We start from the raw sequence: 57,671 nt of genomic DNA on the forward strand, positions 1-57,671 counted from the left end.
GGCGAACATCCACTGTGCGATAGCGAAAACCCTCGGACTCTACCAAGGGCAGCAAACGCAACGAGCGCAAGCAAGCCGCGCAGCCCACGAATAAAGGGGAAGGAACGCGGATCTGGCGCAGCGCATCAAGCAGGCGCGATAAGCGGCGGCGATGCGCGGTAGTCGTTGATGCGTGGGTGATGCGCGGTCGGCGTGCGTTGATGTGCGGTCGGCAATGGCGTGCAGTGCACGACGCCGACCGTCATCGTGAATCCCGTCGATCGTGCGCCACGCAAATGGCGTATCCCAACAAAATGGTGTATCTCACTGGCATACAGCGCTCTTCCCGCGGCTGATATGCCAGTGGCGATTTCACTGAGTCGCCACACCTGATATGGCAAACTAAGAGGTAGTCTTTCCCGGTCAACTGGAAGAAGCCGGCGAAAACCAAGAATTTCAGACGAAATCGAAGGAGCGGTTCGTGAATTCTGAGAATGACGTGTTGCGCGTAGTCGGCGGCAAGCCGCTGAACGGCAAAATCAAGGTGCGCGGAGCCAAGAACTTCGTCAGCAAGGCGATGGTCGCCGCGCTGCTCGCTCCGGGCGTTTCCGTACTGAAGAACGTTCCCGAAATCCGTGACGTGCACGTGGTGTCCGACCTGCTGCGCCTGCACGGCGTGAGCGTGAACGTGGACGGCGACAAGGGCGTCGTGACCATCGACGCCTCCCACGTGGAGCTCGCCAACGTGGCCGACGTGGACACGCTGTCCGGCTCCTCCCGCATCCCGATCCTCTTCTCCGGCCCGCTGCTGCACCGCCTCGGCGAGGCGTTCATCCCCGCGCTCGGCGGATGCGCCATCGGCGGCCGACCCATCGACTTCCACCTCGAGACGCTGCGCAAGCTCGGCGCCACCGTGGACAAGGAACACAAGGACGGCATCCACATCACCGCGCCGAACGGCCTGCACGGCGCCAAGATCCACCTGCCCTACCCGTCCGTCGGCGCCACCGAGCAGACCCTGCTCGCCGCCGTGCTCGCCGAAGGCAAGACCGAGCTGTCCGGCGCCGCCATCGAGCCCGAGATCATGGACCTTGTGTCCGTGCTGCAGAAGATGGGCGCCGTGATCTCCGTGGACGTGGACCGCACCTTCCGCATCGAAGGCGTCAAGGAGCTCAAGGGCTTCACCCACACGTCCCTCACCGACCGCATCGAGGCCGCATCGTGGGCCTCCGCGGCGCTCGCCACGCACGGCGACATCTTCGTCAAGGGCGCCACCCAGCCCGAGATGATGACGTTCCTCAACGTGTTCCGCAAGATCGGCGGCGAGTTCGACATCCAGGACGAGGGTATCCGATTCTGGCATCCGGGCGGCGACCTCAAGCCCGTGGCCATCGAGACCGACGTGCACCCCGGCTTCATGACCGACTGGCAGCAGCCGCTCGTCGTGGCCCTCACCCAGGCCAAGGGCCTGTCGATCGTGCACGAGACCGTGTACGAGAACCGTTTCGGCTTCACCAAGCCGCTCGTGCAGATGGGCGCCACCGTGCAGCTGTACCGCGAGTGCCTCGGCTCCCTGCCGTGCCGCTTCCAGCAGCGCAACTACAAGCACTCCGCGGTGATCTTCGGACCCACCCCGCTCACCGGACGTGACATCGACGTGCCGGATCTGCGCGGTGGATTCAGCCACCTGATCGCGGCGCTCGCGGCCGAAGGTCCGTCCACCGTGCGCGGCATCTCGCTGATCGACCGCGGCTACGCCGACTTCCGCGGCAAGCTGGCCGCCCTCGGCGCCGACTTCGAGTAGGGGTGCTGGTGAGGTTGGCCGGGGCCGGGCCGTGAGGTCTGGGTCGTAAGGCCTAGGGCGGCTGACATTGGCTGACGTTTTGGGAAACGGGAGACATGCGCGTTTCCGGTGTCTGAATGACATCGGCGCGTGTGTCTCCCGTTTTTGCGTCTGGTTGTGTCTGGTTGCGGTGGGTTTGGGGTGGGTTGGTGTTCGTTGGGTGTGTTGGGTTTGTTGGGTGTGCTGGGTTGGCAGTGTCTGTTGGTGGTGTTTGTTGGGTGTGTTGGTGATGGGCGAAAAGTTCGGAAACCGTTTCGCAACCATCAAGGGTGGGTTGGTGTTTGTTGGGGTGTGTTGGTGTCTGTTGGTGATGGGTTGGTGACGTCTGTTGGTGTATTGGTCTGTTGGGGTGTGTTGGTGATGGGTTGGTGTGTTGGTGTTGGGTGTGTTGGTGTTTGTTGGGGTGTTGGGTGTGTTGGTGTTTGTTGGGTTTGTTGGTGTCTGTTGGTGGCGGGGCCCTCCCTCAGTCACGCTGCGCGTGACAGCTCCCTCCCGTGGAGGGAGCACGGGGGAGTTGTTTCACTATCCGTCGCGATCTCCGAAGGGGCGGCTCTCGTTTATGTGCTCTAGTCCGTTGAGACGAGGTCAGAGGCGTTGTCGGGACTCAGGTGAGCCGACAGACGAACGCGGGGGAGCGCGTCGGTCGTGAGGTCGTCAGTTTTTGCGGGAGCGGGTCGAGTGCGTAGTGCTCCCTCCAGGGGAGGGAGCTGGCCGCCGCAGGCGGTCTGAGGGAGGGATCCGACCTCTTGGACGGTTCCGTTTCCTCTTTGCCCCGCACAATCCCGCCCACACCTTGCCGCCCACAGCCCCACGCCCACACCTTGCGGCACAATGGGGAGCATGGTATCTCCCGGAAAACCCTCACCCCGCTCCTCGGTCAAGCCGCTGAGCGACGAACAGGTGGCCAGGCTGGCCCGCAAGCACAAGCTCGTCAATCCGATGCACAATCACCCCACCGGTCCGCGTCGCGACAACGTCGCCGAGATCAATGCGCAGAACCCCAAGGCCACGCAGCGACTGCTCGACGCCTGCGCGTGGGTGGTGCGCTCCCGGTGCAAGCCCAAGGCGTGGGGCTTGGAGAACGTGCCGGAGGAGGGCGTGTTCATCACCGCGTGCACGCACGTCACCCTGTTCGACGTGTTCATTCCCATGGCTGCCATGTTCTATCAGGGGCGCAGGCCGCGTTACATGGCCAAGGCGGAGATGGCCAGCTGGCCGATCATCGGCAAGTGGTTCCAGCTGGTGGGCATGCAGCCCGTGCCGCGGCGCAAGGGCGAGGCGCTGGCCATCGAGAACGAGTCGATCCGCATCCTCACCTCGGGGCGTCCGCTGACTATCTGGCCGGAGGGCACGCTCACGCGCGATCCGAAGAAGTGGCCGATGAGCCTCAAGCCCGGCATGGCATACATCGCGCTCGAGGCGTGCCGCAAGCTCGGCCGCGAGATTCCGATCTTCCCGGCCGCGACGTGGGGTGCGGCGAGCATCAACCACTGGTGGCCGTGGCCTCGCAAGAACGTGGTGATGGGCTACGGCTCCGCCATCGAGTATGCGGACCTGCTGGCCGACATGGATTCGTGGGGGAGTGCGCCGCCCAAGGAGGCAGTGGCCGAGCTGACCCGACGCGTGCGCGTACGGCTCGAGGAGATCGAGGCCGAGATCCGCGGCGAGGAGCCCCCGGCCGAAGGCTACTGGGACTACCGCACCATGAAGCGCGTCCCCCGCGACTGAGCGCCGGCAAGCTACTTGGTTTCGGCGTGACGGTTTGATAGGCCGTAGCTATGGGCTGTGGCTCCCCTCCAGATGAGGGGGCTGTCTGACCCGCATGTCCTTAGTGTGATCACACTAGGTGGCTCCCCTCCCGCGGAGGGGAGCTGTCCGGCCGCGCCGGACTGAGGGGAGTCTCGAATAGGCGAAAGTCTTCCGTTTCCTTCGCGTCTCCCTGTCGTGTTCCGACACCCTCCTTGTTTGTCCTGAGCGCGGGTAGAATTGCGACTGTTTGCCTTATGGCATCAGTATCAGAGAGAGCATCGCGAATCCAAGGATCCTCGGGGACCCATGCCCAGTTTTCGGGCGCCACGGGCCTCGAAGCGCATTACGACGGATCGCACGTTTCAATACCTGAAGGACGATTGTGGAATACTCGCTTATGACCAAGCTTGCCGCCGAGTTCGTCGGCACGGCAATCCTCATGATCTTCGGCAACGGTTCCGTGGCCAACACCGAACTCAAGAACACCAAGGGCTACCACGCTGGATGGCTGAACATCGCCATGGGCTACGGTTTCGGCGTGATGTTCCCCGTGCTCATGTTCGGTGGCGTCTCCGGCGCGCACATCAACCCGGCCATGACGATCGCCCAGGCGGTCAACGGCATGTTCCCGTGGAATGAGGTCGCCCCCTACATCATCGCCCAGCTGCTGGGCGCCGCTGTCGGTCAGCTTGTGGTGTTCGCCACCTACTACCCGCACTACCGCGACACCGAGGACCCGGAGGCCATCTTCGCTACCTTCTCCACCACCGACGCTGAGGGCTCCCGCTTCAACTACTTCCTCAACGAGTTCTTCGGCACGCTCGTGCTCGTGCTCGGTGCCCTCTGCTGCCTGCTGCTGCCGTGGGGTGCCAAGGATCTCGCCGCCGCCTCGATCGTGGTTGGCTTCATCGTGTGGGGTCTGGTCACCTCGCTCGGCGGCCCGACCGGCCCCGGTCTGAACCCGGCCCGTGACCTCATGCCGCGACTCCTGCACCAGATCCTGCCGATCGCCCACAAGGGCGGCTCCCGCTGGAACGAAGCCTGGATCCCGGTTGTGGCCCCGATTGCCGGCGCCATTGTGGGTGCCTTCCTCTACAAGGTGCTCTTCGCCGCCTGATCCTAAGGATCTCGACGTCTTCTTGAAAAGCCCGATGCCTTACGGCACCGGGCTTTTTTCTTTTCCGGTTCACAAATCGAAGATACCTGACAGAGACCGTTGAAATTCCGCGCGGAAATCTCCGTATCTTCGATTTGTGAACCGTCTCATTCCGAGCCAAGCGCCAAAAGACACACTTTGTTCTCTTTTTGGTAGAAAAGAAACCCTTAAAAGGGGAAAATGTAAGGTTTTGAGTGGTTTTCTCTAGGTCTCCGAAGAGAGCGGTTCACAAATCGGAGATACCTGGATTCCTCCGCGTATTTTCAAGGACAAATTTCATCTATCTTCGATTTGTGAACCGCTAATTCCTGTGCCGCCTCCGATCGGACAATTCCCAGACACTCATGGGAGGTTCCGTGACGTACATTTCCGCTCCATTGGCATGCAACGCACGCTCCACATCCCGGAAATACCGAATCAGTGCATCCTCGCTGGCCAGCGTGGCGGCAGTCGCCACGAAAACGCTCCACCCCGCGGCGATCCAGCGGTTCCGCTTCTCCCAATCCCTTTCCCATTGCTCTCTGCTGGTGAAGTGGTGCAAGCCGTCATATTCCAAAATCACCTTGAACTCGGGATACCCCATGTCTGCATGGTTGACATGGCCTCGTGTGTTCACAGGAAAGTTCACTTCGGGGCAGGGGAGCCCGAACCTCATCGCATGAAGGCGAAGCTCGGTTTCCTTAGGCGAATCCGTACCCTCCCGTAGCAATGGCAACATGCGGGAGAACCTGCAACTGCCCTTGAATCTGCTATGCAGCAACTGCCTGAAGTCCGTCATCTCTGCGCGTCTGAGATTCGAATTGCGGCATAGCAGCGTATCTCCCGAAACGACCAGTTGCCCGAACTCCATGTGCATGCTCATCTGCGCGAGAGCATGCGTCGGACTGATACATGGCACGTTATAGATGTCTACGAAGGAGTCCGGCTCGGAAAGTAACGGCCATATGTGCCATGACACTCCGGTGATGCGATGCCTTCTGTGTCTGGGGTCCGGCGCGGATACATGAATGGTGCTGTCCCGAAGGTCGTAGTGCTCGGGAAGTGGGATGCCGAGTATCCGATATGCCGTGGTATGGCTGAAGACCGCGGTTCCGGGAAGCCGGGGGAGCAGGGGTTGAAGGCGGGAGATCGTGGTCTGCTGGGTTGCGGCGAGCCGTGAGGCGAGGAGGTCGGTGCTGGGGATTCCGGTGAGTTCGTACATGGCTGCGAGCGTAGGCGCGTGCGCCAATTCTCGCTCGAGCGCCCAGTGCAAAAGTGGATAAGTGGAATAACCCAAGAGTTATCCACATTCTCCGACCCCATTGCCTCCTACGAGTCGGGTACACTCAGGGCGGAAGATCATAATGGGCGAAGGATTATGTGGAATGGCTGAATGTCGAATCGTTGATGACGGACATCGGGATGATCGAAGCGCACACGTCGCGCTTCCGAACACCTCGGCCGGTTCCGCTGGCCTCTCCAAGCCTTCCGCCCCCGTCGAATCCAACCTCTCCGGTTCGTCCGAGTCCCAGCGCCGAGTAGGGCGTCTGGCCCCTTCCCCCACCGGTCGCATGCATATCGGCAACGTGTACGCGGCGCTCGCCGCGTGGTTGAGCGTGCGCGCCCCGCGCCCGAGCGATCCGAACGACGGTCATCGCCCCGGCGTGCTGCGCCTGCGTATTGAGGACATCGACACCCCGCGCGTGCGCAAGGATGCCGACCGTTGGATCATGGACGACCTGCATTGGCTCGGCTTGGACTGGGACGGCGACCCGGTGTACCAGTCCAAGCGCGGCGACCTGTACGATCAGGCGCTGCACGACCTGCGCGAGGCCGATCTGATCTACCCCTGCTTCTGCTCGCGCGCCGAGATCCGCGCCGCGTCGGCCCCGCAGGAGGGCGACGGTTACGTGATCTACCCCGGCACCTGCGCCCGACTCGATCCTGCCGAACGTGACCGGCGGCTTGCGGAGGGGCGCCGGCATTCCTGGCGCGTTCATCTTCCCGCCGCAGAGCAGCGCTTCGACGATACGGTGTTCGGTGAGCAGCATTTCGATCTGGCTCGGCAGATCGGCGACACGGTGCTGCGCCGCTCCGACGGCCTGTACGCGTATCAGCTGGCCGTAGTGGTGGACGACCTGCTGATGGGCGTGAACGACGTGGTGCGTGGCCGTGATCTGCTGCGTTCCACCGCCCTGCAGCTGTGGATCCGCGATCAGCTTTCGACCGCCGGCTGGCATGCTGTGGACAGCGACGACAACTCTGGGGATATCCCCACCCGCCCCGAAACCCTGCCTCCTGAAACCCTGCCTAACCCCGAAACCACGTCCGAAGCCTCCCGCATCCCCGCCCGCATCCGTTTCGCTCACCTTCCGCTGGTGGACGACCCGAGCGGCAAACGCCTGGCGAAGCGCGACCGTGCCCTCGACCTCGGCGTGCTGCGCGAGGAAGGTGTGACCCCGGAAGCGGTGATCGGCTACTGTGCATGGCTGCTGCGCTTGCAGGAAACCCCGCAGCCGGTGAGTGCGCGCGACTTGCTGACCGATTTCTCCTGGGAGCCGTTGCGCGCCGACCACGAGGACCGCGTCTGCGATCCGACCGTGCTATTCGGATAATTCCAGACATTCCAAACCCGGATACTCCAATCCCGGATAATCCCGCGAATTGCCGTTATTTGCGAACGGGGGTATGGCAAAGAAGGTGCCGGCGTTAGGATTGTGGCGTTGCGCTGCGCGGCCTCCCGTCGCCGTTCATGCCCGGCATGGGCGACGCGAGGAATCCGGCCTATATGAACGGCTGGGAATACCCGGCGTGGCCGATGCAAATGACATGGATGGGAGTCGGTAATGTTCGGTGGTCGTTCCTCTCGGCGCGCGAAGTCCGGTGGTCGTCATTCGGGCGGCGAGCCGACGCTGACCTCCGCCCCCATGTCCACTGCGTCCACCGTGCCCGCCGCATCCCCCGCCCAGACCTCGCTCTCGTTCGACGAGGCGATCGACATCACCGACGTCATTCAGAATCAGCGTCGCCTGCGCCGCAACCTCATCGTCATGCGCGTGATCACCGCGCTGCTGCTCATCGCCGCCGTATGCGTGGCGGGCTTCCCGCTGGCGTTGCAGTATCAGTCGGCGCAGCGCCTGGCACAGACGTCGAGCGACGCGCAGAAGCATGTGGCCGGCTGGCCGTATCCGAAGGCCGAGGAGGCGTTCAAGGCGGCGAAGGCGTACAACAAGAAGCTTGCGGCGTCCGGCCAGCCGGTGCTCGGCGAGGCGGTGGACCCGTTCACGGCGGCGTCCGGCGGCTCCAAGGCGAGCGACGAGGATTCCGCGTCGTCGAAGGACAAGGAGTATCAGTCGCTGCTCGATTCGGGCAATGGAGTGATGGGCACGATCCGCATTCCCAAGGTGTCGATCGACCTGCCGATCTACCACGGCACGTCCGAAACCGCGCTCGCGTCGGGCGCCGGCCACCTGTATGGGTCGAGCCTGCCGGTGGGCGGCAAGTCCACGCATTCGGTGATCACCGGACATCGTGGCCTGGTGGAGGCGATGATGTTCACGCGTCTGGATGAGTTGAAGACCGGCGATTTCTTCTACGTTGAGGTGATGGGCGAGAAGCTGGGCTATGAGGTGGACCGCATCACGGTGATCGAGCCGAACGACACGTCGCAGTTGAAGATCGTGCCGGGGGAGGATCGCATAACGCTGATGACGTGCACCCCGTATGGCGTGAACACGCATCGTCTGCTGGTGTCCGGGCATCGTGTGGCGATTCCTGTGCCCGCGCCCGATCCGAGTGATCTGCACGACGGCCGTACCGCGGGAATCATGACCGCGTCGATCATGCTGGCCGCCGGCTGGTTCCTCGTGACGCTGCTACGCCGACTGCGCCGTATGCCCTGGCGCGCCATGCACCACGCCAGCCTCTGGCCCCACCGCTGGTAGTTATACATTTGTGCTCCCTCCGGGGGAGGGAGCTGGCCGCCGCAGGCGGTCTGAGGGAGGGATTCTCCCATTCACCTCCCCAAACTTTGCCTCAAAAGCGCGCATCGCCGTGCGCAATCGAGCCCCCGATTATTGCGATGAGGTGAATTTTCGAGCTTTGAAACGACTTTTCCCTAACTCGGGGGTGCATGTCTGAGTCGCTGTTGTCCGTAACCCAAGTGGGTGCCAATGGGGGTGCGACACGAAAGTTGGTGGGTATATAAGGGGTGACGTGGGGTAGGGGGCTTCAGTCTACAGTGCCGTTCTGTTGGCACTGTTATGCGGCATTGCATGCGTAGGGGTGCATGGCACTGCTGCAATCTAGCGCCCGGCAAGGCGCAGGAAGAAGACATGACGAGAATGAAGAAGAACGAGAAGCCAGGAAGGGTAGGGGGTATCGGCGCCCGCCTTGTGGCGGTCGCTTCTGCCGCGGCGATGTTCCTAGCCGTTGCCGTAAGCGGCACGGCCATCGCGGCCACGACCGAATCGCCGTCGCCGACCACGACGCAGACGCAGGCGGCCCAGTCCGACCAGAAGACCTCGGACGCGAATTCCACTTCCACGCCGGATGCGACCAAGTCGTCCACTCCGACGCAGACCGAAACCTCCAAGTCCGGCAAGTCCACGACCGACTCCGCCACCTCCGACAGCAAGGTCGTCTCCAAGGACAAGCAGGCCGCCGCAACCCCGGCCCCCGCCGCCGTAGCCGCCGCCCCGCAGGCGCGTTCCATTTCTGGCATTACGGCTGAAGCATGGACCAGTAACCAGCATCATGAAGATTCTGATGTGTATCTCTCCGGTGGTACTGAGGGGCTGAATAGAGTCAATGGCATGGCCGTTCAGGATTTGGCCTACACAAAGAACGGTTACACGTTCTGGAAGGCCAGCCTGAAGGGTTCTGATGGCTATCAGGACTATGGTGATAAGCAAGACACCACCGCTGGCAATAATCAGTCGAATACGGGTGCGACGGTAACCCGAATCCGTTACCAGTCGGAAAGTCTGCAGTTCCTGATTAACGGCAATTGGGTGACGCCTAATAATAGCTATGACTCCGATCTGCAGCTTGTGTTCTATTACCTGCAGGATCAGCAGGTGGGCGATTACGCCACGTTCCATATGTCCGACTGGTTCGTTGGCGATTTTAATGCCAGCGATTACAGTACGGGCAGCAACAGCCTGTGGACGTCCAAGGCAGTCATTGCCGAGGTCGTCGATGCCGATACCAATCAGCAGCTGGCCAAGTCCGACACCATGTACTACTACAACACGCATGCCGGTGTGAACAACATCACCGCCAGCGAGCAGAATCTGGGCGAGTACGAAATCCTGTATGTCGCGAAATACAAGGCATCCAATCAGAATTCGCAGCGTTCTTGGACCTCCACGAATAAGAGCGGCGACCCGCTGGAGACCTACACGGTCAACGACATGAAGACCGGCATGGAAACCCACTGGAACAAGAACGCTTCCAGCCCCAACAGCTCCTCTGATCCGTACCATGTGATCTTCACCATCTACGTGCACAAGACCGCGCAGGTGAGCCTCGTCAAGCATCTGGACGGCAATGATACGAGCGAGTACCAGAACCAGAACTTCACGTTCTCCGCAAAAGTGACGCTGCCTGAAGGCTCCAAGTCCACGCTGCGTACCTCGTATCCGGCTCAGGGTCTTGCTGTGGGCTCCTCGGTGTCGATGGTCGTGGACGCGGACGGCAAGACCGGTACGATCACCGGTATTCAGGCCAAGCCCGACCAGCCCGTGACCATCAAGGGTCTGCCGAATGGTGCCAAGGTCGTCTTCACCGAGACCGGCACCCCGGGCAATGATCCCTCCGTCTTCACGACCGCCTATGTGAACGACAAGACGAACAAGATCGATGGCTCCGCCACCGCATACCCCGCCAAGGGAACCGGCAACGAAGCTCCGCAGACCGTCACCACCACCAATACGGTGAGCTCCGGCGAAGGCAAGATGACTGTGACCAAGACCTTCCATGTCAAGAATCTGACTTGGCAGGAACGCTCCGACCTCGCGGACGCCTTCCAGATCACGTCCACGGATAACAAGATCCCCGCCCTGACCACGAGGAACGCCAGCACCGTAACTGAAGGCGGTCTTACCGCCGATGATGCGGACACGGTTACCTACACGTGGAACATGAGCCGTTTGGAAACCGGCAAGGTAACGCTCACCGAGCAGAACTATCAGGCCGGCAGCAAGAACGTGACCACGTCCGCGACGTCCGCCACCAACGGCAGCGCATTCAAGCCGTCCGTTGACGCGACGATCACCAAGGACACACAGAGCGTGACGTTCGTGAACGAGTACGGCACCACGCCCATCGACGTGAAGATCACCAAGCAGTGGTCCGCCGAGATCGCCAACGATCAGAAGAAGCCGGTGAAGGTGAAACTCAACTGGAAGGGAACGGAGAAAAACGCCTCCGGAACCCAAGGCGAGTACACCTTGAATGCCGACGGCAAGTGGACCACCACTATCAAGAACCTGCCGAATCACACCGCCGATTACGGTGACATCACCTACTCGGTGGAGGAAACCTCCGTGGATGGCAAGACCCCGACCGAGGCCGGATTCAAGGTTGATGTGACCGGAGACCAGACCAAGGGCTTTACGGTGACGAACTCTCCCGCCAGCATCAAGCTTGCTGCAAACGACTTCGTGCAGGTGAAGAAGAAGCTCGCCGGCCGGACTTGGAATGATCTGCCCGCTGATGGTTCGTTCCAGTTCGAGCTCAAGGCCAGCGACAGCGCTCCGCTGCCCAAGGACGCCAAGGGCAAAGACGTGTCTTCGATCGCGATTTCCGCGGCGGACAAGGACTCCGACAACCTGTCCAAGGCCAAGACGTTCGGTGACATCACCTACACGTCGATCGGCACCTACACGTACACGCTCACCGAGAAGCAGCAGGGGAAGATCCCCGGATTCAGCTACTCGGATGCCGTGTTCACCGTGACGGTGAAGGTTGATTCCCTGACCGCTAACGGTGTGGTCGTCACCGTTGCCAAGACCTCCGGGTCGAACGGCGAGGTTTCCGAGGACAACGTCGCGATCTTCACCAACGCCTATGTGGCTGTGTCCCAGCTGCCGCTGACCGGTGGCACTACGGGACGTGCATGGCTGGTTGCCGGCGGTGTGCTGCTGGCGATGGCCGGAGCGAGCTACGCGGTGTGGCGCAAGCGTCAGATGGCGTGAGCTCCGGTTCCGAACAGAAAAGATTTGCGGTCGCGGAAGGCGTGAGTCCTTCCGCCTCCGCGACCCATAAGAAATATCAAGTAAGGAAAGAGAGGGTTTTCTCATGAAGTTGAGGAAGCTTTTCGCGGGTGTCGCCGCTGCGGCGACCCTGCTTGGTGGCATGGCGTTCGGCGCCGCCACCGCTAACGCGGCCGCTGGTGATTCGTCCACCATCGTGCTGAACGGTAACGTGGCCGGTCGTACGTTCACCGCGTACCCGCTGGGCACCTACACGGATGTTCAGGGTACCGATACCGACATCACGTCGCTCGGCCTGAACCAGAACACCGAGTGGACCCCGTCGATCGCTCAGGCTGTCGCGAATGCTGGCATCACTGTTCCGGATCAGTACAAGGGCAATGAGCTCGCCTACGTGTCCACGCTGAACCAGACCACCGAGGGCGCCAAGCTTCGTGCTTTCGCCGAAGAACTCGCCAAGGCGACGGCTAAGCCCGCCAATCCGACCGTTGTCAAGGCTGCTGCCGACGCCACGAACGTGACCCTTGACGTGCCGACCGATGGCTGGTACCTCGTGACCGATTCCAATGGTGCTCCGATCCTCGTGGGCACGAAGGCCACCAAGGGCAACACCGTGTACACCACGCTCAACGGTACCCAGCTCGGTGAGGCTGAAGTGAAGCCGAACACTCCCGACACCCCCAAGAAGGAAGTCACCAACACCGATAAGGGCAGCGTGAGCCTGGGCGACACCCTGAGCTACAAGATCACCGCCAAGGTGCCGAACACCACTGGCTACGAGACCTTCGCCTACTACCTGCAGGATGTTGCGTCCAAGGGCCTGACCGTGAACAAGGACTTCAAGGTCACCCTTGACAGCAAGACCCTGACTGAGAACAAGGACTACACCCTCACGGTGACCCCCGACGCCGAGACTGGTAAGACCACCACGGTGATCAAGCTCAACAATGTGGCCGATCAGGGCGGTAAGGACATCGTCGTGACCTACACCGCCACCGTGAACGAGAATGCGGTCGATTCCGTGACCAACACCGCTTCTGTAAGCAAGGACAACGATACGTGGGTCGAGGGCACTCCCGTCGTGAAGAAGCTGTACGGCTTCTCCATCCACAAGACCGATGCTGCTGGCAAGGCCCTTGCTAATGCCGAGTTCACTCTGACTGGCGCCCCCAAGACCTACACGGGTAGCGCCAAGCTGACCACCGATGTCAACGGCAACCTGACCTTCAGCGGTCTGGCTGAGGGTACCTACACGGTCAAGGAAACCAGGGTGCCGACCGGCTTCCTGCAGAATGTGACCCCTGAGTTCCAGGTCACCATCGATGCTAACGGCGGCGTAGCCCTGACCAAGGCTGACGGTTGGAAGCTCGCCACCAAGGGTGAGGGCACGACGATCAACGTGAAGAACGTTGCCTCCATCACCGAGCTGCCGAAGACCGGTGCTGCGGGCATTGCTATGTTCGTGGCTCTGGGTGTGATGCTGGCTGGCGCCGCCGCCACGGTGTACGCCAAGTCCCGTCGCACCAACGCTGCGCTGCACGCCTGAGTGATCGGGCGCTGAGAGGCGCGTAGCCCTCCCTCAGTCACGCGTTGCGTGACGGCTCCTCCCATGGAGGGAGCACCCAGGGGAGGGCGACCTTCCTCGATCGGGCAGCCCCCTATGGGAGGCCTCCGAGGGAGGGGAAAAGTGCAAAAACCGGCGAAGGGCCGGGGTCGAACCAACTATTCGACCCCGGCCATTCGCGCATCCAGTGGTCGGCGCTTTTCGTAATAGCCCAAAACCCTTGAAAAACCAAGCCTCCACCCCTTCTCAAAGGGGTATGGTGCGAGGGGTTTAAGGGGTATAATGGACAACAATCTGATGCCATATGAGACGAGGCGGTGCAACCGGTTTCGCAACGTTGCGTCCCCAGACATCATCCTGATGTGGTTCCGCTGTCGGCATCGCCTTCGCAACGTCGCCGCCGCATCCGCGTCAATCCCAAAAGCAAGCCCTAAGTCACGACGGGCGTTGCATTGCGCGCAGCGGTTTCCGCGCGCAAACCTGGCACAAATCCATATGAAGGGGAAACTCATGAGAACCGGTGAATTCACCCAAGAAGAAATCACCTACCTGAGGTCGTTGCGGGCCGTGGCGCGCGTATCGAACGGCCGCATCCGGTACACCGAGGAGTTCAAGCGCGAATGCATGCGCCGGTACGCGGCGGGTGAATCCCCGGCTCGCATCTTCCGCGACGCCGGACTGGACTCGGCGCTGATCGGCTACAAGCGCATCGAACGCTGCATCTCGCGCTGGCGCGGCATGGAAAGTGCTCCCAAGGAGTCCGCTTCACCCGCATCCTTGTCTTCCGCCGGCACTGCCGACAATCACGCACAGACCGGCGACGACTATTCCGACGAGGCGTTTTCGCCGAATCTGGTCGTCCGTTCCGGTCGCCGTGACCTTCGCGACCTGCTGATCGCCCAGCAGGTGCGCCGCATCGCCGAACTCGAACACGAAGTGGCCGAACTGCGCACCGAAGTGCTCGCGGCCATCGACCACAGTGACGGCAGCGCCGATCACGCAGCCGAGGTGAACGGCCTGACGGACCTTACTCCCACGCCAATTGCAGCACCAATTGCCGAGCCAACCGCCACGACAACCGCCGACTCCGAAACATCTCGGGGGGGGGGGGCGTCTCTATGACAGTTTCGAAGGCGTCGTCTCCACTCTGGCGAGCCTTCCGCTGCCGACGTTCTTCCATCACGGCGCCGCCGTGCTCTCCTGCACGGCATAACGGAACGTCCCGCGCCGATCGGGTGGGTCGTGCACGAGCTGATCGGGTGATGCGGCAACGTCGCAAAGCGTACTAGCATAGCGTGCAGTAGCCTTGCCGACGCCCGCGCTTTCCATGCGAGCGACGTCCGGCGAGACATATGACAACGGCATACGACAAGGGGAAGCGGACCGCGATGGTTGCATACATGGAGCACAAGAATCTGGCCAACGAGACGATCGACGACGAGCGCAAACAGCAGATCGCCGACGGTGTTCACAAAGTGCTCGACGGCATCGCCGCCGCGGAATCCGACGCCGGCCGTACCGCCGGATCCGTGCGACTGCTCGCCGCCACCAAGACGCGTGACGTCGGCGAGATCATGGCCGCCATCGACGCCGGCGTGCGCATGATCGGCGAGAACCGTCCGCAGGAGATCGAGGTCAAGGCGCCCGGTCTCGTGCGCCAGTGTGCGAGCCGCGGATTCGCACTCGGCGAGGCTATGAACTCCGGCACCGAGGACGCGCAGGCCGCCGCAGCAGCCCTCGGCAACGCATCCGCGGCGGACCTCACCCCGCTGCCGTTCCACCTGATCGGCCAGCTGCAATCCAACAAGATCAATAAGGTGCTGCCGCACGTCACCACCATCGAATCCGTGGACAATCTCGCCCTCGCGCAGAAGATCGCCAAACGTGCCGTGACCCGCGGCATCACCGTGGGCGTGCTGCTCGAGGTCAACGAGTCCGGCGAGGAAAGCAAGTCCGGCTGTGAGCCCGACGAGGCCGCCGACCTGGCCGCGCAGATCGCCGAACTCGACGGTCTCCACCTCGAAGGCCTCATGACCATCGGCGCGCACGTGCACGACGAAGCTGTGATCCGCCGCGGATTCGCCCACCTGCGTGAGACCCGCGACGCGCTGCTCGCATCCGGTACCCCCGCGCTCGCCGACTGCCGCGAGCTGTCGATGGGCATGACGCAGGACATGGCGATCGCCATCAGCGAGGGCTCCACCATCGTGCGCGTGGGCACTGCCATCTTCGGCGAGCGCGCGTTCATCTGATGATCTTGCGGCGGGTCGCCGTTTTTGTTATCCAATTCGGATTCTGGTGGGTCGGGTAGCAGATTGCCGCCCGCTGCGACGGTCTCGTCCGCATCATGGACGCATTGTTCATTTTTGTTGAGAGATGATCGTTTTCGTGTTGTTTCGATTGTGACACGCCGAATGGGGGATGTCATTAGGGGTTGATTTTCTGTGCCCCCACCCCCTATCGCTCGGCATGTGATCGTTGACAACCGTGGATGCCGTTAAGCCCGAATTTCACCGAAAATGTGATCTGAATCACCGCTTGTCCATATGGCGAGTACGCTAAAAACCAAATAAGGGGGTATGTATGGCATTTAAGGGGTCATCGCATCGTGGTGTATTATCGGTGAGATTCCCGAACGCACGCCTTGAATAACTAAGGGCTGCACAACGAAGACAGAGGCGAATCGACAGACACCAGCTCTCGCCACCCTTGGCGGGGGGGGGGGGGGTGATAGTTGCCGCGAGGGAGCAGATCCCGAGTGTGACGATTCTCCTGCGCGGCAAAGGAGGATGGACATGATGGAGCGTAAGAAGTTTACGCGCAAGCAGGCGGCATATCTGCGCTCGCTGCCTGCCGTGGAACGGGTGGTCGACGGACGCGTCACCTATTCCGAGTCGTTTAAGCGTCACTGCATGCGTCGCTACGCGGCTGGCGACTCCCCGGCCGTGATCTTCCGCGAAGCCGGACTCGACTCCAGCGTGATCGGCTACAAGCGCATCGAACGATGCATCGCCCGCTGGCGCAAGACCATCATGCCGTCCATGGAGGAATCCGGCGAACTCACGCCTGAAACCATCGCCGAAGAGGCGGCCGGTGTGGTCAACGCGGAATCCGAACCGTTCCGCATGTCCTACGAAAAGCTGTTGGAACGTCAGATCAACCGCATCGACGAACTCGAACACGAACTCAGCTCCCTGCGCCGCCAGCTCGTCCGTCAGCAGAAGCAGGCGCTCGCCGAACGCGACAAGGAGATGCGCGAACGCGTCGCGCAGCAGGCGAACGCGCAGACGGGCGATGATCGCGACGCCGATACCGACTCGGCCGGTCCGGCCGACCCGGTTGAGCTGTGACTCATGTGACCCATATGACCCGACGGCCGGCATCGCGCCGACGGCTGACGGCGTAAACGACGGACCACGGCATACACTGGTCGTATGAGAATCGCACGTTTTTCCCTCAACGACAAAGTCCGCTACGCATTCGTGCAGACCGACGAGAACGACGGCAAGGACTATCTGGTGGCCCTTGACGGATTCCCGCTCGGCGCCCAGGAGGTCAAGCCCACCGGCGAACGCTACGCCGTGGACTCCGACGGCATCCGTCTGCTCGCCCCCATCATCCCGTCCAAGGTGTTCGGCCTGGCCAAGAACTACCAGGCGCACACCGAATTCATGGCCAACAAGGGCCTGTCCGACATCAAGGTCGCACCCGAGGAGATGGTGATCTTCACCAAGCCGTCCACCTCCGTAATCGGACCCGACGATCCGATCGTGATCCCCAGCTTCTCCAACGACATGAACTACGAGCCCGAAGTGGCCGTGATCATCGGACGCATCGCCAAGAACGTGCCCGTCGAAAAGGCCATGGACTACGTGCTCGGCTACACCTGCGTGAACGACGTGACGCTGCGCGACGTGCAGGGCTTCGACCCCATGTGGACGCGCGCCAAGGGCTTCGACACCTCCTGCCCGCTCGGCCCGTGGATCCAGACCGACCTCGACTGGGCCAACACGCACATCGGCTTCAGCCTCAACGGCGAAGTGGTGCCCGAAGCCGCCGGAACCACCGCCGGACTGATCCACTCCATCCCCGCGCAGATCGCGGCCATCTCCCAGTTCTCCACGCTGCTTCCCGGCGACGTGATCCTCACCGGCACGCCCAACGCGTCCGGCACACTGCGCCCCGGCGACGAGGCGATCGTGCACGTGGAAGGCGTCGGCGACCTGCGCAACGTGGTCGTCCGCGGCTGACGGCATTCTACGGAAGGCGGGCGGAAGCGGCGTCGAGCCGCCGTCTCAGCGTTCTTTCAGCTTCTGTGAAAAGCATTACAAGCATTTTGTTCAGTAATGCGGAGGCTGGTGGGGTGGTTCTCCAAGAAAACGGCGGTTATATAAGAACTGTCAACGGAACAACACCGAAGACAACCACCGATCGGGGTGATCAACCTCACACAGCCTCCCGGTCAGCGGACATAACTGAAAACGCATAACTTCAACCTCATAATTGAATCTCTTCTTCCTCTCTTCCTCTTCACCCCGGCGGTCCTCTTCCTCCCGCCGGGGTTTTCCTTTATCCGGGGACGGGCGCACCCATGTCGCCATCCCCGCCCTATAATCGTCACGCTTCACCGCCAATGTGTGGCAAACCGACGTCGTCAAACCGTTCGGGGACATTGGACGAGCGGGGACCGGGCCCTCCATATCGTTCTCTGCCCTGTTCCCGTCTGGCACTCCCAGAGAACGATATTCTGAGGAAGAACTAGGGAATCATCATGACGAATCGTCGTACCAATCGTTTCGGTCGTCTCTCCGGCATGCTGCGCAAGGCCGTGGCCGTGGCCGCCGCGCTCGGCCTCGCCGGAACGCTCGCCGCATGCGGATCGTCCAACGACGCCGACAGCAGCGCCAACGGACTGAAGAAAGTGACCTTCATGCTCTCCTGGGCGCCCGACACCAACCACATCGGCGTGTACGTGGCCAAGAACAAGGGCTACTTCAAGGACGCCGGACTCGACGTCGACATCGTGGCCGTGGCCCAGGCCGGCGCCGAACAGGCCGTGAACAACGGCGCCGCCGACTTCGCGCTGTCCAACATGACCAACACCGCCGACTACAGCGTCAAGGGCGCCAAGATCAAGCAGGTCATGCAGGTGCAGCAGAAGCCCAGCGCCATCTGGTGCGCGCTCGCCAGCAACACCGAGATCAAGAGCCCCAAGGATCTCGACGGCAAGACCTTCGCCACGTTCGGCTCCAACGAGTCCGACGCCGTGGTGCGCCGCATGATCCAGTTCGACGGCGGCAAGGGCGAGTTCGACAAGGTGACCGCCGGCACCAACACATTCCAGACGCTCAGCTCCGGCAAGGCCGACTTCGGCGGCTTCTACGCCACCTGGGAAGGCGTGCAGGCCGACATGTACGGCCCCAAGCTCAACTGCTTCACCGAGCCCGACTACGGCGTGCCCGGCAACGCCGACTCCATCGGCATCATCACCAGCGACAAGACCATCAAGAACGATCCCGAACTCGTGAAGAAGTTCGTGCAGGCCTCGCAGAAGGGCTACGAGTACGCGTACTCCAACCCGGACGACGCCGCGAAGATCCTCGTCAAGGAGGCGCCCGACGCCAACCTCAAGGAGGACTTCGTCAAGAAGAGCATGCACGTGATCGTCGACGGCCAGTACTGGGGTGACCCGGCCAAGATCAAGTCCGGCGAGTTCGTGCTCGGCACCAACGACTTCGTGGAGACGCAGAAGTACTTCGACTTCCTTGCGGAGGCGCACACCTACACCGATAGCAAGGGCAACACGGTCGACGTTACGCCGCAGGCCAAGGACGTGGCCACGAACGAGTTCCTCGGCGAGTAGGAAGGCGATTCCGGTCGCATGTGTTGATCACGCGGACCGGGTTGCGCTCACGCGGGCCGGGCGAGCCACGTGATACGGTTTTCAAAACGTTGGAATTGCAGCGGTTTGAAGCATGTGTCACGCGGCTCGCCCGGCCCGCGTGATATTGGGCCGATCCCGGTGACCGGGATACTTGGGATACCGGGATATTCGGGATCGTGGGATATGCATGGGCGATATGGGCGCGCATGTGCGCGGCGCGTAGATAAGGAGGACATGGCATGACGGATGAAACGAGACGAAACGATGGCCGGAGTCGGACGAGGATCGTGCTGGACGTGGACACTGGCATCGACGACACCCTGGCGCTGGCGTATCTGCTCGCCTCGCCCGAGGCGGACCTGCTCGGCGTGATCGGCGTGTACGGCAACGTGACCGCCGAGACCGCGGTGCGCAACAATCGCGATGTGCTGCGGCTGTTCGGACGGCCGGACGTGCCTGTGATGCATGGCATGCCGCGTCCGCTATGGGCCGACTGCTTCGAGGTGGACGAGGGGTGCGCCCGGTTCCACGGCGCCAACGGTCTGGGGAACGTGGATCCGGCGGAGTGCATGGGGGATGCGGTGTCTGCCGGTGCGGATGCCGGCGGCTCGGGCGAGACGGTTGATGCGGCGCCCGGCGAGGTGGCCGGTGGAATGCCGGCGTCGGGGCATAGGACCCTGACCGGTTCCGCGGAGCCGGTGCTGCCGGGGGAGGGCGTTCATACCTTCGCCGCGCGAGGCCGGGTGAAGTCGGTCGGCGGATACCGTGCCGAGGGGGAGGCCGAGCTTGAGGAGGTCGTGGCCGCGGAGCGCGCCGTGCGCCGGGCCGAAACCGAGGGCGTGAAGTTCATCGTCGACGCCGTGCGCCGCTATGGCCGCGAGGTGACGATCCTCGCCACCGGTCCTCTCACCGATGTGGCCGCCGCGATCGAAGCCGCTCCCGACATCGTGGACTCGCTGCGCGTGGTGATGATGGGCGGCGCGCTCACGCAGGAGGGCAACTGCTACGACCTGGTGTGCGAGACCAACATCATCCAGGACCCGGAGGCCGCGAACCGCGTGTTCCGCTCCGGCGCCGACGTGACGATGATCGGCCTCGACGTGACCCACCAGTGCCTGCTCACCCGCGCCGACGCGCAGACGTGGCGTGACACCGGCACGGCCCGAGGCCGGTTCCTCGCCGACATGGTGGAGTTCTACATCAACGCGAACGAGGACGCCGATCCTATGTTCCTCGCCGGAAGCCCGCTGCACGACCCGCTGGCCGCGGCCGTGGCGCTCGATCCCACGCTGGTGACCTGCTTCGACATCAACATGATGGTGGAGACCCGCACGGGCGACGGTCATGGCTTCCGCGGCCGCGCGATCGGCGATCCGACCCGACTGCGCTCCCCGCGCAAGACCGCGCATGTGGCGCTCGGCGTGGATGCGGGCCGGTTCGTGCCGCAGTTCCGCGACCGCGTGGTCTCGATCTGTCGCTGAACGTTCGAGGGAATGCCGCAAGCCCGCGTCTCGCGCGCATCACACGCCGGGCAGCAGCGCGTGGGCCACGGTCATGGCCACGAGGCCGATCACGGCGGTCACGGTGAGCGAGAACCCGGCGAGCTTGGCATTGCCGGTGAGCGAATCGGTGAACTTGGTGGAGAAGATCGTGATCGGCGAGAACGCCGCCAGCACCAGAATCTCGCGGATGCGCATGTCGAACGGCATGATGTACCAGGCCGCCAGCGCGATCACTACGCTGAACGCGGCGCGCCATGCGATCACCTTGAGCAGTTCGATCCGGTCCTTGTGCTCGGTCGGGATCTCCATCATCAGCCCGATCATGGCCATGGTCATGAACGCGTTGGCATTGGCGAACGGCGTGATCAGCGTGATGATCGGATCCGGGATCGTGATGTGCGCGAACATGAACACCAGCATGAGCATGTAGATGTCGAACGACACCGATCCCAGAAAGTCGTGCGCGATGCCGCGCAGTCGCAGCACGAGCGGCAGCGTCTTGAAGTTCTCGTCCATGTGCAGCAGCGTGCGCGTGATGGTGAGCGCGCCGGCCGTGGCCACCATGGCGTTGCCGATATCCATCATGATCACGGGCAGACCGGCGGACGCGCCCATGAACGTCTGGATGACGGGCAGGCAGAACGCGCCGAGGTTGAGACCGCTGGCGTTGAGCATCTGAAACGCACGGTAGGGCTTCTCGTCGCCGCGCGAACCGAAGTAGACGATGAAGAACGGCACGAGGCAGCAGATGAATCCGAACAGCACGATCCACAGCATGTGCATGTCGTGCTTGTTGGTGGCGAAGGAGAGAATGATGGCGCACGGCAGCGTCATGTTGAAGACGAGTCCCTGCGCCACCTTGTAGTCGCGCGGCCCGAAGATGTGCAGATGCTTGAGTGCGTATGCGCCGACGATGACCAGCAGCAGCGCTCCCGATTTGAAGATCATGATGACTTCTGACTTTGTGTTTCCCGATGTTTCGATTGCTTCGCTGATGATATGACGAGCTTGAGTATAGGAATCGCGCGTTGCCGGCGCCTTTCGGGGCCGGATGGTGGAACGGAAGACGGACTGTCGGCCAGGTGGGATCATCGATTTCAAAACTTGAGTCAAACACGCTCAAGTTTTGGGAATAATATGGATGCAGGTCCGGTTGTTCGTATCAGACAACGACTTCAACCGAAGGCGACGCCCGGCAATACGGAACGCCGCCGAACATGATATGGGAGGGAACATCATGGAACAGAACTTCACAAGGATGGCCCAGGAGGCCATCGGCGACGCCATCCAGAGCGCTTCCGCCGCGGGCAACGCGCAGGTGGAGACCCTGCACGTGCTCGACGCGCTGCTGCGCCAGCAGAACGGCGTGGTGCCCAGCCTCGTGCAGGCCGCCGGCGGCGACGTGCAGACGATCGGCGCCGCGGTGCGCAACGCTCTGGTCAAGCTGCCGAGCGCCAGCGGTTCGAGCACCTCGCAGCCGCAGGCTAGCCGCCAGCTGACCGCCGCGATCGCGCAGGCCGAAAAGGAAATGAAGGAGATGGGCGACGAATACGTGTCGACCGAGCACCTGCTCATCGGCATCGCCGCGTCCGCCCCGAACGAATCCGCCGAGATCCTGAAGAAGGCCGGCGTCACGCCCGAGGCGCTGCGCAAGGCCGTGCCGTCGATCCGCGGCGGCCGCAAGGTGGACAGCCCGGACGCCGAAGGCAGCTACAAGGCGCTGGAGAAGTACTCCACCGACCTGACCGCCCGCGCCAAGGAAGGCAAGCTCGACCCGGTGATCGGCCGTGATCAGGAGATCCGTCGTGTGATCCAGATCCTGAGCCGTCGTACCAAGAACAACCCGGTGCTGATCGGCGAGCCCGGCGTCGGCAAGACCGCCGTCGTCGAGGGTCTGGCCCAGCGTATCGTGGCCGGCGACGTGCCCACCACGCTGCAGAACAAGAAGCTCATCAGCCTCGACATGGGCTCGATGGTGGCCGGCAGCAAGTACCGTGGCGAATTCGAGGAGCGCCTGAAGGCCGTGCTCGACGAGATCAAGAACGCCGACGGCCAGATCATCACGTTCATCGACGAGATCCACACGATCGTGGGCGCCGGCGCTGCCGAAGGCTCCATGGACGCGGGCAACATGCTCAAGCCCATGCTGGCCCGTGGCGAACTCCGCCTGATCGGCGCCACCACGCTCGACGAATACCGCGAGAACATCGAGAAGGACCCCGCCCTCGAGCGCAGGTTCCAGCAGGTGTACGTGGGCGAGCCCAGCGTGGAGGACACGGTGGCGATCCTGCGTGGCCTCAAGCAGCGCTACGAGGCACACCACAAGGTGACGATCGGCGACGACGCCCTGGTGGCCGCCGCCACGCTGTCGAACCGCTACATCTCCGGACGCCAGCTGCCCGACAAGGCCATCGATCTGGTGGACGAGGCGGCCGCACACCTGCGCATGGAGCTCGACTCGCAGCCCGAGGAGATCGATGAGCTGCAGCGCAAGGTCACGCGTCTCGAAATGGAGGAGATGCAGCTGAAGAAGGCCGAGGACCCCGCGTCCAAGGAGCGTCTGGGCAAGCTGCAGGCCGATCTGGCCGACACCCGCGAGAAGCTGGCCGGACTCAAGGCCCGCTGGGATGCCGAGAAGGCCGGCCACAACAAGGTCGGCGACCTGCGCGCCCAGCTCGACGCCAAGCGCGTTGAGGCCGACAAGTTCACCCGCGAGGGCAACCTAGCCGAGGCCAGCCGCATCCTGTACGGCGAGATCCCGGCGATCCAGAAGCAGCTCGCCGCCGCCGAGAAGGCCGACGCCGAGGGCACTGAGGACGGCGACAACAAGCCCGAACCGATGGTGCCTGACCACGTCGATGCCGACTCCGTGGCCGAGATCGTCTCCGACTGGACCGGCATCCCCGTCGGCCGCCTGATGCAGGGCGAGAACGAGAAGCTCCTCCACATGGAGGACTACCTCGGCAAGCGCGTGATCGGCCAGAAGGAAGCCATCCAGGCCGTGTCCGACGCCGTGCGCCGCTCGCGTGCCGGCATCAGCGACCCGAACCGTCCGACCGGCTCGTTCCTGTTCCTCGGCCCCACCGGCGTGGGTAAGACCGAGCTCGCCAAGGCGCTCGCCGACTTCCTGTTCGACGATGAGAAGGCCATGGTGCGCATCGATATGTCCGAGTACATGGAGAAGGCGTCCGTGAGCCGTCTGATCGGCGCGGCCCCTGGTTACGTGGGCTACGAGGAGGGCGGCCAGCTGACCGAGGCCGTGCGTCGTCGTCCGTACTCGGTGGTGCTGTTCGACGAGGTCGAGAAGGCCAACCCCGAGGTCTTCGACGTGCTGCTGCAGGTGCTCGACGACGGTCGTCTGACCGACGGCCAGGGCAGGACCGTGGACTTCAAGAACACGATCCTGATCATGACGTCGAACCTCGGCTCGCAGTTCCTGGTGTCGCAGGACCTCGACGAGGACGCCAAGCGCAAGGCCGTGATGGACGCCGTGCACGCGAACTTCAAGCCGGAGTTCGTGAACCGTCTGGACGAGCTGGTGATCTTCCATCCGCTCACCCGCGACGAGCTTGGCGGCATCGTGGATATTCAGGTCAAGCAGGTGGCGTCTCGCCTGACCGACCGCAGGATCACGCTCGACGTGACCGACGCGGCCCGCGAGTGGCTGGCCGACACCGGCTACGATCCGGCGTACGGCGCTCGTCCGCTGCGTCGTCTGGTGCAGACCGAGGTTGGCGACCAGCTGGCCCGCATGCTGCTCGGCGGCAAGGTGCACGACGGCGACACCGTGCTGGTGGACCAGACCGGTGGTGAGCACCTTGAGCTCACGGCAATGCCGGAGGATCCGCTGGCCGATCGTGCCGGCGACGATCCCGACGTGAGCGTCGATCACATCGAGGCCGACTGACGACGCCTAGTCTCTGAACTCAATCGGGGCCCGCGCGATTCGTTGCGCGGGCCCCGATTCGTATTCGCCTGTATTCGCCGTCTCACATCCGTCGGCTGATTCTGGGTGAGACCGGTCCATTGATTCTGGGTATAACCGAATGATTTGGACGGTTCTGGGTATAACCGCATCATGAATCGGCTCGTTCCGGGTTCCCTGTGATGCGGTTATACCCAGATCCGGTTGAATATGGTCCGGTTATACCCAGATTCCCGCTGAAGCCAATCCGACTCGTCGACTGGTCAGGGCCAATAGGCCAATGAGAGCGATAACATTCAATAGAGGGTACTTAGGGGGTATTGCCCACCTCTTATCGCGGTTGTGATGGGTCGGCGTAGTTTTCGCTCTTTCGATACGTAATCTACGGTGTTATGTTACTTGCATCGCATGTTCGGATATGTTCGTTTGTTGCCAAAAAGTGCCAAGAAGCCCTTGTGCTTCAAGGGCTTTTCGGCGTGTCGCGCTCTCGAGGTGCCGGGGAGGCTTGAATTTCAAGGTTTCCCTTGACCTTCCCTAGGATTTCCCTTGAGGCCTTCCCCTCGTAGTCGTTTTGCAATGTAGCGTTAGGGGGTGTAAGGGTAGTGATAGATGGTGCACGAGGCTGTGTGCGTCCCATCCGTGATATTGCAAAGACAATGATGTTCGTATGGAGGTTTCGCATCATGCGAAATTGGAAGAAGAAGACGCTCGGAGGCGTGCTTGCGGCAGCGATGCTGGTGAGCCTTGTCCCCGCCACGAGCGCATTGGCGGCAGACAACACCGCCAAGACGACTGACTCGCAGAGTCAGACCACCACCAGCTGCAGCGTGAATTTCCGCGTTAACGGCTACGTGGTTCAGGCCGGTACCGGCGTTGGAAACCTCGGCTGTGATTCCACCGTCGCCCAGGCCGCCGCCGCGGTGAAGGCCTCGTTCAACGTGCCGTCCGGCAAGGTCATCTCCGGCTGGACCCTCAACGGCGCCAAGATCAACACTGGCGCCAAGCTCAGCGAACCCGAGTTCGTCACCAACTCCGAAGGCCTGCCCGGCGGCGCCATCCTCGACGCCGTGCTCAAGGACGCCCCGAAGCCTGCCGCCACCTTCGTCGTGACCGTGCACGCCAACGGCGGCACCTTCCAGTCCGGCATCGACAAGGGCCATCAGGGCGACACGTCCTTCACCGTGACCAACGGCTCCAAGTTCGTGAGCAAGCTGCCCAAGGTCTCCCGCCTCGACTACACGTTCGTGGGCTGGACCTACGACAAGGCCGGCAAGAGCAAGGTCATCGACACCGACTTCATCTCCGCCAACACCGAGGTGTACGCCCAGTGGAAGGCCGTCGACGTTGATCCGGGCGCCAGCGTGAACACGTTCACCCTGACCGTGTCCACCAACGGCGGCGTGATCCAGAACGGCCAGTTCGCCGGACAGTCGGGCGACGTGCAGAACACCGTCGGTCAGAACGAGAAGGTGCTGTCCTCGGTTCCCACCGTTGCGCGTGACGGCTACAAGTTCGTCGGCTGGTCCTACGACCAGGCCGGCAAGTCCGTCGTGATCGCCAACGACTTCATCTCCGCCGACACCCACGTGTACGCCCAGTGGACCAAGATCACCACCTCCCGCGTGATCGTCCACTCCAACGGCGGCACGTTCCAGTCCGGCAACGAGCAGGGCAACGTCGGCGACGACTCCATCGAGGTCGTGGACGGCGACACCTTCGTCGACAAGCTGCCGAAGGTCTCCCGCCTCGACTACGTGTTCACCGGCTGGACCTACGATCAGGCCGGCAAGAGCAAGGTGCTCGACTCCGACTTCGTGTCCGCCAACATCGAGGTGTACGCCCAGTGGAAGGCCGTCGACGTCGATCCGGGCGCCAGCGTGAACACCTTCACCCTGACCGTGCACACCAACGGCGGCACCATCAAGGGCGGCGAGTTCGACGGCCAGATGGGTGACGTCATGACCACCGTCGGCCAGAACGAGAAGGTCGTCTCCGTGGCCCCGTCCGTGGCCCGTCTCGACTACGCGTTCGCCGGCTGGTCCTACGACAAGGACGGCAACTCCAAGGTGATCGACACCGACTTCATCTCCGCCGACACCGAGATCTGGGCCCAGTGGAAGGCCGTTGACGTTGATCCGGGCGCCAGCGTGAACACGTTCACCCTGACCGTGTCCACCAACGGCGGCGTGATCCAGGACGGCGAGTTCGCTGGTCAGGCCGGTGACGTGCAGACCACCGTCGGCCAGAACCAGACCGTGCTGTCCGTCGTGCCGACCGTGACCCGCGAGGGCTACACCTTCAAGGGCTGGAGCTACGACAAGGCCGGCAAGTCCGTGGTCATCGCCAACGACTTCATCTCCGCCGACACCCACGTGTACGCCCAGTGGACCAAGCAGCCCGTGCGCTACACCGTGGTGTACAACACCAACGGTGGCAACATCAACGGCGAGGTGGGCGACTTCCAGATCCAGGTGAAGAAGGGCGACACCCTGCTCGACAAGCTGCCGACCTCCGACACCCTCAAGCGCGACGGCTTCACCCTCAAGGGCTGGAACTACGCCGAGACCGGCACCAAGCTGGACGGCAAGGCCGTGAAGAAGACCGACAAGGTGAAGGGCAACGTCTACAAGGTCGTAGCCCGCTGGGACGCCAACGACGTTGACCCCGGCATGCAGGTCGAGCAGTTCAACGTGGTGTACAACACCAACGGCGGCAACATCAACGGCGAGGTGGGCGACTTCCAGGTGCAGGTCGCCAAGGGCGACACGATCCTCGACAAGCTGCCCGGCGCCGACACGCTCGTCCGCGACGGTTACGTGCTCAAGGGCTGGAACTACGCCGAGACCGGCACCAAGCTGGACGGCAAGTCCGTGAAGGCCACCGACACCGCGACCGGTGACATCTACAAGCTGATCGCCCGTTGGGAGCCGACCGACGTCGATCCCGGCATGAACGTCGAGCAGTTCAACGTCATCTACAACACCAACGGTGGCAACATCAACGGTGAGGTCGGCGACTTCTCCGTGCAGCTCGGCAAGGGTGAGACCATCCTCGACAAGCTGCCCGATGCCAACACCCTGGTGCGCGACGGCTACAAGCTCAAGGGCTGGGTCTACGCCGAGACCGGCACCGACAAGGACGGCAAGGCCCTGACCAAGACCGACGTCGTGGAAGGCAACGTGTACAAGCTCGTCGCCCAGTGGACCAAGGTCGTCCCGGCCGCCACCCTGACCCCGGCCCAGAAGACCGAGAACAAGACCGACAACAAGACCACGACCTCCACCAACAAGAAGGTCGAGTCCACCAAGAAGGCAGACGCCAAGAACACCAAGAAGAAGCTGGCCACGACCGGTGCCGCCGTCGGCGGTGTGGCCGTCGTGGTGGTGCTGCTGGCCGCCGCCGGTCTTGCCCTGCGCAAGCGCGCCTGAGCGGTCCGATCACGTCGGTGACGGTCTCGCGCAGTCTGCCTCCCTGCTGACGGCCGTCACCTGACCCCGCCCCGCATCCGATCTTCTCGGGTGCGGGGCCTTTCCGTTTCCGACCGTGCTCCCGGATGACCCCCACTGCATTTTGGTGTGATCACGCCGGAGAAAAGAGGGGGTATAGTGGTCGGCGGCGGTTTCGGCCGCTCACTTGCAAGTGCGACGGATCCTTGCTCCTCCTCGCAGGATCCGTCATGGCCCCGCGTCTCGTTCCTCCGAGCGCGGGGCTCTTTCGATCTTCCCCGGCCGTTGTTCCCGGATTGTTATCCCCAGCCTTGTCCACGGCCGTGGGATAAGGCTGGGGATAAGGTGAAGGCATGAGTGAACAGAATTCCGCGGGATTCCGCAAGACCGGCACGCCCGACGTGCGCGACGACAACAACGGCGCCGCCTCCGCCGCATTCGGACTGGCCGACGACTTCTTTGACGCCAAGGATCTGCTGCGCCGCATGCTGAAGAAGGAAGTGTCCGACAAGCCGTTCAGCGAGCTGACCTCCGTGGCGCTCGACCATCAGGGCAACGGTCTGATCGGCCACACGCTGCTCGACACGATCGAGGAACAGGGCTACGGCCTCGACGACTTCGACGCCGTGGGCGCGCTCACCGCCGCTGCCGTGCCGCTCGCCTGCGCCATGGTCGCCGCGGCCGCATCCCGCGGACAGGATCTCGACGCGTTCGTGATGGACTTCGTCTACCCGGGTGTCAAGGGGCCGAGCATCAAGGGTAAGCGCGTGATCCTGCTCGACTCGTGGCTGAGCGAGAAGTCCTACGTGCAGACGTCGTCGCTCGTGACGCTGCGCAACGGCAACGAACTGAGTCTCGACTTCGGCATCGTCGAACACGAGGGCGCGCAGATCCTCGCCGTCGCGTCGCTGATCGGCGGCGTCGACATGACCGAACCGAAGATCGACGTGATCAACCCGGTGATCGGCGAGGAAAGCGAACTGCCGTTCATCGAAGTGTTCAAGGAAAGCGAACTGCGCGACCACGTGCCGGCCGCCCCCGCCGGCGACAATGCCGACAGCGCCGACGACGAGGAGAGCCCCGAGGCATGAGGGAGCCCAATCCGATCACCAAGGCCGCCATGGAATCCGGGGAGCCCACCTTCCGCGAGGTGGGCGTGGGACCGTGGGCCGAGACGCATCCCGGCCATCCCCGCCCCGACGATCTCGGCGACCCCGCCAACTACGATCCGCGCTACGACACGGCGCTGCTCGACGCCGGCGACCGTCGCAACGTGCTCGACAAATACCGCTACTGGAGCGTGCCCGCCATCAAGGCCGACCTCGACGCACAGGGGCGACACACGTTCGAAGTGGCCATCGAGAACTGGACGCACGACTTCAACATCGGCTCGATGGTCCGCACCGCCAACGCATTCGCCGCGGCCCGCGTGCACATCGTGGGACCACACAAGTGGAACCGCAAGGGTGCGCTGATGACCGAGCTGTACCAGCACATCCAGCATCATCCCACCATCGCCGATCTGGTCGCCGACTGGCATCGACGTATCGCCGCCGCGATCGAAGACGCCGAACACAACGCCGTCGAGGCCGCCCGCAGATCCGACTATCAGGGCACCGCATACTGGCAGTCCGAAGTCGACGATCTCAACGCCGCGCGCGTGATCGCCATGGACATCATCCCCGGCGCGGCGCCAATGGAAACCTACCGGTTCCCCAAGCACTGCCTGCTGCTGTTTGGCGCGGAAGGCCCGGGCCTGAGCGAAAAGGCGCTCGAATTGGCCGACGACGTCGTATACATCTCGCAGTTCGGATCCGTGCGGTCCATCAACGCGGGCGCGGCGGCCGCCGTCTCCATGCACGCGTGGATCGCCCAGCACGCGAAGATCGGCGGACGGGCGTAACCGGCGGCCGGAATCATTCCCGTGGCGGATTGCGGCGAGGGGGGTATACGGGTAAGTTGGAATCATGTTAGAGATAGAGGAGCTTTCCAAGGCGTTCAGGGGGAAGAAGGCCGTGGACCGGATCTCCTTCACCGCCCGCAACGGCCGGGTCACCGGATTCCTCGGACCCAACGGCGCCGGCAAATCCACCACCATGAAGGCCATACTCGGACTCATACGTCCCGACTCTGGCCGCGCGCTCATCGACGGGCGTCCATACGACAGACTCTCATCGCCCATGCGCGCGGTCGGCGCGGTACTCGACGCCCGATCCGCGCACAAGGGCATGAGCGCCTACGCGCATCTCAGGGCGCTTGCCCTGACCAACGGCATCCCCAAATCCCGCGTGGACGAAGTGATCGCCATCACCGGCATCGACAGCGTAAAGAAGCGCAACGCCGGCAGCTACTCGCTCGGCATGAGCCAGCGACTGTCCATCGCCGCCGCACTGCTCGGCGACCCCTACAATCTCATCCTCGACGAACCGATCAACGGACTCGACCCCGAAGGCGTCAAATGGGTGCGCGAACTCTGCCGCTACTACGCGGCGCAGGGCCGTGCCGTACTGCTCAGCTCCCACCTGATGAGCGAGGTCGCGCTCACCGCCGACGATCTGGTGATCATCGGCCAGGGGCGCATCCTGCAGCAGGTGAGCGTGGCCGACTTCGTGCGACAGCATTCCGGCAACGGCATCCGCATCGTGTCTCCAGATCCCGAACGCGTACGCAACGTGCTGCTCGACGCTGTGCCCGGCATGCGCGTGGAGATGACCGAACGCAAGGAAAGCGATCCGCCACGCGGCTATGCGCTGCACGTGACCGGCGCGCCGCTCGAAACGGTCGCGCAGACGCTCGCCCACAGCCAGACCGTGGTCTACCAGTTCGTGCAGGAACGCGGATCGCTCGAGGATGCGTATATGGAACTCACGCATGCGTCCGCCGAATACCGATCGACACTGCCCGGAACACGGCCGGCGGCGGCACAGTCGCAGACGGCCAAGCAGTCATCCGACGGCGGGTTCGTCAACGGTCAGTTCGATGAACAGCAGGGGAGGGGACGCTGATGGCAGCACCACGACGAGGACGCCACGCACGGCCGGCCACGGACGCCGCCGACGAGTGGCGACCGATGAAGGAAACCCAGGCGCAGGCCGAACAGGAGGAACGGGCGCGGGAGGAACAGGCGCGGCAGTCGTTCCAGCCGCAGTCGTTCCAGCCGCAGTCGTTCCAGTCCGTAGCGCCGCCGCCCGAACCGCCAAGCCCAGTGCAAAACCCGAGCCCGGCACCGGCGTCGGACACGTCGGCCGCACCAAGAACACCGGCTGTGCTGAACACACAAAACACGCGTCCACGCCGTCCGCGCGCCCGTCGTCCCAAACCCAGCAGCGTGCCCAACGGACGCCTGAACCTGTGGGGCTGCATCCGCAGCGAATTCGTCAAACTGTTCGCGCTCGCCTCCACCTACTGGCTGATGGGCATCACGCTCGTGCTGCTGCCGGCCGGCGCGGCCATGAGCGCGTGGACCGTCCACTGGACCGCGACCATAGACCCGCAGACCGGCAAGACGCTGAACACGCCCAATCCGGTCGACGTGGCCGACCTGTGGATCTCCGTCGGCGGATTCGTCTCCACCGTGGCCATCGTGACCGGCATCTTCGGCGTGCTCGCCATCACCGCGGAATACTCGACCAAATCCATCCAAGCCACGCTCACCGCCAACCCGAAACGCCTGACCATGGTCATGGCCAAGATCATCACCGTGTCGATGATCGTATTCATTGTCTCGTTCGTCGGAATGCTGATCTCGTGGGCGGTCGTGGCGATCATGTCAAACGACTGGTCCGTCACGCAGCTGTCCGGCCGCGAATGGCGACTGCCATGGGTCACGCTGTTCGGCGGCGCGGCATCGCTCACGCTGATGGCGCTACTGGCGTTCGGCGTCGGCGCGATCTGCCGCAGCACGCCCGGCGCGGTGTTCGCGTACATCGCCATCCTGACGATCCTGCCGAACATCCTGTCGATCGTGTCGATCGTGGCCAAGGAATTCGGTTGGGTGGGCACCATCGCCTCGGTCATGCCCGGCGGCAGCATCGACCGGTTCCTGCAGATGAATGTGTCGTCCGCGCTCACCAGTTCGGTCAGCTACGACTACTTCGTGCCCAACTGGTGGCAGAGCCTCCTCGTGCTCGTGGGGTGGACCGCGCTTTCCGTGGTTCTCGGCTCTCTTGTCGTCGAGCGTGTTGATGTGAAATAGTTCGTTATTTAGGTGGCGTTCCCTCCCTCAGTCCGACTTTGTCGGACAGCTCCCTCCCATGGAGGGAGCACGATGGCCTGGGTGTTCTCCCCGCGAGGGGAGCACGCCCTTGTCTTTCCCGCCCTCCGTCCGCTTCTTCGACTCGCCGACGACCGTCCGAACGACCGTGTGGAACATGACCAATCTGTGTCACATACGGCACTTATAGTGAAGGGCATGCCTACTTTTTCACGTGAAGAAATCGTGCATTTGGGTGATCTTGCCCGAATTGCGCTCACTGACGAGGAAATCACCCGACTCCAGGGCGAACTGAACGTCATCGCCGACTCCATCAACGAAGTGCAGAAGGTGGCCGGCCCCGACGTGCAGCCCACCGCAAACCCGGTTCCGCTCGAGGCCTACCTGCGTCCCGACGTGGCCGAAACCCCGCTGACCCAGGCCGAAGCCCTTGCCGGCGGTCCCAAGACCGAGGCCGGCATGTTCGTGGCCCCGCGCATCCAGGAATAACAAGGGGAGAAACGAAACCTCATGACTAACGCAACTGAACTGGTGAAGCTTTCCGCCGCCGAGATGGCGGCCAAGCTCAAGGCCAAGGAAGTCTCCAGCCGCGAGCTGACCGAAGCCCATCTGGCCGTGATCGACAAGGCCGAGCCCACCGTGGACGCCTTCCTCAAGGTGGCTGCCGAATCCGCGCTCGCCGAGGCCGACGCCTTCGACGCCAAGAACGCCAAGGGCGAGACCGAGGGCCTGCCCGAGCTGGCCGGCGTGCCGATCGCGATCAAGGACATGATCGTGACCAAGGGCATCGAGACCACCGCCGCCTCCAAGATCCTCGAAGGCTGGGTCCCGCCGTACGACGCCACCGTGATCTCCAAGATCAAGGCTGCCGGCATGCCGATCCTCGGCAAGACCAACCTCGACGAGTTCGCCCAGGGCTCCTCCACCGAGCACTCCGCCTACAAGACCACCAAGAACCCGTGGGATGCCGAGCGCGTGCCCGGCGGCTCTGGCGGCGGCTCCGCCTCCGCGGTCGGCGCGTTCGAGGCCCCGATCGCCCTCGGCACCGACACCGGCGGCTCCATCCGTCAGCCCGGCGCCTTCACCGGCACCGTCGGCGTGAAGCCCACCTACGGCGGCGTGAGCCGTTTCGGCGCCATCGCCATGGCCTCCTCGCTCGACCAGATCGGCCCGGTCTCCCGCACCGTGCTCGACTCCGCCCTGCTGCACGAGGTGATCGGCGGTCACGACAAGCGTGACTCCACCTCCATCCCGCGCGAGGTCCCGCCGGTGGTCGCCGCCGCCCGCGAAGGCCTGAAGATGGACCTGACCGGCCTGAAGGTCGGCCTCGTCAAGGAGCTGTCCGGCGACGGCTTCCAGGCCGACGTCGAAGCCCGCTTCAACGAGTCCGTCAAGCTGCTCGAAGGCATGGGCGCCGAGGTCGTCGAGGTCTCCTGCCCGCACTTCCCGGCCGCACTGGGCGCCTACTACATCATCATGCCGTCCGAGGTGAGCTCCAACCTGGCCCGCTACGACGGCATGCGCTACGGCCTGCGCGTCATGCCGCCGGCCGACGTGCCCCAGACCGCCGCCAACATGATGGCCTACACGCGTGAGGCCGGCTTCGGCGACGAGGTCAAGCGCCGCATCATCCTCGGCACCTACGCCCTGTCCGCCGGCTACTACGACGCCTGGTACGGCAGCGCCCAGAAGGTGCGCACCCTCGTGATCGAGGACTTCAAGAACGCGTTCGAGAAGGTCGACGTGCTCGTGTCCCCGACCGCCCCGACCACCGCCTTCAAGTTCGGCGAGAAGACCGCCGACCCGATCACCATGTACCTCGGCGACGTGACCACCATCCCCGCCAACATGGGCGGCGTCCCGGCCATGAGCATCCCCGCCGGCCTCGGCGACGACGGCATGCCCGTCGGCTTCCAGTTCTTCGCCCCGCAGATGCAGGACGAGAAGATGTACAAGCCGGCCGCAGCCCTCGAAGCCGCGCTGGAGAACCAGTGGGGCGGCCCGATCTGGAACAAGCTCAACACCCCCTGGCTGGCCGACTGAAAGCGCGCATTAGGAGCAGATAATGGCAGAAAAACTCATGAAATTCTCCGAGGCCGTCAAGAAGTACGATCCGGTCATCGGTCTGGAAACCCACGTTGAGCTGAGCACGAACACCAAGCTGTTCTGCCCCGCCCACATCGAATTCGGCGGCGAGCCCAACACCCAGCTGACCCCGGTCTCCCTGGGCCTGCCCGGCAGCCTCCCGGTGATCAACAAGACCGCCGTGGACTACGCCATCAAGCTGGGCCTCGCCCTGCACTGCGAGATCGCCGAGTGGAGCCAGTTCGCCCGCAAGAACTACTTCTACCCGGACATGCCGCGCGACTACCAGATCTCCCAGTACGACAAGCCGACCAACGGCAACGGCTACCTCGACGTCGAGCTCGACGACGGCAGCATCTTCCGCGTGCCGATCGAGCGCGCGCACATCGAGGACGACGCCGGCAAGAACACCCACATCGGTGGCGCCGACGGCCGTATCGAAGGCGCCGACCACTCGCTGGTCGACTACAACCGCGCCGGCGTGCCGCTGATCGAGATCGTCACCAAGCCGATCGAAGGCGTGGGCGACCGCGCCGCCGAGATCGCCGGCGCCTACATGCGCACGCTGCGCGACATCGTGCGCGCCCTCAACATCAGCCACGCCCGCATGGAGCAGGGCAACATGCGCGCCGACGTGAACGTGTCGCTGCGCCCGAGCCCGTCCGACCCGTACGGCACCCGTTCCGAGACCAAGAACGTCAACTCGTTCCGCGGCATCGAAAAGACCATCACGTACGAGATCCGCCGTCAGGCCGCCCGCCTCGACGAAGGCAAGGAGATCCTGCAGGAGACCCGCCACTGGGACGAGTCCACGCAGACCACCGCCGGCGGCCGTCTGAAGACCGACGCCGACGACTACCGCTACTTCCCGGACCCCGACCTCGTGATGCTGCACATCACCAAGGAGCACATCGCCGAGATCGCCGCCGAAATGCCGGAGATGCCGCGCGAGCGCCGCAACCGCCTGCAGAAGGAATGGGGACTCTCCGACCTGCAGATGCGCGACATCATCAACGCCGACGCCCTCGACCTGATCGAAGAGACCGTGAAGGCCGGAGCCAAGGCCGCCGGCGCCCGCAAGTGGTGGCTGGGCGAGCTGAGCCGCGAAGCCAACAAGAAGGAAGTCAGCCTCGAGGAGCTGCCGATCACCCCGGCCGACGTGGCCGAAGTGGAGAAGCTCATCGCCTCCGGCAAGCTCAACGACAAGCTCGCCAAGCAGACCGTCGCCGGCGTGCTCGCCGGTGAAGGCACGCCCGACGAGGTCGTCAAGAAGCACGGCTACAAGATCGTCGAGGACACGGGAGCCATCGAGGCCGCCGTGGACGAGGCGCTCGCCGCCAACCCGGACGTGGCCGAAAAGCTCAAGAGCGGCAACATGAAGCCGATGGGCGTGATCATCGGCGCCGTGATGAAGGCGACCCGTGGCCAGGCCGACGCCAAGGCCGTGACCAAGATCGTCATGAGCAAGGTCAAGGGCTGAACCCGCTAAGAAAACGCCAGAGGCGTCTTCAGAGTTCAGACGAGCCGACAGGCGAGCGCGGCCCACAGTCACAACCTGAAAAGTGACTGTGAAAACCATGCGACTCGCTACCACAGAGCAGATTCCCCGTGTATCCTATACGCGGGGAATCTGTCATTGTGGACGGAACAGCAACCTGAACGAGGCAGACAACTGAACGAGGTCGGACGAGACCGACAACCGATGAGAAAGCGACCAATGTCATCAGATACAGTGAACACCGCTGAGCAGTACGCCGCCGCCGAAGCCAACGCCGAGGCGAAGGTCGGACGCACCCTTCCGAGCCGTCTCGACATCCCGGAGATCAAGGGCGAGATGGTGCAGCTGCGTCCCGCTACCATCGAGGACCTGACCCAGATGGACGAACTGCAGGCGTTCTACAACGCATCCGGCATCACCGGCAAGGACGAGCAGGCGGAACGCGCACTGGTCCACACGTGGGTCGGTCGCTCCGTGGCATGGGGCAAGGGACAGTCACCCGCCGAATCCGGCGTGGGAGACCCCGAATCCCGCCGCACCATCGCATGGTCCGTACTCGCCGACTCCAACCCCGACGACGACAATCCCGACGACCGCAGCAAGGTCATCGGCATGATCTTCCTGATCGACATCGACAGCTGGGCCAAGTCCGCCCGCATCCAGGTGATGCTCGGCAAGGACTACCGCGGCCGCGGCTACTCGCGCGACGCCATGCCCCGCGTCATGACCTACGGATTCGCCCCCGAACCCGCCGGACTCGGCCTGCACCGCATCTGGGTGGCCGTGCCCGAGAAGAACACGCGCTCGCTGAGCGTCTACCAGTCCCTCGGCTTCATGCTCGAAGGCACGTCCCGCCACGCACTGTGGGACGACGCCAACCAGCGCTACCAGGACCAGATCGTCCTCGGCACGCTCGTCGACGAATACGATCCGATCCGTTCGCTCGACGCGTTCGGCATGCACCTGATCGAGGACAACCCCGGCGTGCGCGAGGCGCTCGCCGCCCGCGAACACTCGCTCGCCATCGAGGTCAATCAGGGCGGCGCCGGTGAGACCGACAGCGAACGTCGTGAAGAAGACGGTATGATGAGCGGGCTCGCCAACCTGATTCTGGGTGACGACGACGAAGACAAGACGACGCGCGGCAAGGGCGGCACCGGCAAGGCGGGCAAGACCGCAAGCGACGAGCAGACCGTGTGGCCGTATTCCAACCGTGACGAAGAAGGAGCCGAACGGTCGAAGCGCGCCTGGTGGCGCAACCTGGGCAACCGTTCGCGAGGGAGTGATAAATGAGCGCTGAAGATCTCGACAACTACGAGACCGATGCGGAACTGGCGTTGTATCGCGAATACCGCGATGTGATCAAGCTGTTCACCTACGTGGTGGAGACCGAACGACGTTTCTACCTGGCCAACAAGGTGGACTTCAATGTGCGCTCGGCCGGGCAGGACGTGTACTTCGACGTGCAGCTCACCGACGCGTGGGTGTGGGACGTGTACCGTCCCAGCCGATTCGTGACCAACGTACGCATCGTCACGTTCAAGGACGTGAACGTCGAGGAGGTCCAGAAGACCGACATCGACATCCCCGACGACATCGGCTGACGCGCACATCGAATGATGTGCACCGATCTGATCGTCGGCATATGAACGATTCGCGCCGGAGCCCCATTCGGGTTCCGGCGCGTGCTTGTTCCCGGCTCTTTTCCGTTCCTGCCCCGTTCCCGTCCCGCAAAGAATGTGTGTGCACATTCGCGATGTGCGGTTCGTCTCCCGGGATTGCAGTAGAGTGGTGCCGCTTTGAGTTTATGCGCATGCACAGGCGTGCATGGATACGCATGACATGCATGATCTGCACGAGCAGACACCACGAAAACGCATCTGTAAGGGAGTATGACGTGGCAGAAAAGAAGTCGGTTGTGATCATCGGCGGTGGCCCGGCCGGCCTGACCGCGGCCTGGGAGCTCATCAAGGATGGCGGCTCCGAAAACTACGACGTGACCGTGCTGGAGTCCAGCCGTGAATTCGGCGGCATCTCCCGCACCGTGAAGCACAACGGCAACCGCATGGACATCGGCGGCCACCGTTTCTTCTCCAAGGACGAGCGCATCATGGACTGGTGGAAGAACGTCCTGCCGCTGCAGGGCGCCCCCAGCTACGACGACAAGAAGCTCGGACGACACCACGACCTCGAGCCCGGCGGCCCCGACCCCGAAGTCACCGACGAAGTGATGCTCAAGCGCCACCGCGTCTCCCGCATCTTCTACGGCGGCCGATTCTTCGACTACCCGATCTCGCTCAAGCCCGCCACCTTCAAGGCCATGGGCTTCGTCGTCACCATGCAGGCCGGCTTCAGCTACCTCAAGTCGATCTTCCACAAGCTTCCCGAAGACAACCTCGAGAACTTCTACATCAACCGCTTCGGCCGCAAGCTCTACTCCATGTTCTTCGAGGGCTACACCGAAAAGCTCTGGGGACGTCACCCCTCCCAGATCTCCGCCGACTGGGGCGCCCAGCGCGTCAAGGGACTCTCCATCCTCGGCGTCCTCAAGAACGCCTTCTCCAAGCTGCTGCCCAAGAAGCGCAGCAACAAGGAAGTCGAAACCTCCCTCATCGAAGAGTTCTGGTACCCCAAGTACGGTCCCGGCCAGCTCTGGGAGACCGTCGAACGCAACTGCGAACAGGCCGGCGTGCGCGTCCTCACCGACGCCACCGTCGTCGAGGTCCGCCAGGACGCCGGACGCATCTCCTCCGTCGTCTACGCCGACTCCGAAGGCAACCGCACCGAACTCACCGCCGACCAGTTCATCTCCTCCATGCCCGTCAAGGACCTCGTCAACGCCCTCGACGCCGCCACCAAGGACGAAACCGCCGAAGCCGCCGCCCAGGCCGCCGTCGTCCCCTCCGACATGAAGCACATCGCCAACGGCCTGCCCTACCGCGACTTCGTCACCGTCGGCCTCCTCGTCAAGCGACTCCGCCTGCGCAACACCACCAACATCCCCACCCTCGGCAACCCGCCCATCGTCCCCGACTGCTGGATCTACGTCCAGGACCCCGGCTTCACCGTCGGCCGCATCCAGGTCTTCAACAACTGGAGCCCCTACCTGGTTCAGGACGTCGACGACACCGTCTGGATCGGCCTCGAATACTTCTGCGACGAAGGCGACCGCTTCTGGAACATGAGCGAAGACGAATGCATCAAATTCGCCATCAACGAAATGGTCCGCATGAAGGTCATCGCCAGCCCCAACGACGTCCTCGACACCCACCGCGAAAAGGTCAAGAAGGCCTACCCCGCCTACTTCGACACCTACTCCCAGATGGACGAGCTCGTCGAATACCTCGACTCCTTCGGCAACCTCTACTGCGTCGGCCGCAACGGCCAGCACCACTACAACAACATGGACCACTCCATGGGCACTGCCATCGAGGCCGTCGGCAACATCAAGTCCGGCCGCACCTCCAAGCGCAATGTGTGGAATGTGAACACCGAAAAGTCCTACCACGAAGAAAAATAAATGACGGAGTGTCTTCTGCGTTACAGAAGACTCGACGTACCTTCGTACGCCTTCGCCTTCTGCGCCTTGAAGACACACGCGTCATTTATTTTTAGGAATTTTGCGGAACGGAGTGTCAACGGCCTTTCCTCAGGCTTGAAGTACCTCTGTACGTCTGCGCCTTCGGACGGCCGTTGACACACGCGTCATTTATTTTTAGGGTTTTGAGGACGGAGTGTAATCCGCTTTGCGCCTTTGGTCAGCGAAGCCGGCTTCCCCTTGAGGGGACGCTGTCGGCGGTAGCCGACTGATGAGGTGATCGACCGCAGACCCCAACCACCATGCCGGACGACGAACTGCACGTCGTCCGGCATGCGCGTATAATGGAAGAGTTGTGCCGAGACGGGGATTGCCGCATAGATTCGCGTCTCAACAGGTCCAGACCCTAGCGATCGGATCGGCACGCTCCCCGAGGGCAGACCCGACGGGATACCGAATTTTGGAGGATGCCGCCAGAGGCGCAAGCCGTGGCCCATCTTCCCCCGACTTGCGCTGATATGCGGCGGCAATGGAGGAAACATCATGGTTAATGCCATCGAAGCGTTCGACGCCAAGCACCTGAAGCCGGCCGAGTCCATCCCGGCTTTCCGTCCCGGCGACACCGTCAAGGTGAACGTGAACATCAAGGAAGGCAACAACTCCCGTATCCAGGCGTTCCAGGGCGTGGTCATCGCTCGTCAGGGCGCCGGCGTGCGTGAGACCTTCGTGGTCCGCAAGATCAGCTTCGGCGTCGGTGTGGAGCGTCGCTTCCCGCTGCACTCCCCGGTCATCGATTCCATCGAACTGGTCCGCAAGGGCAAGGTGCGTCGCGCCAAGCTGTACTACCTGCGCTCCCTGCGCGGCAAGGCCGCTCGTATCGTCGAGCGTCGCGACAACAGCCAGAAGGCCGCCTGAGTTCAGGCTCCTTCCGCACATCGCGCACAACGCATAGCGTTGCAGAGCACGGTGCAGCAATAAGCAACAGAAGGCCCGGAACCTCCCCGACGAGGTCCCGGGCCTTCCTGCATTTTTCCCCTGTGCTCCCTCCTTGGGAGGGAGCTGTCCGACGAAGTCGGGCTGAGGGAGGGTACAGCCAACCAGCCTAGAACCCCTCCCTCTGTCACGGCACGCCGTGACATCTCCCTCCCGTGGAGGGAGAACCCTCTTGCGTGTCTCTCCGTCACGACGCCGCGTCCGTTCCCCAGCGCCGGACCGCTTACGGAAACATGGAAAACCGACGCGGTAGAATCTGAACAGCCGTACGAACTCGACAAAGGGGAACACCGCATATGACCGGCATCCAGACGGATCACACCAACCAGACACCAGCGGAATCCGAACGCATGACCCTGCGCGATCTGCTCGTCTGGGCCGGCATCCCGCTCGTCATCGTACTGTTCCTCCGCCTGTTCATCATCGGCGTATACGAGATCCCCTCCGCATCCATGGACACCACCCTGCAGGTGGGCGACCGCGTCGTCGCCAGCAAACTCACGCCGAAATTCTTCTCCATCAAACGCGGCGACATCGTCATCTTCAAGGACCCGAACAACTGGCTGGGTGAAACCACGTCAAGCGACCTGCTCATCAAACGCGTCATCGGCCTGCCCGGCGACACCGTGGCCTGCGCCGGCGCCGGACAGCCCGTCACCGTCAACGGCCACGCGATCGACGACTCCGAATTCATCCGCGCGGGCGTGAACCCCAGCGACTACGAATTCAACGTGACCGTAACCGAAAACCACCTGTTCGTCATGGGAGACAACCGTTCCAACTCCGCCGACTCGCGCGTCCACCAAGGCGACGGCGACCACGGGCTCGTCCCCATCAACGACGTGCAGAGCGTGGCGTTCGCCGTCTACTGGCCGATCTCTCACTGGAATGTTCTGAACAGGCCCGACGACGCGTTCGCGAACGTCGGGGGAGTGGAAGGAGCGAAGTAATGGCTACCGTCGTCCCGCGTCTGGCCCCCACGCTCGACCGCGAAAAAGCCCTGGCACGCAAACGATACTCGCTGATCGTCGGATTCGACGAAGTCGGCCGCGGCTCGCTCGCCGGCCCTGCCATGGTTGGCGCCGCCGCACTGCTCACACGAGACGTCGATGACTGGACCGTGCCCACCGGCGTGGCCGACTCCAAAATGCTCACCGAAGTACGCCGCCAGTCGTTGCTCGAACCGCTCAAGGCATGGTCCGCCGCGTGGGCCGTGGGATCGGTGAGCGCCCGTGAAATCGATGAATGGGGCATCGTATACGCGCTGGGCGTGGCCGCCGTGCGCGCGCTCAACGAGATCGAGACGATGCTGATCACCGGCGACCACACCGATCTGGGTGTCGGCACTGCCGTGGCCAAGGCCGTAAGCCGCCAGGGCATCTCGCCCGCCTGGCACGGCACGATCGGCGACATCGGCGGTGAGGAGCCCGACGTGCGGATCAAGGCCGACGAATTGCGCGTGGCCGGCATCCTCGACGGCCCGAACGACTACATCACACCCGTCGTCAACTCGTTCGACGCGCCGGAACTGCTCAAACCGATCGCCATGACCACCGTGGTTAAAGGCGACCGGCAGTGCGCCAGCGTGGCCGCCGCCGCGGTGATCGCCAAGGTGACGCGAGACCATCTGATCGAGGACCTGGCCGCCGCCCACCCCGAATACGAGGCATACGGCTGGGCCAGCAACAAGGGCTACGGGTCGGTGCCGCACCGCGCCGCCATCGCCAAGCACGGCCCCACCGAATACCACCGCACCACCTGGCACCTGTGCTGAGAAGGGATGGACAGCGGGCGGCTGGCGGGGGAGTGTCCCTCCCTCAGTCCGGCTGCGCCGGCCAGCTCCCTCCCCACGGAGGGAGCACGAGGCCATTAGGGGTGTGCTCCCTCCATGGGAGGGAGCTGTCGCGCGCCGGCGCGACTGAGGGAGGGACCTCATCCCCATCCGCGGACGAACACCCCTTTCCGCCCGCCGCTGCCGTTACCATGGGGCGTATGACGATTGAGCTTGGATTCGACGCGAACGCCTCCCGCAACGAGGCCCTCAACGCGCTGCTGGAACAGATCATGAACGAATACTCGGTGAGCGACAGCGAAGGCCCGCTCGCCGACGCCGTGGAACGCTACCTGAACGCCCTGCCGCACCTCACCGTGCACCGTCACGGCGACACCGTGGTCGCGTCCACGGAATACGGCAAGCCGAAGCGCGTGCTGCTGGCCGGACACATCGACACCGTGCCCGTGATCGACAACTTCCCGCCGCGCTGGCTGCAGCCCGGCGACCCGCTCATCCGCGCCGAAATTACCGAGAACAATCCCGGCGAGCGTGTGCTGTGGGGCCGCGGCGCCACCGACATGAAGCCGTCCGACGCGGTGATGCTCTACCTGGCCGCCACGCTCACCGAAGACGCCACCAACTACGATCTGACCTACATCTTCTACGATCACGAGGAGGTGGAGGCGTCGAAGAACGGTCTGCGCAAGGTGGTGGAGACCCACCCCGAATGGGTGCGCGGCGACTTCGCGATCATCGGCGAACCCACCAGCTGCGGCATCGAGGGCGGCTGCAATGGCACGATCCGCTTCGACGTGATCTGCCATGGCGTGGCCGCGCACTCCGCCCGCGCGTGGATGGGCAGCAACGCCATCCACAAGGCCGCCGAAGTGCTCAACCGGCTCAACGCGTACGAGCCGGCCACCGTGAACGTGGACGGACTCGACTACCGCGAGGGTCTGAACGCCACGCTCATCAACGGCGGCAAGGGCACCAACGTGATCCCCGACGAATGCCGCATCCACGTGAACTACCGTTTCGCGCCCGACAAGACGCTCGCCGAGGCCAAGGCGCTGATGATCGGCGCGGACGCGGGCGCCGAACTCGGCAACGGCGAGCACACGGCCACGGCCGGCGTGTTCGAGGGCTTCGGCATCGAGATGAAGGACGAATCGCCGTCCGCCCGCCCCGGCATGGATACGCCGCTCGCACAGTCGCTGGCCGCGCTCGTGCGCGAACGTACCGGCCGTGATCCGCTCGCCAAGCTCGGCTGGACCGACGTGGCGCGCTTCTCACAGCTCGGCATCCCCGCCGTGAACCTGGGCGCCGGCGATCCGCTGCTCGCGCACAAGCACGACGAGCAGATCCCCGAATCCCAGCTCACCACGCTCGCCGACATCCTCGAGGAGTGGCTGCGCCGCTGAGCGGAAACGTCGGACGCCATACGCGGCGCGTCAACGTGCGCAAGTACGTGAGTGCGCGAGTGCGCGAGACGTGCCGTGCGTGTGTCATCGCGCATCGCCGACCGCAGCGAAGCGGACGGACTGCCGGGCGGTCATGCACTCCGAAGTCATCGATAACGTCATCGGGACTATTCGGACACGCTGTCCGGCAGTTTGTGCCATACTTAAAGACGGTGGTTCTGCATTACCACCGATGTGTGATGAACGTCGATCCCCTTCCGTGGCGCATGGACAACCACTTGACGCGCCGGAAGCGACGGTGTCCGTTCCTCGCAAATGAAGACTTTTGTAGTGCCTGTGCAGTGGCGTGTTCGTACGCGGCCGTAGTGAGAGTGCGGTGTTGACAGACTGACGCAGGGTGGAACAAGGCGTGATGCAGCATGCCTTCAAGGAGAATCGTGACAACTGAAAATCACGACGGCGTTGACGCCGCCGCAGTCAATACTGCCCATATCGCCCCGTCCGCAGTGTCGGAGAACGCCGGAGATACGAGTGGCGCGAATGCGTCCGACACCGGTTCGGCCGCTGCCGCATCGCCTGCATCCGTGTTCGCTCCCGCTCCGCGCCGTCGTCGTGGTGGTCGACGCGTGGTGCGTGCCGCCGGCGCCGCCGGCACCAAGCTGCCGGTGAAGGTGGAATCCACCGCCAAGGCCGGCGATCCAGTCGACGAAAAGAAGTCCGCTCCCGCTCAGACCGCTTCCGCGGCAGCCGTCGTCGACGCTCCGGGACAGGTGGCCGCAGCTGCCGCGTCCGACAGCGATCGCGACGCTCTCGCCGAGCACACGGCACACGCCGATCGTGAGGAAACGCAGCCGACGCGCACCCGTACGCGTCGCCGCGCTGTCAGGCAGGCCGAACCCGCCGTCGACCACGAACGCAAGGCCCGCATCAAGGCGCTCGCCGACGAACTGTTTACCGACAAGGGCATCGAGGCCGATCTGCACGAGATCCGTCGCGGATCCGCCAAGCGCAACGCCGACCTGCCCGAGTTCTCGTCGCATGAGTCGTCCGAGCCCAAGGCCGCCAGCCCGGCCGTGCGCCCGATGACGTCGCTGCTGTTCCGCGAGCCCGTGCTGCCGACCGTGCGTCCGGCCGAACCGGCCGCGGACGACGCCGATCGCGACGATCACGAGAACCGCGAGAACCGCGACGCGGAGAACGAGCACGGCGCCGAGGAGCAGACCCTTACCCGTCGCCGTCGTCGCCGTCGTGCCGATCGTGATCATGACGAGAACCGTGACGAACAGTCCCGCCGTTCTGATCGTGCCGATGACGATCGTGATGATCGTGACTCCCGTCGTGATGCCGATCATGACGATCGCGACCGCGACAATCGCGACGCCGATGACGAGGCCGGCGAGTCCCGTCGTTCTCGTCGTTCCCGCCGACTCAACGCGCAGGAGCGTCGTGCCGCCGCCGAGGTGGAGCAGATCGAACAGGATCTCGAATACGACGACATCTCGTACACGCCGATCGACGTGGAGACCGGTTCGTCCGATGACTCCGACGACAACGCCGGCGAGACCCGTTCCCGTCGTCGCCGTCGCCGCGGATCTGATTCGTCCGACGGTGAGTCCGCGCACGCACGCCGCGAGCGTGCCGCCAGCGCCGTTTCCGAGCGCATGGGCGAGCATGAGCGCGACCGTGATCGCGAGGAGGACGAGGAGGACGGCACTGTCACGCGTCGCCGTCGTCGCCGCCGTGCCAAGGGCGATGCCGAGGCGCATGAGGAGCCGCGCATCCGTCGCAGCCGCAAGCAGCAGTACATCGACGAGATCACCGACATCGAGGGCTCCACGCGACTCGAGGCCAAGAAGCAGCGCCGTCGCGACAACCGCCGCGACCGCTCCCGTCAGTCCACGCTGCTCGAGCAGGACTTCCTCGCCCGCCGCGAGAACGTGAACCGTCTCATGGTGGTGCGCGAGAAGGAGAAGCACACCCAGATCTCCGTGATCGAGGATTCGATCCTCGTGGAACACTACGTGTCCGACATCCAGGAGGTGTCGACCGTCGGCAACATCTACCTCGGCCGCGTGCAGAACGTGCTGCCGAGCATGGAGGCCGCGTTCGTCGACATCGGCCAGCCGCGCAACGGCGTGCTGTATGCGGGCGAGGTCAACTGGGACACCACCCGTCTTGACGGCCAGCCGCGCCGCATCGAGCTGGCGTTCAAGTCCGGCGATCCGGTGCTCGTGCAGGTGACCAAGGATCCGATCGGTCACAAGGGCGCCCGACTGACCTCGCAGGTCACGCTCGCCGGCCGATTCCTGGTGCTCGTGCCGTCCGGCGGCATGACCGGCGTGAGCCGCAAGCTGCCCGAGCGTGAGCGCGCCCGCCTGAAGTCCATCGTGTCCAAGATCGCACCGAGCGAGATGGGCGTGATCATCCGCACGGCCGCCGAGGGCGCATCCAAGGAGGCCATCGAAAAGGATCTGGAGACGCTCACCCACCAGTGGGAGCACGTGCAGGAGGCCGAGAAGAAGGCCCGCAACTCCAAGCGTCCGAAGCTGCTGCAGGGCGAGCCCGACGTGGCGATCCGCGTGGTGCGCGACATCTTCAACGACGACTTCAACAAGCTCGTCGTGGAGGGCGACAAGGTCTACGAGCGCATCAAGGAATACCTGGAGACCATGGCCCCCGACCTGCAGGACAAGCTCGAGAAGTGGGATCCGGAAGAGCACAACGGCCGTGACGTGTTCGACCAGTGGCGTATCGACAGCCAGCTGCGCAAGGGCATGGAACGCAAGGTGTACCTGCCGTCCGGCGGTTCGCTCGTTATCGACCGCACCGAGGCCATGACCACGATCGACGTGAACACCGGCCGGTTCATCGGCAAGGGCAAGTCGCTCGAGGAGACGGTCACGCGATGCAACCTGGAGGCCAGCGAGGAGATCGCCCGCCAGCTGCGTCTGCGCGACATCGGCGGCATGATCATGATTGACTACGTGGACATGGTGATGCCCGCCAACCGCGACCTTGTGCTGCGTCGACTCGTCGAATGCCTGGCGCGCGACCGCACCAAGCACCAGGTGGCTGAGGTCACGTCGCTGGGTTTGGTGCAGATGACCCGCAAGCGCGTGGGTCAGGGCCTGGTTGAGGCGTTCTCCGAGGAGTGCCCCACCTGCAAGGGCCGCGGATTCATCCTGCACGACGAGCCGATCGTGTCGGCGTCGTATGACGATCCGTATGCGCTCAAGGGCGGTGATCCGTTCATCAAGACGAACAAGCACAACCAGGGCACCACGATCCCCAAGCCCAAGGAGGATCCGGCCCTGCCCAAGGGCTCCACGCCCGACGTGAAGGCCAAGCTCGCCCAGATCGCAGCGGCTGCGCAAGCTGCCGCCGAAGAGACCAAGGAGTAAGGTTCTCGGTCTCCTTGGGTTGGCGCAGCCGCCGTCGCACCCCTTGGCGGGGTGCTCCCTTCGCCTACGGACAGTCCACTGGACTGTCCGCTTGACGGCTCAGCTGCGCAGGCTGCCGCCGAAGAGACCAAGGAGTAGCTCCATCCTTAGGCTCCCCTCCTGGGGAGGCTGAGCCCGTTAAAAAACGCTAGTGGCGTTTTTAGGGCTCAGGCGAGACGACAGGCGAGCCAAGAGGGCGCGGCCGGCAGGCTGTCCATTCTTGCCGGACGAGCTGTCCGCCGCCTGGCGGACTGAGGGGAGTCCCAAACTCCGACCGGGGCTCAGACCACGCGAGCGAGCAAAACTGGAGAGGACGCCGACTGTCCGTCCTCTCCGGTTCCATCCCCACGCCCCTCAAAACCCAAGAAACGCACGGCGGAGTTGCGAAAGTCGGGCGTGTTGTGTAGATTAGACAGTCGGTGTCTAGCTATGCCTGTTTGTGGGGCGTGTTTGCTAGACGACAAACAGCTTTATATACAGGCAAATACAGGCAAGGTAGGGCTATGTACGCTATTGTTAAGGCCGGCGGCCATCAGGAAAAGGTCGAGGTCGGCGACGAGATCATCGTCAACCGTCTCGCTGCCAAGAAGGGTGAGACGGTGGAGTTCCCCGTCGCCCTGCTCGTCGACGGTGCCAACGTGACCGTCGCCGCCAAGGATCTGGCTCAGGTCACCGTCAAGGGTGAAGTCATCGACGATGAGGCCAAGGGCCCGAAGATCAACATCCAGAAGTTCAAGAACAAGACCGGCGTTGCCCGTCGCAAGGGTCACCGTCAGCCGCTGAGCGTGGTGAAGATCACCGCGATCGCCTGAGCTTCCCCAAGCTTTTAAGCGTTTATTAACTCGAAAGGACAAATCAAATGGCACATAAGAAGGGTGCGTCCAGCTCACGCAACGGTCGCGATTCGAATCCTCAGTACCTCGGTGTGAAGAAGTTCGGCGGCGAAGCCGTCATCGCCGGTAACATCATCGTGCGTCAGCGCGGCACCGGCTTCCACCCGGGCCACAACGTGGGCCTCGGCAAGGACCACACGCTGTTCGCTCTGACCGACGGCACCGTGAAGTTCGGCGTTCGTCGTGACCGCAAGGTCGTCGACGTCATCGCCGCCTGATTTCGGCGCTGATCGTCAGCTCGGCTGACACAGACGTTCAAGGGCCGCGTCCCATGCCTCATCGCATGGCCGCGGCCCTTTTGCATGCGTACGGCTACACGTGCCCGCGTCATCGTTTCGCGCAATTTGGGGCGTTGACTTCCCGGAATCGGCTTTTTGGGGCGTTAACTTCCCGATTTTGAGTCGATTTTCGTCCATTTCGCGCCCCAAAGAGCGGAAAACGGGAAATCCGTGCCCTAAAAACCTTGGAGTTCGCCATTCTACGAGGCAGACGCGTCGTTGTCTCCTTGGCGGGGAACTCCTGCGGCGTCAAGGCGCTGTGCCAGACGATTCGGATTGTTCAGGTCGTCGTAGTACATGCGGATTATGCGGATTCCCTGCCGCTCCAAGCACCGTTGACGTTCGCGCTCATCATCCACTATCTCCTGAATGGTGCGGCGCGACGTCATCGTCGGGTCCACATATTTTCTGGTGCCATCAAACTCGCCGACTATCAGACTTCCATCCCGGCGCTTCCAAAGGAAATCCACGCGATGCTTCCGCGTGGAATATGTCAGACATGGGTACTCCGTCTGGATATCGGTCGGAGATCGCCCGATGGAGATTAGCACGCCACGGGCTTCGGACTCGCCGCCGTTCTCGCTGCGGCCATCAGCCAAGCTGAATGCGCGGTTCACGGCAGCACGGCGTCTGGAATACCTGACGGTGCTCGGATAGGCGAGAAGCACGTCCCGATCGATTCGTTCCTGTCGTAGCGCCGAATCCAGCGGACCCAAAGCATAGCGTAGCGGTTGTCTTGCCGCGCAGTCGAACAGTGTCCGCGGCAGGGTGGTAACCGATATGTCATGAATCAGTTCTGTTTCCGGATGGGACATGGTGTATCGGGCCAGCTGTGCGGATGAACGTTGATGATCTTCGGGTCTGGCCACAATGCGTATGGGCAGCGCGAGCCGGTATGAGCAGTCCAGATCGTGCATGATGGCCGCGGTCGGGCCGCAGAATATCCAGTCGGGGTGCTGCACGGCGAGAGAACGGACGATATGCCGAACCTGCTCGAGTCGATTGAGCGTGTTCCAGTACGCGGTCCGGGCATATAGCCCGCGGTAGACGCGTGTGACCTCGCCATGTTGGGGGTCGAGCCGACGCATGATCGCTTTGATGTCCGTTGCCGTGACCGGATTGGCGCAGCGTCTTCGCTGCTCGGCGTCGGTGAAGAGCGTTTGCAATGAATGGTGTTGAATCATGATGCCCAACGTAGAACGTATCGTCGGGGAACGGAATGGTGCGAAGCGAATGTGCGCCAACGTGCCGGAACGTTGAGAAGCTGCCGTTTTACGGAGATTTGGGGCACGGATTTCCCGTTTCCCGCTCTTTGGGGCGCGAAATGGACGAAAAACGACGCGAAAACGGGAAGTTGACGCCCCAAAGAGCAAGATTCGGGAAGTTGACGCCCCAAATATTACAGAAAAGACGGAGAACGATGGACTGGGATAGACGAGCGCAGGGCGCTCAAGCCCAGTCGGTAAGGTAGGAAAGTATGAGTGATTTTGTCGATCGAGTTACGGTACATGTCAAGGGCGGTGACGGCGGAAACGGCGCGGCGTCGATCCGCAGGGAAAAGTACAAGCCGCTGGCCGGCCCCGACGGCGGCGACGGAGGCCGTGGCGGCTCCGTGATCTTCGTGGCGGACTCCAACGCCACCAGTCTGTTGGACTTCCGATTCCTGCCGCATCGTGCGGCCCCCTCCGGCACCCAGGGTCTGGGCGGCGACAAGGACGGCAGCAACGGCGAGGATATGATCCTGCCCGTGCCCGTGGGCACCGTGGTGTTCACCGCCAAGGGCGGCTCCGGCGAGCAGAAGAAGCCGGGCGAGCCGCTGGCCGATCTGCGTCATCCCGGCGACCGCTTCGTGGCGGCCGAGGGCGGTGCCGGCGGTCTGGGCAACCGTTCGCTGGCCAACCGCGCCCGCCGCGCCCCCGGATTCGCCCTGCTTGGCGAGCCCGGCGAGGAGCGCGACCTGGTGCTCGAGCTCAAGTCCATCGCCGACGTGGCGCTCGTGGGCTTCCCCAGCGCCGGCAAGTCCAGCCTCATCGCCGCGATGAGCGCCGCCAAGCCGAAGATCGCCGACTACCCGTTCACCACGCTCGTGCCGAACCTCGGCGTCGTGATGGCCGGATCCCGCCGCTTCACCGTGGCCGACGTGCCCGGACTGATCCCCGGCGCCTCGCAGGGCAAGGGCCTGGGCCTCGAGTTCCTGCGTCACATCGAACGCACCGAGGTGATCGCGCACGTGATCGACTGCGCCACGCTCGAACCGAACCGCGACCCCATGGCCGACTACGAGGCGCTTGAGAAGGAGCTCGCCATCTACGCCGACCAGCTGGAGCTGCCGCTCGGTGCCATCCCGATCGCCGACCGTCCGCGCATCATCGTGCTCAACAAGGTGGACGTGCCGGAGGCCAAGGAACTGGCCGAATTCGTGCGCCCCGAGTTCGAAAAGCTCGGACTCAAGACGTTCATCGTGTCCACCGCGTCGCACGAGGGTCTCAAGGAGCTCTCCTTCGCCCTCATGGACATCGTCGACGAGATGCGCGAGCGCGTGAGTGCCCAGGAGAAGGCCGAGGAGGAGGCCCGCGTGGTCATCCGCCCGCTCGAGGACACCACCCGTCGCCGTCGTCGCGCCAACGAGCGCGGTCTCGGCTTCGACTACAACATCGAACGTGAGCAGGACGCCAACGGCGACTTCTGGTTCACCGTCACCGGCGACAAGCCCGAACGCTGGGTGCGTCAGACCAACTTCGACAACGAGGAGGCCGTCGGCTACCTTGCCGATCGTCTCGCCAAGCTTGGTGTGGAGGATTCGCTGCGCAAGATGGGCGCCCACGCGGGCGACGAGGTGCGCATCGGCCGCGGTGATCGTGCCGTGTCGTTCGACTGGGATCCGACCATCGCGGCCGGCGCGGAGATGCTCGACGGCACCCCGCAGGTCAGCCGTGGTCAGGATCTGCGACTGCAGGAGAGCGATGGTCGTGCCCGTCGTCGTACCAACGCCGAACGCCGTCGCGAATACCACGAGTGGATGGACGCGAAGGCCGCCGTACGCGCCGCCATGCAGGCCGAACGCGAGGCCGGCCACTGGTCCGACCCGACCGTGCTCGACGATCCCGAGGACAAGACCAGCCTGATCGACCGTCTGCGCGAGGACGGCACGATCGGCGGCGGAGACAAGACCGACTCGGAGAACGAATAATCCTCCATCGAGCGTCCGATTCCGATGACGTGCGCGGCCGGAGACGATCCGCTGCGCACGCCATCGGCAATACGGGCAATACGTAACGCAACAACCACAACAGAACAGAAGGCGCATATGTCCACGCAGTCGCAGGCCGAAGTCAGACGGGCCATCGCCGAAGCCCACACCATCGTGGTGAAGGTGGGATCGAGCTCACTCAGCGGCAGCTCCGGCCATCTCGACCCCGAACGACTGCGCGGACTCGTCACCGCCATCGCGCAGACCGTGCGCATGGACGCCCGCGTGGTGCTCGTCTCCTCCGGCGCCATCGCCTCCGGCTTCGGCCCGCTCGGCTTTGACGCGCGCCCCACCGACGTGGCCACCCAGCAGGCCGCCGCCTCCGTGGGCCAGGGACTGCTCATGAGCCACTACGAATCCGCGTTCAGCCGCTACGGGCTGCGCGTGGGACAGATCCTCATCACCGCGCGAGACACCGTGCAGGCCACGCAGTACCGCAATGTACAGCGCACGCTCAACCGTCTACTTGAACTCGGCGTGGTACCGATCGTCAACGAGAACGACGCGCTCGCCAGCAACGAGATCCGATTCGGCGACAACGACCGACTGTCCGCGCTCGTGGCGAACATCGTGCGCGCCGACGCCCTGGTGCTGCTCACCGACGTGGACGGACTGTACACGGCCCCGCCGAGTGAGCCCGGCGCCAGGCAGATCCATTACGTGCCGAACGTGCTCGACGCGTTGGACGACGTGCGTATTGGCGGCACGGGATCGTCCGTGGGCACCGGCGGCATGGTCACCAAACTTGAGGCGGCACGCGTGGCCGCGGTCTCCGGCATCCCGACCGTGCTCACCTGCGCGTCGAACGCCGGTCCGGCGCTGATGGGCGACCGCGTGGGCACGGTGTTCGCGCCGATCAAGCATCGTGGCACGTCGCGCCGTCTGTGGATCGGATTCGCCGCCGATCCGCGCGGCACGCTCGTGGCCGACGAAGGCGCCGCCAAGGCGATTCTCGGGGGACGCGCGTCGCTGCTGTCCGCCGGCGTGGTGGGCGTGCGCGGCGAATTCTCCTCCGGCGACCCGGTGCTTATCGTGGACGAGCAGGGCAACAAGCTGGCCAAGGGCATCTCCGGATTCGATTCGGAGGAGGTGCCGGCCACGCTGGGGCGTACCACCGCGCAGCTGCGCAAGCTGCTCGGCGCGGAATACGCGCACCCGCTGGTGCACCGCGACGATCTGGTGCTGCTGTAGTCGGCCACCCGTCCCATTTGTTCGATGGGTGCGGACCAGGGGAATCGTCGTCGATCGTTGCGCTTCCAATGATCGACGGTCCGAAGGCCTGCCAACGATATGTGACCTATCGAATATTGCATCCCATATATAGGGAATGAATTCCTGATGGTGGTACGCTGATGCCGATTTTGAAAAAGACCCGGGCCGAAGCATGCCCGGACGAACATCTGATCGGCGGAAGGCAGGATCATGAACAGGGTGGTGGACGCACGCGATCCGATGCGTCATGACGACCGTTACGACAATGGCAATGCCACGGCGGGCGCCAATGCCACGGCGAGCGGCAATACCGCGGCGAACGGCGGCGGCACGGCGACGAGAAACGACGCAAAAGCGGACGCCATCGCATACAACGTACTGGGTACCGCCGCAGGCCTCGGCTCGTTCCTCGGATCCGGCACGATCCTCGCCCTCAGCTCCACCCTGGCGCTCTGGCGGGAAGGCCTGGGACTCAACGCCTCGCAGGTGGGCGCCGTCTCCGCCATCCTCACATTCGCATTCGCCATCGGATCATTCTGCGGCGGATTCATCGCTCAGCGCCTCGGTCTGACCCGTACGTTCACCATCGACGTCGTCGTATGCGCCGCGGCGCTCGCCGCCTGCACCGTTTCGCCGAACTTCGCCATGCTCGCGTTCGGCATCGGTCTGGCCGGCATCGCCGTGGGCATCGATCTGCCGGTGTCGCTCAGTGTGATTACCCATGACGTGCCGGACGAGTCGCGCAGGACGCACTTGGTCAGCCGCACCCAGGTGCTGTGGTCGGCGGGTATCCTGTGCCCGTATGTGCTGGCGCTCATCGTCAGTCCGCTGGGATTCCTTGGCGCCCGCATCGTATTCGGCGTGCTCACGGCGATCGCCCTGCTGACCGTATTGTGGCGTGTGTGCGATCCGCGCATCGCGCGTCTGCATCGCGAAGCGGCGGCGCGTGCGGACCGCTCGGAGTCGACGGATGGGGCCGCGAAGTCCGAAATGGGCATGCTCGACGTACTGCGTTCCGCCGACGTGCGGACCGGCCGCCCCTACGCGGTGATGTTCGCGGCGATCGCGCTGTTCTACGTGATGTGGAATCTCATGGCCAACACGATCAACCAGTTCCAGACGTATCTGCTCGTCTCGCAGCACGCCACGCAGACGCAGGCCATGGTCGTCGGCATCGTCGCCGCGGTGCTGTGCGTGCTGGGCGGCGTGGCGTATGGCCGCGTGCCGAAGGGTGTGTGGCGTGACCGGCTGTTCTGGGCGGGCGCGTTTGCCCAGATGCTGGCCATGGTGATCATGGCCGTCGGCGGGTCGATGCTGTTCACCGCCGTGGCCGTGATGCTGTTCCAGTTCTTCTGCAACTTCGCCGGAGAGATGAACGCGAAGGTGTGGACTCAGGAGACCTTCCCCGTGGCCGTGTCGGCCGAGGCACAGAGTCTGATTCTCGGCATCGCGCGCATTCCCTGCGCGTTCGCGTCGCTGGTGCTGCCGTCGCTGCTCGTGCCGGGGCTGATCACCGTGGCGCTGTGGTCGTTCGTTGCGGTGGCGGTGCTGTCCGGCGTGTTCGGCGGGATGGTTGTGCTGCTGGGAAGCGCTCCGGTGCGTAGGGCGGTTGTCGCGTAGTTGGGGAGTCGGATGAGGGTTTATCGCTGGCGGCGGTAGACGAATTGCATGCCGCCGCCGATTTGGCGCCCTCCCTCTGTCATGGCACATGCCATGACATCTCCCTCCCGGGGAGGGAGAACATAGGGGGATGGAGGTTTAGAAGCGGTAGTACTTCTTGGCGTTGTTGATGAACAGCGCGTCCTGCTCGCTGGGGGAGAGGGTTTCCACGCAGCGCGAGTAGGCGTGCACCAGGTCCAGGTATGAGCAGTGCAGTTTGTCGACGGGGAAGTTCGACGCGAACATGGTCTTGTCGATGCCGAACGCGTCGAGTGCCGTGTAGATGCCCGGCTTGATGCTCTCGATAGTCCAGTAGTGGTCCATCGACGGCTGACCGGAGATCTTGATCACGCAGTTGTCGCGCTTGCCGAGCTCGTACAGGCCGTTCTTCCACAGCTGCCAGCCGGCCAGATCGCGGTCGGCCCACATGCCCATGTGGTTGATGATGAACAGCGTGTTCGGATGCGCGTCGATCACCTCGCATGCGCGCGCGAACTGCGTGGGGTACAGCTGCATGTCGAAGCTGAGGTCGTGCTTGGCGAGCAGGTCGAGTCCGTTCAGCCATTCCGGATCGTCCATGTACGACATGTTGACGTACTGATAGAGCGGGTGCGGATGCATGTTGAGGTTCTGTCGTACGCCGCGCAGGTGCGGGTAGTCGAGTTCGCGTTCGAGTGTTTCGGTGAAGTCGGGTGCGGACAGATCGCCGCCGCCGACGATCATGATCGGCAGGCCGGTTTCCTTGCTCTGCTGTTCTACGTCGGCGATCTCGGCGACAGGATCGTCGGCGTTGGCCTGCACGTGTACGGCGCCGACCACGCTGATGTTGCTGCCGTGCACCTCGTCGAGCAGGTCGGGTGCCACGTAGTCGCCGGCCTGGAACAGCGGATCCCATGGACCTTCGAAGGTGAGGGCCTTGGATGGGTTGAACCAGGAGTAGAGGTCGGTGTGCATGAGGTGCACGTGGGTGTCGATGAACGGTCGGGGCGCGGCTTCGTGCTCCGGCGTTTCGGGAATGATGGTGTACATGCGGCCGGGGACCGGCTGCTGGTAATCCTCGCCAAGCGTCATTGGTTGTGCTCCTTGGATTGGGACTGGTCGGTGGTGATGAAAAAAGCTCCCTCTGGCGAGGGAGCTGATGGTGGGTGCGTGTCATGCGTGGCGGAGAGGGGGTGGGGCTGTCGGCCTGTTATCCCTCCCTCAGTCACGCGTTCGCGTGACAGCTCCCTCCCTCGGAGGGAGCACGATGGAGCGAACCCACTCAGGTCACGTGGTGATTTGTGGTGATGCGTGCGGCTTCTAGGCGCCGAAGGCGAAGGCGTACAAAGGTACGTCGAGTCTTCGGCAACGACGAAGACGCTCCATCACCACAAATCACAGTACGGAGCGGGTGTCGTTTTCGTAGTTATTGCGTCCCTGACCGGTGGCTGCGGTGGTGCCGCCGTCGACGGGGACGACGAGGCCGGTGAGGTAGGAGGCGCCGTCGGAGGCGAGGAAGAGGGCGAGGTCGGCGCAGTCTTCGGGCTTGCCGGTGCGGCCGAGGGCGACGCGTTCGATGTAGGGCTTGAGGCGTTCGGGGTCGGTCCAGACTTCCTTGTTGATGTCGGTTTCGATGAAGGCGGGGGCGAAGGCGTTGATGCGGACGCCGTACTGGCCGTAGTCGAGGGCGACGCAGCGGACGAAGCCGTTCATGGCGTGCTTGGTGGAGTTGTAGGCGGTCTGGCCCCAGTCGCCGTAGAGGCCGGAGACGGAGGTGTCGACGACGATGTTGCCCTTGGTTTCCTTGAGGTAGGGGAGGGCTTCCTTGGTGAGGTAGAAGAGGCCGTCCATGTTGACGGAGAAGAGCTTGTGCCAGACTTCGTCGGAGACGTTTTCGATCTCGCCGCCTTCGAAGATGCCAGCGTTGGAGACGACGACGTCGAGGTGGCCGAATTCGTTGACGACGTCCTGGACGAGGTCGTGGACCTGGTCATGCTTGGAGACGTCGGTGATGTGGATGTGGCCGTTCTCGTAGCCGGCGACGGTCTCTTCGAGCGGGGCCTGGCGCAGGCCGACGGCTACGACGGTGGCGCCGTTGTCGAGGAAGCCGCGGGTGATGGCGCGTCCGATGCCGGTGCCACCGCCGGTGACGATGACGACTTTGCCGGTGAAGTTGTAGGAATTAGCGGTCATGGTTGGGAATTCTCCGTTGATTATTCGCCGAGTTGTTGTGTCGACTACGTTGTCCGATTCCTGTACTCATCGCATAGTATATGCAGAAATACGCGGCAATCCCAGATATAGGGACGGCAGTTCAGGAAAATCCATAGAAAATGTCATCGATGACATCACAATATCCCAAATATAGGGATGCCGTTTCATAGCTGGTACAGTGACGAATGTCGTCAATTCAAGACGCCGCAACATCGCGGTATCGATGCAACGAAGCGTCACGAAGAGACTCCATAACTCGGAACATCAGTTCGGAACGAAACAAGGACAGGCATTATGGCATTAGCTCCATCACTGAAGCTGCCCACGATCACGCACATCCGCGCGTACAGCATGGGCGGCGCCGCGGCCAAGGTGCACGGCCAGGGCGGCGGTGACTACCACGATCAGGGCAAGGACCACTGGATCGACGATCATATCGCGACGCCGATGAGCAAGTACGAGGAGTACAAGCAGTCCCGTCAGTCCTTCGGCATCAACGTGCTCGGCACGCTCGTCGTGGAGGTCGAGGCCTCCGACGGCACCACCGGCTTCGCCATCTCCACCGCCGGAACGGTCGGCTGCTTCATCGTCGAGCACCACCTGTCCCGCTTCGTCGAGGGCAAGCGTGTGGACCAGATCAAGCTGATCCACGACCAGATGCTCAACGCCACCCAGTACTACTCCGGTGGCGGCGGCGTGGTGATCAACACGATCTCCTGCGTTGATCTGGCCCTCTGGGACCTCTACGGCAAGGTCGTCAAGCTCCCCGTCTACAAGCTGCTCGGCGGCGCCGTGCGCGACGAAATCCACTTCTACGCCACCGGCGCACGTCCGGATCTGGCCCAGAAGATGGGCTTCATCGGCGGCAAGATGCCGACCCACTGGGGCCCGGCCGACGGCGATGAAGGCATCGCCAAGGACATTGCCACCCTCAAGGAGATGCGCGAGCGCGTCGGCGACAACTTCTGGCTGATGTTCGA

Annotated in this window: 41 protein-coding genes and 1 pseudogene (1 of these 42 running past the window's edge); 37 read left to right on the forward strand and 5 right to left on the reverse strand. The window is 63.4% G+C overall.

From position 1 onward, the window contains the following. Positions 1 to 460 precede the first annotated feature (460 nt). The 3 genes from murA to Tam10B_RS07085 all read left to right on the forward strand — a co-directional run bounded on the left by murA (position 461) and on the right by Tam10B_RS07085 (position 4,688). Positions 461 to 1,783, forward strand: coding sequence for a UDP-N-acetylglucosamine 1-carboxyvinyltransferase (murA, locus tag Tam10B_RS07075; RefSeq protein WP_093960555.1), 1,323 nt, complete (start codon positions 461 to 463; stop codon positions 1,781 to 1,783). 879 nt (positions 1,784 to 2,662) lie between these two features. Next, positions 2,663 to 3,550 carry a lysophospholipid acyltransferase family protein gene (locus Tam10B_RS07080; RefSeq protein WP_093960556.1) on the forward strand — a complete coding sequence of 296 codons (888 nt, stop codon included), beginning with the start codon at positions 2,663 to 2,665 and terminating at the stop codon, positions 3,548 to 3,550. Between the two features lie 403 nt (positions 3,551 to 3,953). After that, the gene (locus Tam10B_RS07085; RefSeq protein WP_093960557.1) at positions 3,954 to 4,688 is read left to right on the forward strand and encodes an MIP/aquaporin family protein; all 735 of its coding nucleotides are present in this window, start codon (positions 3,954 to 3,956) and stop codon (positions 4,686 to 4,688) included. A gap of 340 nt (positions 4,689 to 5,028) precedes the next feature. On the opposite strand, the gene Tam10B_RS07090 is transcribed toward Tam10B_RS07085, so the two are convergent. Beyond that, complete coding sequence (locus Tam10B_RS07090; protein ID WP_143248590.1) at positions 5,029 to 6,003, reverse strand: hypothetical protein; 975 nt, start codon at positions 6,001 to 6,003, stop codon at positions 5,029 to 5,031. Positions 6,004 to 6,091: 88 nt separating this feature from the next. On the opposite strand from Tam10B_RS07090, the gene Tam10B_RS07095 reads away from it, so the two are divergent. The 10 genes from Tam10B_RS07095 to Tam10B_RS07145 all read left to right on the forward strand — a co-directional run bounded on the left by Tam10B_RS07095 (position 6,092) and on the right by Tam10B_RS07145 (position 20,852). Next, complete coding sequence (locus Tam10B_RS07095) at positions 6,092 to 7,321, forward strand: glutamyl-Q tRNA(Asp) synthetase (RefSeq protein WP_093960559.1); 1,230 nt, start codon at positions 6,092 to 6,094, stop codon at positions 7,319 to 7,321. Positions 7,322 to 7,633: 312 nt separating this feature from the next. Further along, entirely contained in the window at positions 7,634 to 8,650 is a 1,017-nt protein-coding gene (locus tag Tam10B_RS07100; RefSeq protein WP_233133646.1) for a class C sortase, read from the forward strand. Positions 8,651 to 9,040: 390 nt separating this feature from the next. After that, positions 9,041 to 11,905, forward strand: a complete 2,865-nt coding sequence (locus tag Tam10B_RS07105) for a Spy0128 family protein (protein ID WP_158214157.1) — start codon at positions 9,041 to 9,043, stop codon at positions 11,903 to 11,905. A 103-nt stretch (positions 11,906 to 12,008) separates the two neighbouring features. Then, positions 12,009 to 13,469, forward strand: a complete 1,461-nt coding sequence (locus Tam10B_RS07110) for an isopeptide-forming domain-containing fimbrial protein (protein ID WP_093960562.1) — start codon at positions 12,009 to 12,011, stop codon at positions 13,467 to 13,469. 528 nt (positions 13,470 to 13,997) lie between these two features. Further along, the gene (locus tag Tam10B_RS07115; RefSeq protein WP_198947551.1) at positions 13,998 to 14,609 is read left to right on the forward strand and encodes an HTH domain-containing protein; all 612 of its coding nucleotides are present in this window, start codon (positions 13,998 to 14,000) and stop codon (positions 14,607 to 14,609) included. A 266-nt stretch (positions 14,610 to 14,875) separates the two neighbouring features. Next, on the forward strand, positions 14,876 to 15,739 hold the full coding sequence (locus Tam10B_RS07120) for a YggS family pyridoxal phosphate-dependent enzyme (protein ID WP_093960563.1): 864 nt from the start codon (positions 14,876 to 14,878) through the stop codon (positions 15,737 to 15,739). A gap of 543 nt (positions 15,740 to 16,282) precedes the next feature. After that, positions 16,283 to 16,837: a hypothetical protein gene (locus tag Tam10B_RS13385; protein WP_198947552.1), complete on the forward strand. Its 555-nt coding sequence runs from the start codon at positions 16,283 to 16,285 to the stop codon at positions 16,835 to 16,837. Positions 16,838 to 16,921: 84 nt separating this feature from the next. Continuing rightward, positions 16,922 to 17,737 (forward strand): fumarylacetoacetate hydrolase family protein, encoded by an 816-nt coding sequence (locus tag Tam10B_RS07130; RefSeq protein WP_093960564.1) that lies wholly within the window; start codon positions 16,922 to 16,924, stop codon positions 17,735 to 17,737. Between the two features lie 563 nt (positions 17,738 to 18,300). Continuing rightward, the gene (locus tag Tam10B_RS07140; RefSeq protein ID WP_093960605.1) at positions 18,301 to 19,350 is read left to right on the forward strand and encodes an ABC transporter substrate-binding protein; all 1,050 of its coding nucleotides are present in this window, start codon (positions 18,301 to 18,303) and stop codon (positions 19,348 to 19,350) included. Positions 19,351 to 19,610: 260 nt separating this feature from the next. Beyond that, positions 19,611 to 20,852: a nucleoside hydrolase gene (locus tag Tam10B_RS07145; protein ID WP_093960566.1), complete on the forward strand. Its 1,242-nt coding sequence runs from the start codon at positions 19,611 to 19,613 to the stop codon at positions 20,850 to 20,852. A gap of 39 nt (positions 20,853 to 20,891) precedes the next feature. On the opposite strand, the gene Tam10B_RS07150 is transcribed toward Tam10B_RS07145, so the two are convergent. After that, positions 20,892 to 21,821 (reverse strand): AEC family transporter, encoded by a 930-nt coding sequence (locus Tam10B_RS07150; RefSeq protein WP_093960567.1) that lies wholly within the window; start codon positions 21,819 to 21,821, stop codon positions 20,892 to 20,894. A gap of 289 nt (positions 21,822 to 22,110) precedes the next feature. On the opposite strand from Tam10B_RS07150, the gene clpB reads away from it, so the two are divergent. From clpB to rpmA, 20 genes and pseudogenes are all read left to right on the forward strand, one after another. After that, positions 22,111 to 24,780, forward strand: a complete 2,670-nt coding sequence (gene clpB / locus Tam10B_RS07155; RefSeq protein WP_093960606.1) for an ATP-dependent chaperone ClpB — start codon at positions 22,111 to 22,113, stop codon at positions 24,778 to 24,780. Between the two features lie 701 nt (positions 24,781 to 25,481). After that, positions 25,482 to 28,226 (forward strand): InlB B-repeat-containing protein, encoded by a 2,745-nt coding sequence (locus Tam10B_RS07160; RefSeq protein ID WP_158214158.1) that lies wholly within the window; start codon positions 25,482 to 25,484, stop codon positions 28,224 to 28,226. Between the two features lie 371 nt (positions 28,227 to 28,597). Continuing rightward, positions 28,598 to 29,335: an orotate phosphoribosyltransferase gene (locus Tam10B_RS07165; RefSeq protein ID WP_233133642.1), complete on the forward strand. Its 738-nt coding sequence runs from the start codon at positions 28,598 to 28,600 to the stop codon at positions 29,333 to 29,335. Beyond that, positions 29,332 to 29,793 (forward strand): annotated as a pseudogene (locus tag Tam10B_RS13815) (TrmH family RNA methyltransferase); the annotation flags it as partial. The gene Tam10B_RS07165 and the pseudogene Tam10B_RS13815, both read left to right, overlap by 4 nt. Before the next feature lie 9 nt (positions 29,794 to 29,802). Further along, on the forward strand, positions 29,803 to 30,147 hold the full coding sequence (locus Tam10B_RS13820; RefSeq protein WP_408606642.1) for a TrmH family RNA methyltransferase: 345 nt from the start codon (positions 29,803 to 29,805) through the stop codon (positions 30,145 to 30,147). A 64-nt stretch (positions 30,148 to 30,211) separates the two neighbouring features. Continuing rightward, complete coding sequence (locus tag Tam10B_RS07175; protein WP_093960570.1) at positions 30,212 to 31,249, forward strand: ATP-binding cassette domain-containing protein; 1,038 nt, start codon at positions 30,212 to 30,214, stop codon at positions 31,247 to 31,249. After that, positions 31,249 to 32,439: an ABC transporter permease subunit gene (locus Tam10B_RS07180; protein ID WP_143248591.1), complete on the forward strand. Its 1,191-nt coding sequence runs from the start codon at positions 31,249 to 31,251 to the stop codon at positions 32,437 to 32,439. The genes Tam10B_RS07175 and Tam10B_RS07180 overlap by 1 nt, the downstream gene beginning before the upstream one ends. 216 nt (positions 32,440 to 32,655) lie before the next feature. Further along, positions 32,656 to 32,946: an Asp-tRNA(Asn)/Glu-tRNA(Gln) amidotransferase subunit GatC gene (gene gatC, locus Tam10B_RS07185; protein WP_093960607.1), complete on the forward strand. Its 291-nt coding sequence runs from the start codon at positions 32,656 to 32,658 to the stop codon at positions 32,944 to 32,946. A gap of 21 nt (positions 32,947 to 32,967) precedes the next feature. After that, on the forward strand, positions 32,968 to 34,500 hold the full coding sequence (gene gatA, locus Tam10B_RS07190; RefSeq protein ID WP_093960572.1) for an Asp-tRNA(Asn)/Glu-tRNA(Gln) amidotransferase subunit GatA: 1,533 nt from the start codon (positions 32,968 to 32,970) through the stop codon (positions 34,498 to 34,500). A 22-nt stretch (positions 34,501 to 34,522) separates the two neighbouring features. Beyond that, entirely contained in the window at positions 34,523 to 36,022 is a 1,500-nt protein-coding gene (gene gatB / locus Tam10B_RS07195; RefSeq protein ID WP_093960573.1) for an Asp-tRNA(Asn)/Glu-tRNA(Gln) amidotransferase subunit GatB, read from the forward strand. A gap of 354 nt (positions 36,023 to 36,376) precedes the next feature. After that, positions 36,377 to 37,333: a GNAT family N-acetyltransferase gene (locus tag Tam10B_RS07200; RefSeq protein ID WP_233133647.1), complete on the forward strand. Its 957-nt coding sequence runs from the start codon at positions 36,377 to 36,379 to the stop codon at positions 37,331 to 37,333. After that, a complete protein-coding gene (locus tag Tam10B_RS07205) occupies positions 37,330 to 37,644 on the forward strand; it encodes a DUF2469 domain-containing protein (RefSeq protein WP_093960575.1) in 315 nt (104 codons plus the stop codon). Before Tam10B_RS07200 ends, Tam10B_RS07205 begins: the two co-directional genes overlap by 4 nt. A gap of 293 nt (positions 37,645 to 37,937) precedes the next feature. After that, positions 37,938 to 39,560, forward strand: coding sequence for an NAD(P)/FAD-dependent oxidoreductase (locus Tam10B_RS07210; protein WP_093960576.1), 1,623 nt, complete (start codon positions 37,938 to 37,940; stop codon positions 39,558 to 39,560). Positions 39,561 to 40,121: 561 nt separating this feature from the next. Beyond that, complete coding sequence (gene rplS, locus Tam10B_RS07215; RefSeq protein WP_093960577.1) at positions 40,122 to 40,493, forward strand: 50S ribosomal protein L19; 372 nt, start codon at positions 40,122 to 40,124, stop codon at positions 40,491 to 40,493. 374 nt (positions 40,494 to 40,867) lie between these two features. Next, a complete protein-coding gene (gene lepB, locus Tam10B_RS07220) occupies positions 40,868 to 41,521 on the forward strand; it encodes a signal peptidase I (protein ID WP_198947553.1) in 654 nt (217 codons plus the stop codon). Beyond that, entirely contained in the window at positions 41,521 to 42,345 is an 825-nt protein-coding gene (locus Tam10B_RS07225; protein WP_093960578.1) for a ribonuclease HII, read from the forward strand. Before lepB ends, Tam10B_RS07225 begins: the two co-directional genes overlap by 1 nt. A gap of 218 nt (positions 42,346 to 42,563) precedes the next feature. Then, positions 42,564 to 43,766, forward strand: coding sequence for a succinyl-diaminopimelate desuccinylase (gene dapE / locus Tam10B_RS07230; protein WP_093960579.1), 1,203 nt, complete (start codon positions 42,564 to 42,566; stop codon positions 43,764 to 43,766). Positions 43,767 to 44,185: 419 nt separating this feature from the next. Continuing rightward, the gene (locus tag Tam10B_RS07235; RefSeq protein ID WP_093960580.1) at positions 44,186 to 47,167 is read left to right on the forward strand and encodes an Rne/Rng family ribonuclease; all 2,982 of its coding nucleotides are present in this window, start codon (positions 44,186 to 44,188) and stop codon (positions 47,165 to 47,167) included. Positions 47,168 to 47,709: 542 nt separating this feature from the next. After that, positions 47,710 to 48,018 (forward strand): 50S ribosomal protein L21, encoded by a 309-nt coding sequence (rplU, locus tag Tam10B_RS07240; protein ID WP_093960581.1) that lies wholly within the window; start codon positions 47,710 to 47,712, stop codon positions 48,016 to 48,018. Between the two features lie 47 nt (positions 48,019 to 48,065). After that, positions 48,066 to 48,317 (forward strand): 50S ribosomal protein L27, encoded by a 252-nt coding sequence (rpmA, locus tag Tam10B_RS07245; protein WP_093960582.1) that lies wholly within the window; start codon positions 48,066 to 48,068, stop codon positions 48,315 to 48,317. Positions 48,318 to 48,577: 260 nt separating this feature from the next. Here rpmA and Tam10B_RS07250 read toward each other — a convergent pair whose 3' ends face one another. Beyond that, entirely contained in the window at positions 48,578 to 49,561 is a 984-nt protein-coding gene (locus Tam10B_RS07250) for a CTP synthase (protein WP_093960583.1), read from the reverse strand. A 293-nt stretch (positions 49,562 to 49,854) separates the two neighbouring features. Between Tam10B_RS07250 and obgE the strand changes: the two genes are divergently transcribed. The 3 genes from obgE (at position 49,855) to Tam10B_RS07265 (ending at position 54,459) form a co-directional block, all read left to right on the forward strand. Beyond that, a complete protein-coding gene (gene obgE / locus Tam10B_RS07255) occupies positions 49,855 to 51,567 on the forward strand; it encodes a GTPase ObgE (protein ID WP_093960584.1) in 1,713 nt (570 codons plus the stop codon). A gap of 117 nt (positions 51,568 to 51,684) precedes the next feature. After that, positions 51,685 to 52,818, forward strand: a complete 1,134-nt coding sequence (proB, locus tag Tam10B_RS07260) for a glutamate 5-kinase (RefSeq protein WP_093960585.1) — start codon at positions 51,685 to 51,687, stop codon at positions 52,816 to 52,818. A 231-nt stretch (positions 52,819 to 53,049) separates the two neighbouring features. After that, entirely contained in the window at positions 53,050 to 54,459 is a 1,410-nt protein-coding gene (locus Tam10B_RS07265) for an MFS transporter (protein WP_093960586.1), read from the forward strand. Between the two features lie 138 nt (positions 54,460 to 54,597). Here the strand turns inward: Tam10B_RS07265 and Tam10B_RS07270 are convergent, their stop codons facing one another. Both Tam10B_RS07270 and Tam10B_RS07275 read right to left on the reverse strand, forming a co-directional pair. Continuing rightward, a complete protein-coding gene (locus Tam10B_RS07270; RefSeq protein ID WP_093960587.1) occupies positions 54,598 to 55,569 on the reverse strand; it encodes an amidohydrolase family protein in 972 nt (323 codons plus the stop codon). 303 nt (positions 55,570 to 55,872) lie between these two features. Next, a complete protein-coding gene (locus tag Tam10B_RS07275) occupies positions 55,873 to 56,670 on the reverse strand; it encodes an SDR family NAD(P)-dependent oxidoreductase (RefSeq protein WP_093960588.1) in 798 nt (265 codons plus the stop codon). A gap of 315 nt (positions 56,671 to 56,985) precedes the next feature. Here Tam10B_RS07275 and rhmD point away from each other — a divergent pair, with 315 nt between their 5' ends. Continuing rightward, positions 56,986 to 57,671, forward strand: the 5' portion of a protein-coding gene (gene rhmD / locus Tam10B_RS07280) for an L-rhamnonate dehydratase (RefSeq protein ID WP_198947554.1). 541 nt of this gene lie beyond the right edge of the window; only the first 686 of its 1,227 coding nucleotides appear in the window; it begins with the start codon at positions 56,986 to 56,988; its stop codon lies off the right edge, out of view.

It is taken from the genome of Bifidobacterium vansinderenii (assembly GCF_002234915.1).
Taxonomy (GTDB): Bacteria; Actinomycetota; Actinomycetes; order Actinomycetales; family Bifidobacteriaceae; genus Galliscardovia; species Galliscardovia vansinderenii.

What these genes read in the sequence shown, in the direction of transcription:
- Tam10B_RS07180 (WP_143248591.1), top strand. Translation starts at nt 31,249, where the DNA reads ATGGCAGCACCACGACGAGGACGCCACGCACGGCCGGCCACGGACGCC.
- Tam10B_RS07080 (WP_093960556.1), top strand. Translation starts at nt 2,663, where the DNA reads ATGGTATCTCCCGGAAAACCCTCACCCCGCTCCTCGGTCAAGCCGCTG.
- Tam10B_RS07095 (WP_093960559.1), top strand. Translation starts at nt 6,092, where the DNA reads ATGGCTGAATGTCGAATCGTTGATGACGGACATCGGGATGATCGAAGC.
- Tam10B_RS07105 (WP_158214157.1), top strand. Translation starts at nt 9,041, where the DNA reads ATGACGAGAATGAAGAAGAACGAGAAGCCAGGAAGGGTAGGGGGTATC.
- proB (WP_093960585.1), top strand. Translation starts at nt 51,685, where the DNA reads ATGTCCACGCAGTCGCAGGCCGAAGTCAGACGGGCCATCGCCGAAGCC.
- rplS (WP_093960577.1), top strand. Translation starts at nt 40,122, where the DNA reads ATGGTTAATGCCATCGAAGCGTTCGACGCCAAGCACCTGAAGCCGGCC.
- lepB (WP_198947553.1), top strand. Translation starts at nt 40,868, where the DNA reads ATGACCGGCATCCAGACGGATCACACCAACCAGACACCAGCGGAATCC.
- Tam10B_RS07250 (WP_093960583.1), bottom strand. Translation starts at nt 49,561, where the DNA reads ATGATTCAACACCATTCATTGCAAACGCTCTTCACCGACGCCGAGCAG.
- dapE (WP_093960579.1), top strand. Translation starts at nt 42,564, where the DNA reads ATGACGATTGAGCTTGGATTCGACGCGAACGCCTCCCGCAACGAGGCC.
- Tam10B_RS07225 (WP_093960578.1), top strand. Translation starts at nt 41,521, where the DNA reads ATGGCTACCGTCGTCCCGCGTCTGGCCCCCACGCTCGACCGCGAAAAA.
- rpmA (WP_093960582.1), top strand. Translation starts at nt 48,066, where the DNA reads ATGGCACATAAGAAGGGTGCGTCCAGCTCACGCAACGGTCGCGATTCG.
- Tam10B_RS07205 (WP_093960575.1), top strand. Translation starts at nt 37,330, where the DNA reads ATGAGCGCTGAAGATCTCGACAACTACGAGACCGATGCGGAACTGGCG.
- gatA (WP_093960572.1), top strand. Translation starts at nt 32,968, where the DNA reads ATGACTAACGCAACTGAACTGGTGAAGCTTTCCGCCGCCGAGATGGCG.
- gatB (WP_093960573.1), top strand. Translation starts at nt 34,523, where the DNA reads ATGGCAGAAAAACTCATGAAATTCTCCGAGGCCGTCAAGAAGTACGAT.
- Tam10B_RS07145 (WP_093960566.1), top strand. Translation starts at nt 19,611, where the DNA reads ATGACGGATGAAACGAGACGAAACGATGGCCGGAGTCGGACGAGGATC.
- Tam10B_RS07265 (WP_093960586.1), top strand. Translation starts at nt 53,050, where the DNA reads ATGAACAGGGTGGTGGACGCACGCGATCCGATGCGTCATGACGACCGT.
- Tam10B_RS07235 (WP_093960580.1), top strand. Translation starts at nt 44,186, where the DNA reads ATGCCTTCAAGGAGAATCGTGACAACTGAAAATCACGACGGCGTTGAC.
- Tam10B_RS07270 (WP_093960587.1), bottom strand. Translation starts at nt 55,569, where the DNA reads ATGACGCTTGGCGAGGATTACCAGCAGCCGGTCCCCGGCCGCATGTAC.
- Tam10B_RS07110 (WP_093960562.1), top strand. Translation starts at nt 12,009, where the DNA reads ATGAAGTTGAGGAAGCTTTTCGCGGGTGTCGCCGCTGCGGCGACCCTG.
- Tam10B_RS07115 (WP_198947551.1), top strand. Translation starts at nt 13,998, where the DNA reads ATGAGAACCGGTGAATTCACCCAAGAAGAAATCACCTACCTGAGGTCG.
- Tam10B_RS07150 (WP_093960567.1), bottom strand. Translation starts at nt 21,821, where the DNA reads ATGATCTTCAAATCGGGAGCGCTGCTGCTGGTCATCGTCGGCGCATAC.
- Tam10B_RS07130 (WP_093960564.1), top strand. Translation starts at nt 16,922, where the DNA reads ATGAGAATCGCACGTTTTTCCCTCAACGACAAAGTCCGCTACGCATTC.
- gatC (WP_093960607.1), top strand. Translation starts at nt 32,656, where the DNA reads ATGCCTACTTTTTCACGTGAAGAAATCGTGCATTTGGGTGATCTTGCC.
- Tam10B_RS13385 (WP_198947552.1), top strand. Translation starts at nt 16,283, where the DNA reads ATGATGGAGCGTAAGAAGTTTACGCGCAAGCAGGCGGCATATCTGCGC.
- Tam10B_RS07120 (WP_093960563.1), top strand. Translation starts at nt 14,876, where the DNA reads ATGGTTGCATACATGGAGCACAAGAATCTGGCCAACGAGACGATCGAC.
- Tam10B_RS07140 (WP_093960605.1), top strand. Translation starts at nt 18,301, where the DNA reads ATGCTGCGCAAGGCCGTGGCCGTGGCCGCCGCGCTCGGCCTCGCCGGA.
- Tam10B_RS07165 (WP_233133642.1), top strand. Translation starts at nt 28,598, where the DNA reads ATGAGTGAACAGAATTCCGCGGGATTCCGCAAGACCGGCACGCCCGAC.
- Tam10B_RS07175 (WP_093960570.1), top strand. Translation starts at nt 30,212, where the DNA reads ATGTTAGAGATAGAGGAGCTTTCCAAGGCGTTCAGGGGGAAGAAGGCC.
- clpB (WP_093960606.1), top strand. Translation starts at nt 22,111, where the DNA reads ATGGAACAGAACTTCACAAGGATGGCCCAGGAGGCCATCGGCGACGCC.
- Tam10B_RS07200 (WP_233133647.1), top strand. Translation starts at nt 36,377, where the DNA reads ATGGTGCAGCTGCGTCCCGCTACCATCGAGGACCTGACCCAGATGGAC.
- rplU (WP_093960581.1), top strand. Translation starts at nt 47,710, where the DNA reads ATGTACGCTATTGTTAAGGCCGGCGGCCATCAGGAAAAGGTCGAGGTC.
- Tam10B_RS07160 (WP_158214158.1), top strand. Translation starts at nt 25,482, where the DNA reads ATGCGAAATTGGAAGAAGAAGACGCTCGGAGGCGTGCTTGCGGCAGCG.
- Tam10B_RS07100 (WP_233133646.1), top strand. Translation starts at nt 7,634, where the DNA reads ATGTCCACTGCGTCCACCGTGCCCGCCGCATCCCCCGCCCAGACCTCG.
- obgE (WP_093960584.1), top strand. Translation starts at nt 49,855, where the DNA reads ATGAGTGATTTTGTCGATCGAGTTACGGTACATGTCAAGGGCGGTGAC.
- Tam10B_RS07275 (WP_093960588.1), bottom strand. Translation starts at nt 56,670, where the DNA reads ATGACCGCTAATTCCTACAACTTCACCGGCAAAGTCGTCATCGTCACC.